The 55,155-nt window shown below is 71.0% G+C and carries 51 protein-coding genes and 4 pseudogenes (1 of these 55 only partly in view); 29 read left to right on the forward strand and 26 right to left on the reverse strand.

The annotated features are described in order from the left end of the window. Window positions 1-381 precede the first annotated feature (381 nt). Complete coding sequence (locus ACR2FV_RS06925; RefSeq protein WP_434014959.1) at window positions 382-2,592, forward strand: IS1096 element passenger TnpR family protein; 2,211 nt, start codon at window positions 382-384, stop codon at window positions 2,590-2,592. A gap of 4 nt (window positions 2,593-2,596) precedes the next feature. Then, window positions 2,597-5,344: an AAA family ATPase gene (locus tag ACR2FV_RS06930; RefSeq protein ID WP_434014960.1), complete on the forward strand. Its 2,748-nt coding sequence runs from the start codon at window positions 2,597-2,599 to the stop codon at window positions 5,342-5,344. Window positions 5,345-5,386: 42 nt separating this feature from the next. On the opposite strand, the gene ACR2FV_RS06935 is transcribed toward ACR2FV_RS06930, so the two are convergent. Together ACR2FV_RS06935 and ACR2FV_RS06940 are read right to left on the reverse strand one after the other, a co-directional pair. Beyond that, complete coding sequence (locus ACR2FV_RS06935) at window positions 5,387-7,540, reverse strand: alpha/beta fold hydrolase (protein ID WP_434014961.1); 2,154 nt, start codon at window positions 7,538-7,540, stop codon at window positions 5,387-5,389. Window positions 7,541-7,547: 7 nt separating this feature from the next. After that, window positions 7,548-8,627 (reverse strand): class I SAM-dependent methyltransferase, encoded by a 1,080-nt coding sequence (locus tag ACR2FV_RS06940; RefSeq protein ID WP_434014962.1) that lies wholly within the window; start codon window positions 8,625-8,627, stop codon window positions 7,548-7,550. Between the two features lie 310 nt (window positions 8,628-8,937). Between ACR2FV_RS06940 and ACR2FV_RS06945 the strand changes: the two are divergent. From ACR2FV_RS06945 to ACR2FV_RS06955, 3 genes and pseudogenes are all read left to right on the forward strand, one after another. Next, window positions 8,938-10,460 (forward strand): annotated as a pseudogene (locus ACR2FV_RS06945) (SulP family inorganic anion transporter). A 98-nt stretch (window positions 10,461-10,558) separates the two neighbouring features. Continuing rightward, window positions 10,559-11,347, forward strand: coding sequence for a L,D-transpeptidase family protein (locus tag ACR2FV_RS06950; protein WP_434014963.1), 789 nt, complete (start codon window positions 10,559-10,561; stop codon window positions 11,345-11,347). Beyond that, a complete protein-coding gene (locus ACR2FV_RS06955; protein WP_434014964.1) occupies window positions 11,344-11,589 on the forward strand; it encodes a biopolymer transporter Tol in 246 nt (81 codons plus the stop codon). The genes ACR2FV_RS06950 and ACR2FV_RS06955 overlap by 4 nt, the downstream gene beginning before the upstream one ends. On the opposite strand, the gene ACR2FV_RS06960 is transcribed toward ACR2FV_RS06955, so the two are convergent. Next, window positions 11,573-12,457 (reverse strand): universal stress protein, encoded by an 885-nt coding sequence (locus tag ACR2FV_RS06960; protein ID WP_434014965.1) that lies wholly within the window; start codon window positions 12,455-12,457, stop codon window positions 11,573-11,575. The two genes, ACR2FV_RS06955 and ACR2FV_RS06960, sit on opposite strands and share 17 nt — an antisense overlap. Before the next feature lie 285 nt (window positions 12,458-12,742). On the opposite strand from ACR2FV_RS06960, the gene pgi reads away from it, so the two are divergent. Continuing rightward, window positions 12,743-14,383 (forward strand): glucose-6-phosphate isomerase, encoded by a 1,641-nt coding sequence (pgi, locus tag ACR2FV_RS06965; RefSeq protein ID WP_434014966.1) that lies wholly within the window; start codon window positions 12,743-12,745, stop codon window positions 14,381-14,383. 8 nt (window positions 14,384-14,391) lie between these two features. On the opposite strand, the gene gtfA is transcribed toward pgi, so the two are convergent. Both gtfA and ACR2FV_RS06975 read right to left on the reverse strand, forming a co-directional pair. After that, entirely contained in the window at window positions 14,392-15,876 is a 1,485-nt protein-coding gene (gtfA, locus tag ACR2FV_RS06970) for a sucrose phosphorylase (protein ID WP_434014967.1), read from the reverse strand. Window positions 15,877-15,955: 79 nt separating this feature from the next. Continuing rightward, entirely contained in the window at window positions 15,956-16,435 is a 480-nt protein-coding gene (locus ACR2FV_RS06975) for an XdhC family protein (protein WP_434014968.1), read from the reverse strand. Between the two features lie 120 nt (window positions 16,436-16,555). Between ACR2FV_RS06975 and ACR2FV_RS06980 the strand changes: the two genes are divergently transcribed. Beyond that, the gene (locus ACR2FV_RS06980) at window positions 16,556-16,771 is read left to right on the forward strand and encodes a hypothetical protein (protein WP_434014969.1); all 216 of its coding nucleotides are present in this window, start codon (window positions 16,556-16,558) and stop codon (window positions 16,769-16,771) included. Window positions 16,772-16,807: 36 nt separating this feature from the next. Here the strand turns inward: ACR2FV_RS06980 and ACR2FV_RS06985 are convergent. Both ACR2FV_RS06985 and ACR2FV_RS06990 read right to left on the reverse strand, forming a co-directional pair. Beyond that, window positions 16,808-17,664, reverse strand: a pseudogene (locus ACR2FV_RS06985) (Nramp family divalent metal transporter). Further along, on the reverse strand, window positions 17,547-17,825 hold the full coding sequence (locus ACR2FV_RS06990) for a hypothetical protein (protein WP_434015027.1): 279 nt from the start codon (window positions 17,823-17,825) through the stop codon (window positions 17,547-17,549). The pseudogene ACR2FV_RS06985 and the gene ACR2FV_RS06990 overlap by 118 nt, the downstream one beginning before the upstream one ends. A 200-nt stretch (window positions 17,826-18,025) precedes the next feature. Between ACR2FV_RS06990 and ACR2FV_RS06995 the strand changes: the two genes are divergently transcribed. After that, window positions 18,026-18,322 (forward strand): hypothetical protein, encoded by a 297-nt coding sequence (locus tag ACR2FV_RS06995; protein WP_434014970.1) that lies wholly within the window; start codon window positions 18,026-18,028, stop codon window positions 18,320-18,322. An 83-nt stretch (window positions 18,323-18,405) separates the two neighbouring features. Here ACR2FV_RS06995 and ACR2FV_RS07000 read toward each other — a convergent pair whose 3' ends face one another. After that, window positions 18,406-18,528 carry a hypothetical protein gene (locus ACR2FV_RS07000; protein WP_434014971.1) on the reverse strand — a complete coding sequence of 41 codons (123 nt, stop codon included), beginning with the start codon at window positions 18,526-18,528 and terminating at the stop codon, window positions 18,406-18,408. Between the two features lie 63 nt (window positions 18,529-18,591). Further along, window positions 18,592-19,095 (reverse strand): annotated as a pseudogene (locus ACR2FV_RS07005) (NAD(P)/FAD-dependent oxidoreductase); the annotation flags it as partial. Window positions 19,096-19,141: 46 nt separating this feature from the next. Here ACR2FV_RS07005 and ACR2FV_RS07010 point away from each other — a divergent pair. Continuing rightward, complete coding sequence (locus ACR2FV_RS07010) at window positions 19,142-19,396, forward strand: helix-turn-helix domain-containing protein (protein WP_434014972.1); 255 nt, start codon at window positions 19,142-19,144, stop codon at window positions 19,394-19,396. Between the two features lie 4 nt (window positions 19,397-19,400). Here the strand turns inward: ACR2FV_RS07010 and ACR2FV_RS07015 are convergent, their stop codons facing one another. Continuing rightward, window positions 19,401-19,679, reverse strand: a complete 279-nt coding sequence (locus ACR2FV_RS07015) for a hypothetical protein (protein ID WP_434014973.1) — start codon at window positions 19,677-19,679, stop codon at window positions 19,401-19,403. A 17-nt stretch (window positions 19,680-19,696) separates the two neighbouring features. On the opposite strand from ACR2FV_RS07015, the gene ACR2FV_RS07020 reads away from it, so the two are divergent. From ACR2FV_RS07020 to ACR2FV_RS07050, 7 genes are all read left to right on the forward strand, one after another. Next, window positions 19,697-19,864 carry a hypothetical protein gene (locus tag ACR2FV_RS07020; RefSeq protein ID WP_434014974.1) on the forward strand — a complete coding sequence of 56 codons (168 nt, stop codon included), beginning with the start codon at window positions 19,697-19,699 and terminating at the stop codon, window positions 19,862-19,864. Between the two features lie 159 nt (window positions 19,865-20,023). Next, the gene (locus ACR2FV_RS07025) at window positions 20,024-20,590 is read left to right on the forward strand and encodes an RNA polymerase sigma factor (RefSeq protein WP_434014975.1); all 567 of its coding nucleotides are present in this window, start codon (window positions 20,024-20,026) and stop codon (window positions 20,588-20,590) included. After that, a complete protein-coding gene (locus ACR2FV_RS07030; RefSeq protein ID WP_434014976.1) occupies window positions 20,583-21,248 on the forward strand; it encodes an anti-sigma factor family protein in 666 nt (221 codons plus the stop codon). The genes ACR2FV_RS07025 and ACR2FV_RS07030 overlap by 8 nt, the downstream gene beginning before the upstream one ends. Before the next feature lie 94 nt (window positions 21,249-21,342). After that, window positions 21,343-21,855 (forward strand): cupredoxin domain-containing protein, encoded by a 513-nt coding sequence (locus ACR2FV_RS07035; RefSeq protein WP_434014977.1) that lies wholly within the window; start codon window positions 21,343-21,345, stop codon window positions 21,853-21,855. Next, on the forward strand, window positions 21,852-22,283 hold the full coding sequence (locus tag ACR2FV_RS07040; RefSeq protein ID WP_434014978.1) for a hypothetical protein: 432 nt from the start codon (window positions 21,852-21,854) through the stop codon (window positions 22,281-22,283). Before ACR2FV_RS07035 ends, ACR2FV_RS07040 begins: the two co-directional genes overlap by 4 nt. A gap of 80 nt (window positions 22,284-22,363) precedes the next feature. Beyond that, window positions 22,364-22,744, forward strand: a complete 381-nt coding sequence (locus tag ACR2FV_RS07045) for a nuclear transport factor 2 family protein (RefSeq protein WP_434014979.1) — start codon at window positions 22,364-22,366, stop codon at window positions 22,742-22,744. Between the two features lie 59 nt (window positions 22,745-22,803). Next, complete coding sequence (locus tag ACR2FV_RS07050) at window positions 22,804-23,241, forward strand: PPOX class F420-dependent oxidoreductase (RefSeq protein WP_434014980.1); 438 nt, start codon at window positions 22,804-22,806, stop codon at window positions 23,239-23,241. A 9-nt stretch (window positions 23,242-23,250) separates the two neighbouring features. On the opposite strand, the gene ACR2FV_RS07055 is transcribed toward ACR2FV_RS07050, so the two are convergent. Beyond that, a complete protein-coding gene (locus tag ACR2FV_RS07055; RefSeq protein WP_434014981.1) occupies window positions 23,251-24,894 on the reverse strand; it encodes a hypothetical protein in 1,644 nt (547 codons plus the stop codon). Between the two features lie 4 nt (window positions 24,895-24,898). Here ACR2FV_RS07055 and ACR2FV_RS07060 point away from each other — a divergent pair, with 4 nt between their 5' ends. Beyond that, entirely contained in the window at window positions 24,899-26,890 is a 1,992-nt protein-coding gene (locus tag ACR2FV_RS07060) for a DUF429 domain-containing protein (protein ID WP_434014982.1), read from the forward strand. A gap of 3 nt (window positions 26,891-26,893) precedes the next feature. Here ACR2FV_RS07060 and ACR2FV_RS07065 read toward each other — a convergent pair whose 3' ends face one another. The 4 genes from ACR2FV_RS07065 to ACR2FV_RS07080 are packed head-to-tail and all read right to left on the reverse strand — an operon-like array spanning window position 26,894 to window position 30,591. Then, window positions 26,894-27,898: a glycine betaine ABC transporter substrate-binding protein gene (locus ACR2FV_RS07065; protein ID WP_434014983.1), complete on the reverse strand. Its 1,005-nt coding sequence runs from the start codon at window positions 27,896-27,898 to the stop codon at window positions 26,894-26,896. Beyond that, window positions 27,895-28,710 (reverse strand): ABC transporter permease, encoded by an 816-nt coding sequence (locus ACR2FV_RS07070; RefSeq protein WP_434014984.1) that lies wholly within the window; start codon window positions 28,708-28,710, stop codon window positions 27,895-27,897. Before ACR2FV_RS07070 ends, ACR2FV_RS07065 begins: the two co-directional genes overlap by 4 nt. Then, a complete protein-coding gene (locus ACR2FV_RS07075) occupies window positions 28,707-29,948 on the reverse strand; it encodes a betaine/proline/choline family ABC transporter ATP-binding protein (protein WP_434014985.1) in 1,242 nt (413 codons plus the stop codon). Before ACR2FV_RS07075 ends, ACR2FV_RS07070 begins: the two co-directional genes overlap by 4 nt. Then, window positions 29,941-30,591, reverse strand: coding sequence for an ABC transporter permease (locus ACR2FV_RS07080; RefSeq protein ID WP_434014986.1), 651 nt, complete (start codon window positions 30,589-30,591; stop codon window positions 29,941-29,943). Before ACR2FV_RS07080 ends, ACR2FV_RS07075 begins: the two co-directional genes overlap by 8 nt. A gap of 269 nt (window positions 30,592-30,860) precedes the next feature. Here ACR2FV_RS07080 and ACR2FV_RS07085 point away from each other — a divergent pair. Continuing rightward, window positions 30,861-31,264: pseudogene (locus ACR2FV_RS07085) on the forward strand (metallophosphoesterase family protein). Between the two features lie 16 nt (window positions 31,265-31,280). On the opposite strand, the gene ACR2FV_RS07090 reads toward ACR2FV_RS07085, so the two are convergent. From ACR2FV_RS07090 to ACR2FV_RS07120, 7 genes are all read right to left on the reverse strand, one after another. Further along, window positions 31,281-32,453, reverse strand: a complete 1,173-nt coding sequence (locus ACR2FV_RS07090) for a thiolase family protein (protein WP_434014987.1) — start codon at window positions 32,451-32,453, stop codon at window positions 31,281-31,283. Then, entirely contained in the window at window positions 32,450-32,887 is a 438-nt protein-coding gene (locus tag ACR2FV_RS07095; RefSeq protein ID WP_434014988.1) for a PRC-barrel domain-containing protein, read from the reverse strand. The genes ACR2FV_RS07090 and ACR2FV_RS07095 overlap by 4 nt, the downstream gene beginning before the upstream one ends. After that, window positions 32,884-33,477, reverse strand: a complete 594-nt coding sequence (locus ACR2FV_RS07100; RefSeq protein ID WP_434014989.1) for a PRC-barrel domain-containing protein — start codon at window positions 33,475-33,477, stop codon at window positions 32,884-32,886. Before ACR2FV_RS07100 ends, ACR2FV_RS07095 begins: the two co-directional genes overlap by 4 nt. Further along, window positions 33,474-33,623 (reverse strand): hypothetical protein, encoded by a 150-nt coding sequence (locus tag ACR2FV_RS07105; RefSeq protein WP_434014990.1) that lies wholly within the window; start codon window positions 33,621-33,623, stop codon window positions 33,474-33,476. Before ACR2FV_RS07105 ends, ACR2FV_RS07100 begins: the two co-directional genes overlap by 4 nt. Before the next feature lie 94 nt (window positions 33,624-33,717). Continuing rightward, on the reverse strand, window positions 33,718-35,781 hold the full coding sequence (gene betT, locus ACR2FV_RS07110) for a choline BCCT transporter BetT (protein WP_434014991.1): 2,064 nt from the start codon (window positions 35,779-35,781) through the stop codon (window positions 33,718-33,720). Further along, window positions 35,778-37,559 carry a choline dehydrogenase gene (gene betA, locus ACR2FV_RS07115; protein WP_434014992.1) on the reverse strand — a complete coding sequence of 594 codons (1,782 nt, stop codon included), beginning with the start codon at window positions 37,557-37,559 and terminating at the stop codon, window positions 35,778-35,780. Before betA ends, betT begins: the two co-directional genes overlap by 4 nt. Before the next feature lie 29 nt (window positions 37,560-37,588). Then, window positions 37,589-39,082: an aldehyde dehydrogenase family protein gene (locus ACR2FV_RS07120; protein WP_434014993.1), complete on the reverse strand. Its 1,494-nt coding sequence runs from the start codon at window positions 39,080-39,082 to the stop codon at window positions 37,589-37,591. Window positions 39,083-39,167: 85 nt separating this feature from the next. Here ACR2FV_RS07120 and ACR2FV_RS07125 point away from each other — a divergent pair, with 85 nt between their 5' ends. Together ACR2FV_RS07125 and ACR2FV_RS07130 are read left to right on the forward strand one after the other, a co-directional pair. Beyond that, window positions 39,168-39,935 carry an HpcH/HpaI aldolase family protein gene (locus ACR2FV_RS07125; RefSeq protein ID WP_434014994.1) on the forward strand — a complete coding sequence of 256 codons (768 nt, stop codon included), beginning with the start codon at window positions 39,168-39,170 and terminating at the stop codon, window positions 39,933-39,935. 117 nt (window positions 39,936-40,052) lie between these two features. Then, window positions 40,053-40,595, forward strand: coding sequence for a hypothetical protein (locus ACR2FV_RS07130; RefSeq protein ID WP_434014995.1), 543 nt, complete (start codon window positions 40,053-40,055; stop codon window positions 40,593-40,595). A 69-nt stretch (window positions 40,596-40,664) separates the two neighbouring features. On the opposite strand, the gene ACR2FV_RS07135 is transcribed toward ACR2FV_RS07130, so the two are convergent. Continuing rightward, a complete protein-coding gene (locus ACR2FV_RS07135; protein WP_434014996.1) occupies window positions 40,665-43,124 on the reverse strand; it encodes a DNA gyrase/topoisomerase IV subunit A in 2,460 nt (819 codons plus the stop codon). A 195-nt stretch (window positions 43,125-43,319) separates the two neighbouring features. Between ACR2FV_RS07135 and ACR2FV_RS07140 the strand changes: the two genes are divergently transcribed. Then, a complete protein-coding gene (locus ACR2FV_RS07140; RefSeq protein WP_434014997.1) occupies window positions 43,320-44,018 on the forward strand; it encodes a peptidoglycan-binding protein in 699 nt (232 codons plus the stop codon). A 31-nt stretch (window positions 44,019-44,049) separates the two neighbouring features. After that, a complete protein-coding gene (locus ACR2FV_RS07145; RefSeq protein WP_434014998.1) occupies window positions 44,050-45,261 on the forward strand; it encodes an amidohydrolase family protein in 1,212 nt (403 codons plus the stop codon). Window positions 45,262-45,339: 78 nt separating this feature from the next. Here the strand turns inward: ACR2FV_RS07145 and ACR2FV_RS07150 are convergent, their stop codons facing one another. Together ACR2FV_RS07150 and ACR2FV_RS07155 are read right to left on the reverse strand one after the other, a co-directional pair. Further along, window positions 45,340-45,525, reverse strand: coding sequence for a hypothetical protein (locus ACR2FV_RS07150; protein WP_434014999.1), 186 nt, complete (start codon window positions 45,523-45,525; stop codon window positions 45,340-45,342). Window positions 45,526-45,571: 46 nt separating this feature from the next. Then, complete coding sequence (locus ACR2FV_RS07155; RefSeq protein ID WP_434015000.1) at window positions 45,572-46,192, reverse strand: nitroreductase family protein; 621 nt, start codon at window positions 46,190-46,192, stop codon at window positions 45,572-45,574. Between the two features lie 79 nt (window positions 46,193-46,271). On the opposite strand from ACR2FV_RS07155, the gene ACR2FV_RS07160 reads away from it, so the two are divergent. Continuing rightward, the gene (locus ACR2FV_RS07160) at window positions 46,272-46,562 is read left to right on the forward strand and encodes a hypothetical protein (protein ID WP_434015001.1); all 291 of its coding nucleotides are present in this window, start codon (window positions 46,272-46,274) and stop codon (window positions 46,560-46,562) included. A 28-nt stretch (window positions 46,563-46,590) separates the two neighbouring features. Here ACR2FV_RS07160 and ACR2FV_RS07165 read toward each other — a convergent pair whose 3' ends face one another. Beyond that, entirely contained in the window at window positions 46,591-48,294 is a 1,704-nt protein-coding gene (locus ACR2FV_RS07165; RefSeq protein WP_434015002.1) for a cell wall-binding repeat-containing protein, read from the reverse strand. A gap of 229 nt (window positions 48,295-48,523) precedes the next feature. Between ACR2FV_RS07165 and ACR2FV_RS07170 the strand changes: the two genes are divergently transcribed. The 6 genes in view from ACR2FV_RS07170 to ACR2FV_RS07195 are tightly spaced (at most 40 nt apart) and all read left to right on the forward strand, a layout consistent with a single transcriptional unit that may run on beyond the window. Next, a complete protein-coding gene (locus tag ACR2FV_RS07170) occupies window positions 48,524-49,042 on the forward strand; it encodes an RNA polymerase sigma factor (protein WP_434015003.1) in 519 nt (172 codons plus the stop codon). 40 nt (window positions 49,043-49,082) lie between these two features. Further along, the gene (locus ACR2FV_RS07175; RefSeq protein ID WP_434015004.1) at window positions 49,083-51,731 is read left to right on the forward strand and encodes a GNAT family N-acetyltransferase; all 2,649 of its coding nucleotides are present in this window, start codon (window positions 49,083-49,085) and stop codon (window positions 51,729-51,731) included. An 18-nt stretch (window positions 51,732-51,749) separates the two neighbouring features. Beyond that, window positions 51,750-52,337 carry a DUF5998 family protein gene (locus ACR2FV_RS07180; protein ID WP_434015005.1) on the forward strand — a complete coding sequence of 196 codons (588 nt, stop codon included), beginning with the start codon at window positions 51,750-51,752 and terminating at the stop codon, window positions 52,335-52,337. A 4-nt stretch (window positions 52,338-52,341) separates the two neighbouring features. After that, entirely contained in the window at window positions 52,342-53,517 is a 1,176-nt protein-coding gene (locus ACR2FV_RS07185) for an alkaline phosphatase family protein (RefSeq protein WP_434015006.1), read from the forward strand. A 36-nt stretch (window positions 53,518-53,553) separates the two neighbouring features. Further along, a complete protein-coding gene (locus tag ACR2FV_RS07190) occupies window positions 53,554-54,243 on the forward strand; it encodes a thymidine kinase (RefSeq protein WP_434015007.1) in 690 nt (229 codons plus the stop codon). A 4-nt stretch (window positions 54,244-54,247) separates the two neighbouring features. Further along, window positions 54,248-55,155, forward strand: partial view of an MFS transporter gene (locus tag ACR2FV_RS07195; protein ID WP_434015008.1) — the 5' portion only. Its footprint extends 496 nt past the window's final position; 908 of the gene's 1,404 nt are visible here — the first part of the coding sequence; it begins with the start codon at window positions 54,248-54,250; the stop codon falls past the right edge of the window.

Raw genomic sequence — 55,155 nt, forward strand, 5'->3', positions numbered from 1 at the left:
CAATTCTCTTCGATAACGGGCCGTCGCCGCGTTAGGCGCGCCGAAGTTGTCTGGTTGTATCGTGGATGTTTGGCGTTTCATAAACACGGCGGTGGCGAACCGCTGGACCTATTGTGAATAAGCCTCATGGGCTCCTTGGCGAAAATGCGCTCGAGGTTGGTCGTCGAGGGAAGGGCGGCGTCCAAAAGTCTCACGGAGCGCCCCCTGGCGTTCGCTCGTCCGGAGGTTGATCCGTTGGCTCTTCGTCGCGGCGGTCGTGGCGGCGTCACGCGTCATGGCTTCCTCTCAGGGAGGTATATACGTAGTGCATACCTCACAGCCAGCCTCAGGGCGGCCACGGGGTCGGTGCACTCTGCGCCTCGCATACGAGAGGATGGCCGAATGAGCCCGAAGAGCAGAGGACGCAAGCGCAAGAAGCCCCAGCGTGGCGGCCGCGCGTCGCGACTCCGGCAGGTGCCTCAAGACCCAACGGCCGCGCTCGTGCGGGAGCTGGGCGACGCCTTGGAGGACGCCGTCGAGGGAGCCGATCCACTGGGCGCGGAGGCGACCGCGGCGTCGGTGCTCGGCCAGATGCAGCGAGAGGCCGGTGCCCCGGGGAGTCTGGAGCTCTTGCCGCTGGCCGAGCTCATCGACTGGTGCGTCTGCAACCCCTCCTCGCAGGCGCTTGCCGTGGTGCTCGCCCTGAGCGAGATCCTGCCCGACGCCGAGCTGCGAGCGCGGGCCTCGGATGCTGCCGAACGGCTGTCCTCGGTCGTGGACCCTCCACCCTGGGCGGCCGGGCTGGGGCAAGCCCGACTGGTGGACTGCTGGCAGATGACCGACGTCTTCGGTGACCAGGCCAACGTGCTGTGCTCCTTCGACCGCGGCTCGCTGGCGAATGGCCGTCGGCACGGCCTGATGCTCCTGCTGGACTCCAACGGCCCCGGACGGTGGATGAAGGACTTGTTCGTCGTGGACGACGTCGACGAGGCGCTGGAGCAGCTGCGCTCGGCCGCGGCCGAGTCCGAGCCGATCACCCGGTTGGTGCAGGTGGGTCCCGAGCAGGTGCGCGGCCTGTTGCTGCCGCCGCTGATGGCGTCGGTCGAGTCCGGTCCGGAGGACTTCTACGACGTGCCCAGCGAGGACGTGCAGAACCTGTGGCCGCTGGCCGTCGCTCGGCTGCGGGACCTGCCGGAGACCGCTCACGCGCCAGAGCAGCTGTCCGCCGAGCAGGTCGAGTCGCTCATGACGGAGTTCCTCAACTCGGAGGAGGCCAAGGACACCGATCTCGACAACGCGTCCTTGCGGCGCTGGGCGGAAGTGATCGCCCGGTACGGCAACGAGCAGGACGCCGGCAAGCCGCTCCGGGTGGGGCCTGGCAAGACCTTGGTCTTGGCCCTCGAGAGCGACGTCGAGGACGACGAGACCGAGCCGCTCGCGCGGGTGCTCCTGGCGTGGAATGAGTGGGCCGCGCGGCGTGAAGGGCTACCGGAGGAGGCGGTCGCGGCGCTTCTGTTCGGCGTCGAGATGATGCTCGAGGAGGTCTTCGCCGAGCCTGAGGGCGACGAAGACCTCGAGGAGGATGAGGAGCTGCAGCAGCTGAGCACCGCGCTGCAGGGCTCCGCCGACAGCAAGAGCGCCGACGTGGAAGCGCGCCGCCGCTTCGCGATGCCGCACCGGGACGTCGTCATCGACGGAGAGCGCTACACCGACCTCGACCCCGACGATCCCGACGAGCTGGAGCTGCTCGTCATCGGGGAGCACCCCGAGTATGGCCACGTGCTGGACGACCCGACCTCCGAGGAGCTGGTCGACGACGTCAACCCTCGGCTGCACATCGCCCTGCTCACGATCGTCATCACCCGGCTGTGGACCGGAGAGCCAATGAGCACCTGGCGCGAGGCCAAGAAGATGTTGGCTACCGGGAGGGAGCGCCAGGAGATCCTCGACGCCCTCACGGTGCCGGTGGCCGAGGAGATCGAGGCGGCCCTGTCACCTGAGCTCGGCCTCGCGGGGGCGAGGGGCGCGGCACGGCATACCGGGAAGCGCCGTCGCCACGGCCCGGGTCGCGCGCCGGAGGAGGGCGAGCCCACGGCGCTGCAGGTGCGGGTGGACATCGCCGGCGCCCGACCACCGATCTGGCGGCGCCTGGTGCTGCCGGCCACGATGACGCTCGACGAGCTGCACCTCACGCTGCAGCTGGCCTTCGAGTGGACCGACTCCCATCTGCACGCGTTCCGACCGGACCGGCGCGACGCCCGCGGCCGGAGGGAGCGCAACCTGGCGGACGAGTCCGCGATCCGGGTGGGCGAACTGCTGACCGGGGCGGGCGACCGGCTGGAGTACGAGTACGACTTCGGTGACTCCTGGGTCCACCAGATCGTGGTCGAGGAGACCGTGGCTGACGGGGGCACCGTGCGCTGCCTGGGTGGCCGCCGGGCCGGCCCTCCCGAGGACTGCGGTGGCGTCTTCTTCTACACCGACCTCGTCGAGGCGTGGGGCCACCCGGAGCACCCGGCATACGGCGAGGCCGCCGAGATGCTGGAGGGCAACCCTGCCTCCTTCGACCGGGAGATGATCGACGACCGGCTTCGGCGCGTGCCGGTGGAGTGAGCTGATGCTGATCGGGCGTGACGCCGAGCAGCGGGCCATCGGTGAACTGATGGCCGGTGCCCGGGCCGGTCGGAGCGGGGTGCTGGTGCTGACCGGCGAGGCCGGCATCGGCAAGACGGTGCTGCTGGAACACGCCGACACCGCCGCCGTCGCCCGCGGGATGCGGGTGCAGCGGGTCGTGGGGAACGAGCTCGAACGCGACCTCGGCTACGGCGGGCTGTCCCAGCTCGTGGGCACTGCCACGGACGACCTGGCTCGGCTGCCGGCTCCGCAGGCGCAGGCCCTGGCCGTGGCCCTCAATCTGCGGGAGGGCCCGCCGCCGGACCGGTTCGCGGTGGCCGCGGCCACCCTGGGCCTGCTCACCCACCGGGCGGAGGACCAGCCGCTGGCCGTGCTGGTCGACGACGCCCACCTGTTGGACCATCTGTCGGCGGCCGCGTTGGCCTTCGCTGCACGTCGGCTGCTGGAGGACCCCGTCGTGCTGGTGGCCGCCGTCCGCAGCGGGGAGGACAGCGCCCTGCTCCACGCCGGGTTGCCGGTCCGGCAGCTGAGCGGGCTCGACCTGGCGGCGGCGACGGAGCTGCTGGCCGCCGCCGGGCCGGCGACTGAGCTCGATCAGGTGGACCGGTTGGTCCGGGCCACGGGCGGCAACCCGCTCGCGCTGCTGGAGCTGCAGTCACACCCTGTCCGCTGGGACACCGCCGGGCCGGACGCGCCGGTCCGGGTGACCTCGGCGGTCATCGAGGCGTTCCGGGCGCGCACCGACCGGCTCAGCGCGGCCTGCCGCACCACGCTGCTGCTCGCCGCGGCCGGGGGCACCGACCGACGTCTGGTGGCCCGGGCCAGCCGCGACCTGGGGGTCGACCCGATGCACCTGGTCGAGGCCACCGACGCGGGCCTGGTCCGGATGGAAGGCGTGCGGCTCGAGTTCCGGCACCCGCTGGTGCGGGCCGCGGTCTACGGAGCAGCACCCGCGCCGGCCCGCCGTGCCGCGCACGCTGCCCTGGCCCGGGCCACCCCGGAGGAAGACCTGGATCGGCGGGCCTGGCACCTGGCCGCCGCGGCGCCCGACACCGACGCCGCGGCGGCGCAGGCCCTGCATGCCGTGGCCGACCGGGCCCGTGCGCGCTCGGCCTACGACGTGGCCGCGTCCGCGCTGGAGCGCGCCGGATGGCTGTCCCCGGAAGAGTCACAGCGATCGGCCCGGCTGCTCGCCTCCGCCGAGGCCGCGTGGGTCGCCGGGCAGGGGGAGCGGGCGCGGGCCATCCTGGAAGGCGTGGGAGCCCTCACCTCCGGCGATCTGATCGCCCGGTCCGGGCGGTTGCGTGCCACGATCGCCACCCGCACCGGGTCGCTGGCCACCGCACTGGAGGTGATCGCGCGCACCACCGAGCAGCTGGGGCCACAGGAGCCGGACGCGGCGACCGAGCTGTGGGCGGACGGGGTCAACGCCGCCTTCTTCCGTGCCGACACCGAGTTCCTGCACCGCGCCGTCGGCGCGCTGGAGACGCTGGCGCCGCTCGTCGGCACCGCCCGGGCACGGGTGCTGGGGCAGATGGCGGCCGGGATGGCACGCACCTTGACCGGCCAGGGCGGGGCCGACCAGCTCCGGGCTGCCGTCGCCGAGCTGGCCACCGGTCACACGCTGCGGGCCGACCCGCTGCGGGCGATCTGGCTGGCCCTCGGGCCCCTCTACCTGCGCGAGGAGGGTGCCTTCCGAGACCTCGTGCAGGAGGCACTGGCCGAGGTCCGCGAGGGCACCGTCCTGGGAGCCATGCCGCTGCTGCTGATGCTCGTCAGCATGGACGACGCGTCCACCCGGCGCTGGGCCCGGGCGGACTCCGGCTATCACGAGGGCATCAGGATCGCCCGGGAGTCCGGGCAGCACACCGACCTGGCGCTGCTGTTGGCAGCGCTGGCCGGGCTGGAGGCCCGGATCGGGCGGAAGGAGCCCTGCCGGGAGCACGCCGCCGAGGCTCTCGAGCTGTGTGCGCGGCACGACATCGTGGTGGGAGGCGTCTGGGCCACGCTTGCACTGGCCGAGCTCGAGCTAGGAGCAGGACGCCCCGGCCCGGCCCGGGACCTACTGCTCGAGGCGTCGGCCGCCCTGTCCACCTGCGGGCTGCAGGACGTCGACCTGCACCCGGGTGCCGACCTGACCGAGGCGCTGCTCCGGCTCGGGGAGCCCGAGGCCGCCCGGGAGCAGGCACTGGCATACCAGGCCCTGAGCACGGCCAAGGGTCAGCCATGGGCGCTTGCCCGGGCGCATCGGGTGATGGGCATGGTGGCCGACGACGACGACGACGCAGACCAGCACTTCGCCGTGGCCGCTCAGTTGCACGAGCAGACCCCCGACGCCTTTGAGGAGGCGCGCACCGAGCTCGCACACGGTGCCTCGCTGCGCCGCCGGAGACGTCGCAAAGAGGCGCGGGTCCACCTGCGGGCCGCACTGGAGGCCTTCGAGGAGCTCGGCGCCCAGCAGCGCGCCGAGCAGGCGGCCGTGGAGCTGGCGGCCACCGGGGAGTCGGTGCAACCCCGCGGCGCGAGCTTGCTCGGCAGGCTCACCCCACAGGAGCGGCAGATCGCCCAGCTGCTGGCCGACGGGCAGACCACCCGGGAGGCCGCGGCGGGGCTGTTCCTCAGCCCCAAGACCATCGAGTACCACCTCCGGCACGTCTACACCAAACTGGGCATCAACAGCCGGGCCGAGCTGGCCGCCGAGCTCGCCGAGCAGATCCCGGCCCGGCGCTGAGCGGGGAGAGCGCTCGGAGTCTGAGCGCCAGAGTCCGAGCGCTCAGATCAGGTCGGCCAGCAGCGCCGCTGCCCGCTGCGCCCCGTCACTGTCCACCGGCCGGTAGTCCACGGGGGCGCCCAGCTCCTGCACGATCGCCTGGGCGAGCTGGTCGGGGTCGCTGGCCTGCTCGTAACCCAGGTGCCGTCCCGCGCCGTGCCGCTCCAGCCGGTGCCGCACGTGGAACTGCTGCTCGAAGTGGTGTCGCAGGGGCACGTACACGAACGGCGTCCGGGCCGCGGTCAGCTCCATGCATGTCGTGAGCCCTCCCTGGACCACGGCCAGGTCGCTGGCGGCCAGGTGCCGGTACAGATCGGGCACGTAGCCGCATACCTGCGCGCCACGCGTCGGGGGCAGCGACCGCGGGTCGATGCGCGGGCCGGTCACCACGACGAAGCGCAGGTCGGGCTGGTGCCGACGCGCCAGCGGCACCGCCTCGAGCACCCGGCGCAGCAACGGCTGGCCCACGCCGGTGCCACCCACGGTGACCACGCAGGTCGGCTGGTCCGCCGGCATACCCACAGCGGCCCGCAACGCCTCCCGGTCCGGCAGGGCTGCGGCGTCGAACCCGGGCACGTAGCCGCAGAAGTCGAAGGTGTCGGCCATCCAGGTCCGTATGTCGGGCAGTCCCGGCCCGAACGAGGCGGGCAGCACGTCCTCGGGGGAGCCGACGAACACCGACCGGTCGCGCACCCGGGCAAACCGGGCCCGCTGCTCGAGCATCTCCGCGTTGTAGTCGGCGGTCAGCGCAGCCTCGGCCGCGCCGCCGTCGGGCATCGGCAGCCACCCGACGAAGTCGGTCAGCCAGGCAAACGCGAACCGCTTGAGCTCGGGGTTCTCGTGCAGGAAGTAGTCGACGTCCCAGGCCTCGTCGCCCACCACCAGGTCGTACTGGTCCTGCGCGACCACCTCGGCGAACACCATGAAGTTGCTGACCAACAGGGCGTCCATCCGGCGGATCGCCTGGAAGGCGTGCAGGTCGTGCTCCCCGCACTCGTGCTCGACGTGGGCCGACTCGTTGACCAGCCACGCCGAGGCCGGGTGCACGTGCTCCCCAGCGGTCTCGAGCACGGTGGTCACCGGGTGCTGGGCCAGCCAGTCGATCTGCACGTCCGGGTGTCGCCGACGCAGCTCGCGGGCGATCGCCACGTCCCGGGCGGCGTGCCCGAGCCCGAGCGGCGAGCTGAGGAAGAGGACCCGTCGCGGCCGCGCCCCGGCGCGCGGCCAGCTGGTCGTGCCCGGCGCGGTCGTGGGGGGCTGCAGTCGTTCGACGAAGTCGCGGATCAGGTGGTTGACCTTCACCGGGTCACGGGCGAGCAGCCCGTGGCCGGCACCTTCTAGCAGCACCAACTCGGCCCCGGTCAGCCCGGCGATCCGCTGACCCACGATGGTGCTGCGGATCCGGTCCTGCGTGCCGTGCACCACCAGCACCGGGCAGGTCACCTGCGCGAAGAGCGGCTCCAGGTCCTCGCAGCGCACGTCGTCGCACCCCAGTCGTGCGGCAGTGGCGTCCACCAGCATCTGCGGGTCGGTGTCGGCCGACCAGGCCATGGCGTCCTCGCGCTGCTTGGTCGAGTGCGGCTCGGAGAACATCTGCTCGAAGAAGAACCGCCGGAAGTCGGCGAAGTCGCCCTTCAGCCAGTAGTGCCGGTTGTACTTCGCCCACCCCTGCGTGGTCCCCAGCCGCTCCTCGAAGCCGTGGTGCTCCCGCTCGGGCTGGCTGACGTTGACCCCGCACGAGGGCGACAGCGCCACGACGCCGCTGACCCGTTCGGGCCGGGACTGCGCGGCCAGCAGTGCCCACGTCACCCCGCAGGACAGTCCCACCAGCACGGCCCGATCCGTGCCGGTGGCGTCCAGGACCGCCAGCGCGTCCTGCACCAGCACGTCGTTGGTGTATGCCGCCGCTCCGGCCGGGCGGTCCGAGCCACCGGTGCCCCGGCCGTCGTAGGTGAGCACCCGGTAGTGCCGGGCCAGGTAGGAGACCTGCGCCTTCCAGAAGCGGGAGTCGAAGATCTGCCAGGTGGGCAGCAGCAGCAGGGTGGTCGCACCGCTGCCGTGGACCGCCCAGGACAGGCGCACGCCGTCGTGCTCGGCGACCCCGGTAGCGTCCGGGGGACGGGCCGGAAGGGCCTCCTGCTGCTGCGTAGGTGTCATCGCACCCTCACACCCTGACCTCGAAGACGTTGTTGAAGGGCGTGGCGGCCACCGTGCGGAACCGGGTGAACCCGGCGGCCTCGACGACCTGCCGGATCCGGGCCGGGCCGGCCTGGGTGCCGAGCGCGGCACCCACGTCCTGGGACAGCGACGCCGGCGTGCACAGCAGCGTGGAGAAGGCGTAGTACACCCGACCCACCGCGTTGAGGTTGTCCTCCACGCGGTCGCCGGCGGCCGGTTCGACGATCATCCAGGACCCACCGGGGGCCAGGATGGCGCGCACGTGCCGGGCGGCGCCGACCGGGTCGCCCATGTCGTGCAGGCAGTCGAACATGGTGACCAGGTCGTAGCCCTCTGCCGGGTGCTCGGCGGCACCCGCGACCTGGAAGTCGACCCGGCCCGTCAGACCGGCGTCGGCGGCGCGCTCCCGGGCCACGTCGATGGACTCGGCGTGGTAGTCGGTGCCGGTGAACGTGCTGCGCTCGAAGGCCTGGGCCATCAGCACGGTGGAGGCGCCGTAGCCGCAGCCGATGTCGGCGACCCGTCCGCCGCGGCGCAGGGTCTCCACCACGCCGTCGAGCGCCGGCAGCCAGGTCGAGGTGAGGCTGTTCAGGTAGCTGGGCCGGAAGAAGCGCTCGCATCCCAGGTGGACGTCGACGTTGTGCTCGTGCCAGCCGTAGCCGGTCTCGCCGCGGGCAGCGCCGAGGATGGCCGGGGTGTCCCGGATGGTGCCGTGCGCGAGCTGGAACAGGCCGGGCAGGTATGCCGGCGAGGTCTCGTCGGTGAACGCGACCACGTGCTCGGGGGGCAGGGTGTAGGTGCCGTCGGCCGGGTCGTACTCCACGTAGTCGCCGGCCGCCTGCGCGTTGAGCCACTCGCGGGCGTACGGCTCACCGGTGCCGGTGCGCCCGGCGAGATCGGCCGGAGTGAGGGGGCCGGCCTCGGCCATGGCCCGGTAGTAGCCCAGCTCGTCGCCGAGCACCACCAGTGCACCGTTCAACGCGGCCCCCACCTCCCCTACCGCTCGGAAGACGAAGGACATGAGCTTGTCCTCATCGATGGTGACGGTGTCTGTGGCGAGTGACATGGCAAGACCTCTCTGATGGTCAACTGTGGACGACCAGGCCGTTCCTGGCTATCCCCGGTTTCCTCAGGCTCGCCTGCGGGGGGTCGGCACCGCATCCGGTGACCCCCCTAGTCCTCGGGACCCGGCGAAGCTCGATCGACCGCCCGCCGGCCCGGTAGGGCGGTGCTTGGCCGAAGGGACACTTGCTGAGGCGCCAGTCCCGCGAAGACATCTCCTGGAGCGCACGCCACGGTGGCACCGCGCCCAGCCCCCATCCCGCACCGCCGCCCGCTCGGGCGCGGTTCTCGCATGTCCCCATGACGGAGTACCCATGACCCCCACTGCCCGCCCGGACGTCGTCGGCGGCACCCCCCAACCGGAGTCGGACTTCTCCGTCCGGGCCGCGCTGCGCTCGCCCAAGCGGCTGCGCACCGAGGTCCTGGCCGGGCTCGTGGTGGCGCTGGCGCTGATCCCCGAGGCGATCTCGTTTGCCATCCTGGCCGGCGTCGATCCGCGGGTGGGACTGTTCGCCTCGTTCACCATGGCCGTCACGATCTCGATCGTGGGCGGGCGACGAGGCATGATCTCCGGCGCCACTGCCGCGATCGCCCTGGTCATCGCGCCGGTTGCTCGCGACTACGGGCTGGACTACCTGATCGCCACCGTCATCCTGGCCGGGATCCTGCAGATCGTGCTCAGCGTGCTGGGTGTCGCCAAGCTCATGCGCTTCCTGCCGCGCAGCGTGATGGTGGGCTTCGTCAATGCGCTGGCCATCCTGATCTTCAGCGCGCAGGTTCCCACCTGCTCGGCGTTCCGTGGCTGGTCTACCCGATGGTCGCCGTCGGCCTGCTGTTCATGGTCTACCTGCCCCGGGTGACCGACACCGTGCCGGCCCCGCTGATCGCCATCATCGTGCTGACTGCGACCGTCATCGTCTTCTCCATCCGGGTCCCCACCGTCGGTGACCAGGGCGAGCTGCCCGACAGCTGGCCCTCCCTCATCTTCCCCGACGTGCCGTTGACGCTGGAGACGCTGCAGATCATCGCGCCCTACGCGTTTGCTGCGGCGCTGGTCGGCCTGCTGGAGTCGCTGATGACGGCCAAGCTGGTCGACGACGTCACCGACTCGCACTCCATCAAGACCCGCGAGGCCTGGGGTCAGGGAGTCGCCAACGTGGTGACCGGCTTCTTCGGTGGCATGGGCGGCTGCGCGATGATCGGGCAGACGATGATCAACGTGAAGGTCTCCGGTGCGCGGACCCGCATTTCGACCTTCCTCGCCGGCGTCTTTCTGCTGGTGCTCGTGGTCGGGCTGGGTGACCTCGTCGCGATCATCCCGATGGCTGCCCTCGTGGCCGTGATGATCATGGTCTCGGTCGGCACGATGGACTGGCACAGCGTGCACCCGTCCACCCTGCGCCGGATGCCGGCCAGCGCCACCACGATCATGCTGACCACGGTTGCGGTGACCGTGTACACCCACAACCTGGCCTACGGCGTCATCTCAGGTGTCGTCGTCGCCATGGTCTTCTTCGCCCGGCGGGTCTCCCACTTCACCGAGGTCATCGACATCGCGCACCCCGACGAGGACACGCGGGTGTATGCGGTGCGCGGCGTCCTGTTCTTCGCCTCCAGCAACGACCTGGTCTACCAGTTCGACTACACCGGCGACCCGAACAACATCGTGATCGACCTGAGCGATGCGCAGATCTTCGACTCCTCCACGGTGGCAGCCCTGGATGCCATCGAGCTGAAGTATCAGCGCAAGGGCAAGCGCGTGGAGATCGTCGGACTCAACACCGCCAGCCAGGCCTGGCACGGGCCGCTGTCCGGTCAGCTGGGCGCCGGGCACTGAGGTCACGGTTGCGCATCACCTGGGCGTGGGCCGCAACCGCCGAACCACGATCGTGCGTTTAAGGTGAGACAGCACAGACACACAGAGGGGGTCGACGAATGCGGCAGCAAAGGTATGCCGGGGTGCCGCGAGCGCTCCGACGGATGCAGGTCGAGCGACGCGACCTGGTCAAGGGCGGGCTGGGTCTGATGACCGGCGCCCTGCTCGGCGGTCTCAGCGACGACGGCGACGACTTCATCAAGCCCGAGCCGGAGCCCGAGCTGGAGCCCGAACCCGAACCCGAACCCGAGTCCACGACATACCGGCGCGGTGACGGGGGAGAGGGGGTCCGTGCCCTCCAGGGGCAGCTCGCGACGGCCGGCTACTGGCTCGGCGAGGCCGACGGCGGCTACGGCCACCTCACCCAGCAGGCGGTGTTCGCGTGTCAGAAGGCCAATGGCCTGGTGCGCGACGGCGTCGCCGGGCCCAACGTCAAGCAGGCGCTGGCCACGGCATACCGCCCGGAGCCGGTGGACGGCGGCGACCATGTCGAGGTCCACCTGGACTCCCAGCTGATCCTCCTGGTGCGGGGCGGCGGCACCAGCATGGTGCTCAACACCTCGACGGCCAACGGCGAGGAGTACGAGTTCAAGGGGCGCACCTACACGGCTCGCACGCCGACCGGCGACTTCGCCGTGTGGTATGTCGACGGCACCGGCTGGCGGGACGGCGAGCTGGGCGAGATGTGGCGGCCCATGTTCTACAGCGGCAACTACGCGATCCACGGCTCGCGGTCGATCCCGCCGCAGCCGGCGTCGCACGGGTGCGCACGCGTCTCGGTCGCCGCCATGGACATGATCTGGCGCGACGGACTGATGAGCATGGGCACTCGGGTGCTCGTGCTGTGAGCGGCGAGGACGAGGCGCGCTACCTCACCGTCGACGGTCGACGCTGGCGACGCCAAGACCCTGCTCTGCCGGACCACGTCGCACGCAGGCTGCGCTCGCACCGCCGGCGGGTCGGCGTCGCCAAGCACGGCCTGGGCGAGCGCGGCACCCCGTGGTGGGAGCAGTCAGCCGAGCAACGGCGCGAACGGTGGGAGCACGCGTTGGCAGAGCTGGACCAAGATGGCCTCAGTCGACCACCATGATCGGCGACCTCGACTCGTGCAGCACTCCCATGCTGGTCGAGCCCAGAACGGCACCGGCCAGGCTGCCTTGACCGTGGGTGCCCAGCACCAGCAGCCCGCCCTGCTCGCCGGCCTGGACCAGACCCTCGACGGGGTGGCCCTCGATCACCGTGCCCCTGATCTCGACGTCGTCCAGCGCGGCAGTGGCGCGCTCCAGCAGGTCCTGGTTGACCTTCTCGGCGGTGGCCTTGTGGTCCGCGGCCGCCTCCTCCACTGAGCTGTAGCCGGCCGGCTTGCGGTTGCCTGAGGGTGGCGCCCAGACGGTGGCCAGCAGCAGGGGGGCGCCCCACTCCCGTGCCACGACTGCCGCCGCGTCCACGGCACGCTCGGAGCCACCGGTGCCGTTGACCCCGACCACGACCGGGCGCTCGGCGCCCGGCAGCGTGCTGGTGCCGTCCCGGACGATGACGACCGGACAGCGGGAGTAGCCGGCGATCGAGTATGCGGTGGAGCCCAGGAGGAGGGTGCCGACCCGGCTGCGCCCGTGGCTGCCGAGGACCATCATCGAGGCGTGCGTGGACCGCTCACCGAGCGCGACCTTGGCGCTGAACAGCGATCCGGCGGTGTCGACCTCCAGGTCCGGGAAGTCCTCGAGGACCTTGTCCCGGCCCTCGCCGGCCACCTCCTTGGCATCGGCGATGACCTCCTCGGTCTTCCACAGTCCGCTTCCGGCGTCCTGGGTGTAGGTGATCCGCTCGGCGGCGTGCAGCACCACCAGCTTGCGGCCCTGGCGGTCGGCGGCCCGGGCGGCCCACTGCAGGGCGGCCTCGGAGGGGGACGAGCCGTCGTAGCCGACGACGATCGGACGGTTGGCTGCTACGGATGCCATGGTCACTCCTTCGTTGGGGGTTTAGCAGCAGCCTAGTTCCCTGCTGCTGACCGTCTCGCGGGGGCGGGGCGGGGTCTGGGCGTGCGGGCAGGGGCTGCCAGGGCCGCTCAGTCGGCGATCATGAGGGCTCGGACCCGTCATACCCGACGACGACCGGTCGAGTGGGGGAGGATGCCATGGTCGAACTCCTTCGGTTGGGGGTGTGACCGATCGTAGTAGCGGGCGCACCGACCGCGCCATCGTCCGGGAGTGCGCGAGCGACCCCGGTTGCGGCAGAGTGGACCCATGGCTCTGACTGATCTCCCCGAGTGGCATGCGCTGACCGAGCACCACGAGCGGGTCAAGGGGGTGCACCTGCGTGACCTGTTCGCCGAGGATCCTGGCCGGGGGGAGCGGATGACCGCCGAGGTGGGCGAGCTCTTCCTGGACTACTCCAAGCACCGGGTCACCGACGAGACCCTGCGTCTGCTGGTCGAGCTCGCCGCGGCCCGCGGGCTACGCGAGCGGACCGAGGCCATGTTCACCGGCGAGCACATCAACACGACCGAGGACCGGGCCGTGCTGCATACCGCATTGCGGGCCGCGCCCGACGCGACGATCGAGGTCGACGGCGACAACGTCGTGCCCGACGTCCGCGAGGTGCTGGACCGGATGCGGACCTTCGCCGACCAGGTCCGCAGTGGGGAGTGGACCGGGCACACCGGCCAGCCGATCACTACCGTGGTCAACATCGGCATCGGCGGCTCCGACCTCGGCCCGGCCATGGCCTACCAGGCGCTGCGCGACCACAGCGACCGCGACCTGGACTTCCGCTTCGTCTCCAACGTCGACGCCACCGACGTCGTCGAGGCCACCCGCGACCTGGACCCGGCCACCACGCTGTTCATCATCGCCTCCAAGACCTTCACGACCATCGAGACGCTGACCAACGCGACGACGGCCCGGGAGTGGCTGGTGGCCGCCCTCGGCGACGAGGCGGTGGCCAAGCACTTCGTCGCGGTCTCCACCGCGGACGACAAGGTCGCCGACTTCGGCATCGACACCGACAACATGTACGGCTTCTGGGACTGGGTCGGCGGGCGCTACTCCTTCACCTCGGCGATCGGGCTGTCCCTGATGGTGGCCATCGGCCCGGACAGCTATGAGGACATGCTGGCCGGCTTCCGGGAGATGGACGAGCACTTCCGCACCGCGCCACTGGAGTCCAACCTGCCGGTGCTGATGGGGGTGCTGGGTGTCTGGTACGGCAACTTCTTCGGTGCCGAGACCCACGCGGTGCTGCCCTACAGCCAGTACCTGAAGCGCTTCCCCGCATACCTGCAGCAGCTGGACATGGAGAGCAACGGCAAGTCGGTCACCCTGGACGGCTCACCGGTCGGCGTGCAGACCGGCCCGATCGTCTGGGGGGAGCCCGGCACCAACGGCCAGCACGCCTTCTACCAGCTCATCCACCAGGGCACCAAGCTCGTGCCGGCCGACTTCATCGGGGTGGTGCAGCCGTTCCACCCCGGCGAGGGGTCTCTGGGTGACCACCACGACCTGCTGACGGCCAACCTGTTCGCGCAGACCGAGGCCCTCGCCGGCGGCAAGACGGCCGAGGAGGTCGAGGCGGACGGGGCCACCGGCTCGCTGGTGGCGCACAAGACCTTCCAGGGCAACAGCCCCACCTCGACGCTGCTGGTCGACCGGCTGACCCCGCACACCCTCGGGATGCTGGTCGCGCTCTATGAGCACAAGGTCTTCGTGCAGGGCGTGATCTGGGGCATCAACAGCTTCGACCAGTGGGGCGTCGAGCTCGGCAAAGTGCTCGCCAAGGTGATCGAGCCCGAGCTCACTGCCGACGAGGCGCCGGAACTCGACCACGACGCCTCCACCAACGCGCTGATCCGCCGCTACCGCGCGGCGCGGGGTCGCTCGACCGACTGAGGCGAACCTCAGCTGTGAGCACCCAGCTCGCTCAGGCTCGCCTCCTGCATACTGCCCTGGTCGTCGCTCCACCGCACGGTGCCCGACCCAGCCGCCAGGTCGGCCCGCAGCTCGGCCACGGCGTCGCCCTGCCGCCACGTCATCGTCAACGTGTCCTTGCCCCCCTCGGTCTCCAGCTCGCCGTCGAACGCCGCGTGCGAGCCGCGCAGCCGGATCAGACCGAACAAGGCCCGCACCACCGGACGCTGCACGGACTCCTGCACCTCCTCGCGGGTGTAGTGCGCTCGGTTGACGTCGCGGCCGATCCCGGTCCGCTCCAGCTCGTCGGTGTCGTTGCGGCCGGCGAGCAGCCCGACGTAGTAGACCTGCGGGATGCCCGGGGTCCAGAACTGCAGGGCACGCGCCAGCAGATAGCGGTCGTCGTCGGCTCCCAGGGCGTCGTAGAAGGTGCAGTTGACCTGGTAGAGGTCGACGTTGGAGGCCGCGGCGCCGGTGGCGTCCTTGGAGGTGCCGCCGCTGGCCTCGTGGATCGAGTCGACCAGCGCGTCGATCTGCTCCGGGGTGAGCAGCCCCTCCCGGGACGGGTCGTTGCCGTCGGCGCCGACGTCGATCACCCCGATGCCGTCGTGGGTGTCCAGCACCGTGATGGAGTTGGTGGGGCGCACGTCCAGCCAGGCCAGCAGCGGGTCGGCGTCGGCCTCGTGCAGCGCGTGCAGGATCAGCGGCGGGAGCGCGAAGTCGTAGACGTAGTCGACCTGCGCCGCGATCTCGACCTGCCGCTGGTAGTAGGAGTGCACCTCGACCAGCACGGTCAGCTCCCGCTCGTGACACCAGGCGCTGATCTCGTCGATGAAGTCGAACGTCTCGGGGGTCATGAACGAGGTCAGCCCCGGTGTCTTCACCGCATACCCGACCGCGTCGAGCCGCACCCGGCTGACCTTCGCCTGCGCCAGCGCCTCGACCACCCGCAGCAGGTAGTCGCGGGTCACCTGCTGGCGCACGTCGAGGTCGATCTGCTCGCCGGTGAAGGTCGTCCAGATCAGCCGCTTGGTGCCGTTCTCGCGCGTGTAGGGGGTGAACGGCAGGCCGGGACGGGGGCGGTAGAGCAGCATCAGCTGCTCCTCGGTCGCGCCGTCCGGGAACGCGCCGTCATAGGTCAAGAACATGCCGGCGTATGCCGAGTCCTCGCCCTTGTCCAGCCAGTCCTGGAACTGCACGGACGAGGAGGAGACGTGGTTGACGATGACATCGACCATGACGTCGTGGGTTTCTCCGATGGCCGCCACGTCGTCCCAAGAGCCGAGTCTCTCGTCGACCTCGGTATGGTCCTGCGGGTCGAAGCCCGCGTCGGCCCCGTCGTAGGGGCGGAAGAACGGCAGCAGGTGCACGCCGTTGAACAGACCCTCCAGCGGACCGTCCAGCACCTGCTGCAGCGTGCGGAGGTCACCGCCCAGGCGGTCGGCATACGCGATCAGCTCGACGTCGTGCGGCACGATGGCCTCCTTGTCACCGGTGGGATACCGACGCTATCGGCTCCGGGGCGAGGGGGCGAGGCTCGGCGTCAGGCGGGCGTCACCGGTCGACGCGCAACGGTCTGCCGTCCCGGCCGTGGCCGTCGGCCACGATTTCGGCGACGACCGACAGCGCGATCTCGCCCGGCGCACTGCCACCTGTGTTGAGCCCGGCCGGGACGTGCAGTTTGGCCAGACCGGGGACGGCCTGCGCCGCCAATTGCGCCAGCAGTCCCTCGGCGCGTCCTCGACTGGCCAGCATCGCCACGTAGGCCGCCTTGGAGGCGAGCGCGAACCGCAGGACCGGCAGGGCGTCGGGAGCGTCGTGATCACAGATCACGACGGCATCCCCGGCGCCAAGGGGCAGGTCCGTGATCTCGGTGAGTCCGCGACCGTCCACATCGGCCTCGATGAGCACCACCTGGCGGCCGGTCGTCCGCGCGATCGAGGTGATGGCCTGTGAGATCGGGTTGCGGGTCAACAGCACCACCCGACCGCTCATCCTGGCCTCGTCCGCCCAGGGCTGCTCGCGCTGTGTCATGCGTCCAGCCTGTCATGCAGCATGCCGGCCCCGGAGCGGTCGCCGGAAGCCGTTGCGGTGGAGCGGCTCCTGCCGTGACGTCATACTCGAGATTCCTCGGACCAGCACGGAGGTGAGGTCATGACCGACAGCACGTCGCAGAGTTCTGCCCGCGGGCGCCCGCCCGACGTCGAGCAGGGGATGCGTGCGGTGCAACAGGCCGCCGAGCGAGCTGCCGAGGCTGCCGAGCGCGGCGAGGGGGAGGAGTCCGACCGCGAGATCGCGGCCCTTCGTCATGCGCTGGCACTCGCACTGGACACGTTGGGAGTGCCGCCGCCTCGCTCGGACTACCCCTGAGCAGCCGTCCTCGGGACCGGTGACCCGGCACCGGGGTCAGATAATGCCGAAGGCGATCAGCAGCGAGCGGACTCCGAGACCGATCGCGACCAGGGCGACCAGACCGCCGACGACGTTGGCGCCGGTGCTGTTGACGTGCTTGCCCAGCAGGACGCTGCGGTTCATCACGACCAGCAGGAAGACCGCGATGATCGGCAGGATCAGCCCGTTGGCGGCCTGCGCGAAGACGATCAGCTCGGTGGGGCTGGAGCCGATGATCGCGAAGGTCACCCCGACGAGCACGATGACACCCCAGATGGCCTTGAACTTGGGGTCGGAGAGGTCGCGGCGCCAGCCGAAGGCGCCGGCGGTCGCGTAGGCGGCGGCCAGCGGCGCGGTGATCGAGCTGGTGACGCCCGCCGCCAGGAGTCCGAAGGCGAAGAAGTACTTGGCCGCCGGGCCGAGCAGCGGCTCGAGCTGGGTCGCCATGTCGGCGGCGCTCTCGACCCCCGGCCGGTCCCGAACAGCGCGGCTGCTGCCGTGGTCAGGATGGCCAGGATGGCCAGGCCGCCGAGGCCGATCGACAGGCGTGTGTCCAGCCTGGCCTCCTTGACCGCCTGATCGGTGGGCACGTCCTCGGACCACTTGTCCTGCACCGAGCGGGCGTGCAAAAACAGGTTGTATGGCACTACGGTCGTACCGATGAGCGCCATGATCGTCAGGACGGACCCGGACGGGGCGCGGGGGATGAACCCGGCGAACAGATCGCCCAGGTCGGGCGTGACCATGGCGGCGGTCACCAGGAAGACGATCCCCATGGAGACCACCAGCCAGACCAGCACCCGCTCGACGACGCGATAGCTGCCGGTGGCCAGCAGCCCGGCTGCCAGCACGGCCACGATGGCGGCCCACACCGCGGTGCTGCCCCGAAGACGGCGTCGAGGGCCAGCGAGACGCCGATCAGGTTGCCACCCTCGAAAGCTGCCGTGCCGATGGTGATCGCGGCCACGACCAGGGCGATCGCGCCGAACTTGAACACCGGGTTGGTGAACGTCGTGCGCACGACTCCGGCCATCCCGCCTGCTCGGATCCCGCCTGATCAACTCCATACGAACACGCTAGACGCGACCAGAACATCGCCATCGATCGCGACGAGATCACCGTCGTCCTCGTCCTGCCCGACATCGAGCTCGCCGACGGCACCGGTGACGCCGAGGCCGAGCCACCCGAGCCGGCCGCGCCACCGCCTTCCGGGAGGAGACCCGGGACGCCAGGATGACGATCGCCCGGGAGGCGGAGCGGCGGTTCGGCCGCAAGATCTCCTGGGGCGTCGTCCTGGGCGAGCACCGCGCGCTGTTCACCCACCTCGCCGCCCCGGTGATGACCCGGCTGAGGCGGCCGCAGCGCAGGGTGCTGGACACCTTGATCGAGTCCGGCGTCGCCCGATCGCGCTCCGAGGCCCTGGCGTGGTGCGTGCGCCTGGTGGAGCAGCACGAGGACGAGTGGCTGTCCGAGCTGCGCGAGGCGATGGCCCACGTCGCGGGGGTCCGCGAGCGAGGTCCCGCCGCCTGAGCGCCGACGCCCGGTGACGCCTCAACCGCCGCACGACGAGGCATTTGATCACCCGGCTGGGAAGGACCGCTGCCTCGCGGCGCTCAGCGCAGCACGACGTTGAGCAGCACGGTCAGCGCGATGGACAGCATGAGCGAGACCAGGATCATCATCAGGCATCCGGGTGCTCTGCCCAGCACCCGCACCTCTGTATTGCCGATCCGCATAGGTCCAGTCTGCGGTCGCGGTGTGACGGCTGCACACCGAGCCGGTCGAGTGGAGCGCTCGGATCAGCGCAGCGGGTCGAAGGGACGCAGGGCGCTGGGCGACTGCCCGGTGGTCATCGCCTCGGCCAGCAGTCGCCCGGTCGCGGGCCCCAGGGTGATGCCCCATATGCCGTGACCGCCCGCAGCGAACACCCGCGGCGAGCGGGTGGCGCCGATCAGCGGCAGGCCGTCCGTGGTGACCGGGCGGGAGCCGACCCACTCCTCGCGTCGCGAGTCCAGGTCGGCACCCGCGAGCAGCGGGCGAGCCGCGTCGGCGTCAGCCGCGATCCGCCGGGAGTCCAGACCGGCCTCGGGGCGGGCGAACTCCATCATCCCGGCCACGCGCAGGCCGTCCCCGAGTGGTGTGCAGGCGACCCGTGCCGCGGGCAGGTAGACCGGTCCGCTGGGCACTCGATCCACGTTGACGGTGAAGCTGTAGCCGCGGCCCGCCTGCACCAGTCGCCGGAGGCCGAACGGCCGGGCCAGCCGCCCCAACCAGGCGCCGGTGGCGAGCACCACCGCGTCGAAGTCGTCGACACTGCCCTGCGCGGTGCACGGACTGGGTGCGCAGCCGGTGCTGGGGCCGCTGGCCGGGTTGCGCGAGCACGACGAGCGCACCGGCACGGCATACCTGCAGACGCTGGCCGCCTGGCTGGACCACCCGGGCGAGCCGGGTATGGACGCCCGGGCCCTCCACGTCCACCCCAACACCGTGCGCTACCGGATGCAGCGGATGGCCGAGCTGGTCGAGCTGGCCCTCGCCGACCCGGAGGTCCGGCTCGCCCTGCAGCTGCAGCTGCGCGCGCTCGGTATGCCCTCGCCTGGCTGATCGGTCAGGCCGGCGGTTGGTCCGCCCACAGGTCGGGGCCGAAGACCTCGTAGCGGATCCGGTCGGCCGGGACGCCGCGCTGCAGCAGGCTGGAGCGCACCAGGCGCATGAAGGGCAGCGGTCCGCTGGTGTTGGCCTGCACTCCCTCGGGCAGCGGCACCTGGCCGAGGTCCATCCACCCCTCCCGTGCGTGCTCCAGCGCGCCCTCGACGTCCTCGTACCATGTGTAGGTCGTGAAGTCGTCGATCTGCAACCGGGTGCCGGAGGAAGCCGGCTCCAGCACCAAGGAGATGATGTCGTGTGCCGCGTCGAGGCGCCGGACGACGCGGGGTCGATCAGCTGGACGGCGTAGGCGAGCACGGAGGCGGCCAGGGCCTTGCTCTGCTCCCCGGTGGCCTGTTCTGCGTGCTCGGCGACGACACCGGCCGTGGCGCGGACCACGGCCTCGGAGGGAGGGGACAGCAGTGACTGCGTTGGCCCGGCTGAGGTCACAGACATGGCTGGTCCCTCTCGACGACGATCGGTCACCCCACCGAAGGCCTATGACGTGCCGTAGCAGTCGGGGTGCTCGATCCGGGTCGCACAATCCAACGCCGACCCTGAACCGTACTGATGGACATGGTTGTCGTGTCGCGAGCTGACCGGGCGCAGGACGCCGCCCTGCTGGCTGGGCTGGGACTCGACGACCCGGACGTCTCTGCGGCATTCGTGCGACGGTTCCAGGGTGCCGTCTACGGTATGGCGGTGGCCATCACGCGGGACTCCGGTATGGCCGAGGACGTCAGCCAGGAGGTGTTCGTGCGGGCCTGGCGGGCGGCCGGCTGCTATGACGTCCGCCGCGCCTCGGTGCTGACCTGGCTGCTGGTGATCACCCGCAACACGGCCATCGACGCCGTGCGCGCCCGGCGGAGCACGCCGACTGATGACGAGCTGCTGGGCCACCTGCTCAGCGAGACGATGCGGTCGCCCGATCTGGAGGAGCACGCCCTGCACCGCCTGGAGACCGAGCACGCGGTCCGTCGGCTGCACACGATCGCCCCCGAACAGGCCCGCGCGGTGGTGCTGGCTGTGCTCGGTGGATGCACCGCGGCGCAGGTGGGAGAGCGCGAGGGGATTCCGCTGGGGACCGCCAAGACCCGGATCCGCGCCGGCCTGCGCCGGATGCGGCAGGCCGTGGAGGTCGAGCATGACTGAGCCCCAGTCGCATCCTGAGGAGGACCGGATCCTGCAGCTGGCCCTGGGCGAGGTCACTGGGCCGGACCGGGACGAGCTCACCGTGCACCTGGCCGCCTGCCCCCCGTGCCGCAAGGACTACGACGAGCTGGCCACGGCGATCGAGCAGACCCTGGCTGCTGTGCCCCGGCTCGCCCCGCCCGCCGGCTTCGAGGACAGGGTCCTCGGCGCTCTGTATACGGGGTCGTCCTCGCCCGGCCGCAGGAGGCTGCGGTGGCGGGCCGCGCTACCGGCTGTTGCCGCGGCGGTGATCGGGCTGTTGGCCGGCGTCGGGCTCACCCTCAGGCTCACCGGGGACGAGCCGCCCCGGAGCGACCAGGTGGTCGTCGCGACCGGAGCCGCCGCGCTCACCACCCCCGCCGGTGTCGACGTGGGCAGCGTCTCCCGCAGCCTGGATCGGGGCACGCCGGTGCTCGTGGTCGAGGTCAGTGACGGACCGGCGGGCAACCGCTATCTGTGCCGCCTCGTGCTGAGCGACGGGAGCACCCGGGACGTCGGTGAGTGGGAGCTGGACCCGCAGCGAGCGAACAGCTGGGTGGTGCCCTCGCCCGACCCGGGCGTGCAGGGCGTGCAGCTGATCGGCGAGTCCGGCGCGGTGTGGTCCTCGGCCGACCTGTGAGCCTCCTGCAATCCCGATGGGCCGTGCCGACGTACTACTAGGCATGAACCTGACCCATCGCTCCCGCTTCGCTCGGTCGACACCCGCTCTGCGCATGCGCGGTCCGGCTGCTGTCCTGGCCGCCGTGCTCCTCGTCGCCGGCTGCGGGGGCGAGGCGCAGGAGGATTCCGCCGCGGAGCCTGCCGAGCCTGCCGCGACCTCTGCCGAGTCCGAGCCATCGGCCAGCGCGTCAGAGTCAGCCAGCGAGTCCGAGTCGCCCGAGGCCGCCGAGTCCGAGTCGCCCGAGGCCGCCGAGTCCGAGTCCGAGTCCGAGTCGGAGTCCTCCGAGACGGCCACCGATGACACCGAGGCCGCGGCGGCGGAGATGGTCATCACGATCGTCGACTTCACCTTCGAGGTGCCCGAGACCATTGCCCCAGGGGCTGAGATCACCGTGGTCAACCAGGACGGCGTCGGACACACCGTCACCTCCGACGAGGAGGGCATCTTCGACGTCCCCGTCGGTCCGGGTGAGGAGGTCACCTTCACCGTGCCCGACGAGGCCGGGGAGTTCCCCTTCCACTGCACGCCGCACCCCAACATGACGAGCACGCTGGTCATCGGATGAGGGCGCTCGAGCTCCCGGTGCGGTTGGCCGTGGCGGCCGCGCTGACCATCGACGCCGTGGTCCACCTGCGGCTGGCGTCCAACTACCAGCTGGCCGCGCCCGGCGGCATCGGCGGTGGCAACCTGTTCCGCGTCCAGGCGGTGGCTGCCATCCTGATCGGGATCTACCTGCTGGTCCGGCCGAGCCGGCTCGCCTACGCAGTCGCAGCACTCGTGCTGCTGTCGGCGTTCTTCGCGGTGCTGCTCTACCGGTATGTCGAGGTGCCCTCGATCGGTCCGATCCCGTCGATGTACGAGCCGATATGGTATGCCGAGAAGGCCGTCAGCGCGGTTGCCGAAGGCTTCGGGGCGCTCCTCGCAATAGTGGGTGTGGCGCTGAGTGGGCGCACCGCGCGCGAGCGCAACACCGAGACATCATCAGCGCGCTGATCGTCGCTGCGGCTGCAGGACCATCCTTGCCGAGATAGTGTGATTATCGAAATATCTCGATGATCCATCCAAGGAGTCCTGTGTCCGGCACCGACCGTAGCCAACGCTTCGCCGACGCCCTCCAATCCCTGGAGTCAGGTGACCAGGAGGACCTGCTCGCCCAGTTTGCCGACGGTGCCGAGCTCAGGCGACCGGAGCGCAAGCACGGCCCGGGCGTCTCCGCAGACGCGTCCACCTTCTGGCAGCAGTACCTGGCGGAGTTCGAGCAGATCGAGACGACCTTCGACCGGATCGTGGAGCAAGGGGATGAAGCAGTGCTGGAGTGGCACTCCACCGGGCAGCTCGCGGCGGGGCGGGACATCGACTACGCGGGAGTATCGCTGCTCACCTTCGAGGGCGACGCGGTCAGCCGGTTCGCGACCTACTACGACACCGCAGCGTTCATCGACCCGGTCGAGTAGCTGCCGGTCGGTTTGGCGGCCGTCCGGAAGCGGGGGAGCCGGCACGGTGTTGCACCCTCATGAGTGCAGCGCAGATCCCCGGCAAGTACCTCGACTTCTTGGCCGAGCGCCGCAAGGGTGTGCTGATCACGCTCAAGCGAGACGGCCGCCCGCAGACGTCCAACGTGCTCTACCACTTCGACCCGTCCACCGGGCAGGCACGGGTCTCGGTGACGGCCGACCGGGCCAAGACCCGCAACGCGGTCCGCGACCCCCGGGTAGGGCTGCACGTCAACAGTGACGACTTCTGGAGCTACACGGTGCTCGAGGGCACCGCACGGGTCGGTGCCGCCGCCCGCGACCCGCACGACGCGGCGGCCGACGACCTGGTCGCGCTCTACCGGCACCTGGCCGGCGAGCACGACCACTGGGCGAAGTTCCGCGAGGTCCAGGTCTTGGAGCAGCGGCTGGTCCTCACGATCGAGGCCGAGCGGGCCTACGGCATGGTTCTTGGTTGAGGGCGACCCTTACTGGTAGGAGATCATCAGGGGCGTCGGCTCCCTGGTCATCGTCTGCTCCGGCGTCAGCATGGGTGCGTCCTCGTCGTAGAAGTTCTTCCACCCGAAGGGCACCCCGGCGGGAGCGGCCCCGGTGACCGCCTGCCAGGTGTCGTCCTTGAGGTGCGGCGCGCCCTGCCCGTCCATGTGGATCAGGACCTGCACCTGGTCCCGGCCCAGCTCGATCTCGTCGGTGTCCTGCAGCATCGAGAGCCGGAACTGGTGCAGCACGAGCAGCTTCTGCGGCAGCTTCTCCTGCGCGGTGAGGTCGGCCAGCCAGTCGATGACCGAGTTGACCTCCTCGGCTTCGACCCTGCCGATCTGGCCCAGCGGGCGCTGGGTGGAGGTCAGCCGCCACTCCGGGTCCAGCGCCAGGCCCACGTGCGGCATCCGCAGCAGGTCCTCGTAGATCTTGGCCTGGTCCAGGAAGTTGGCCCGGCCGGGCTGCAGGTCCAGGACGACGTAGACGCCTTCCTCGCCGGCCCGCTCCACCCAGGGGCGCAGCTCCTCGACGCTCTCCTCGAAGGAGTAGTCACCGTCCGCGCCGGCGGAGGCCTGGGCGACCGTCGCGATGATCTCGAACGCCGGCACCACGGGCTCGGAGCTGAGCGAGTCGTAGTCCGAGGCGATCTCCTGCGCTCGCTCGATGCTGGCCTCCAGATCCTGCTCCCCGAGGACCCCCAGCCCCGGGGTCCCGGGATGGCCGTAGAGCGCCACCAGCCGACGGCCCGGGAACAGAACCTGGCCCCCTTCGGGCAACAGCGTGCCCGTGGCGGCGACCTCCAGCCGTCCGCTGAGCCGGTCCACCGGGGCGAAGCCCGGTCCGACGGCAAGCACCCGGGCCGGGGGCTTGCCGGACAGGGCCTCGATCGCAGCGGGGTCGGCGCGCAGGTCCTGCGTCGCGACCTGGATGATCTCGGCGCCGACGGCCTGTGCCGAGGCGGTCGCGGACGCCACGGCGGGGGCGGGAGTGCCCCTGCGTAGGAGCACCGCGAGACCGGCGGCAGCGGGGGCAGGGGAGACCTCCGGCAGGTCGTCAGCCGCGGTCACGACCTCGACGTCGGCCAGCTCACCCAGCGCGCTTCCGGTCTGCGGTCCCATCGCCAGCACGCTCTCGGCGCCCAGCCGGGCGATCTCTGCTCGCTGAGCCGTCGCGTCGACCGTCGCCGAGGCCGTGCTGGCCGCCCCGTCGGGAGGCGCCGTGCTGGAGGCGTCGTCACTCGGCGCTGACGTGGCGCTCGCGCCGTCCCCGGCGGCGGCCGGAGCTGCGTCGAGCAGCAGCAAGGGCACCCCGAGCCCCGCGGCCTGCTCGGCTCCGTCGCGCACTCCCGCCTGGTCGCCCGCCTGCGCGACGACGACGACCGGCGACGTCCGGAACAGCTGCCGGCTCACGCCCACGGACACCGCCCCAGGCTCGACGGCGTCCACCACGGCCACCGGCGGGCCTGCGTCGTTGAGCTCGGGGACCAGCGGTGCCGGCGCGTCGGAGTCCTCGTCGCCGCCGGAGTCCTGGTCGCCGCCGGAGTCCTGGTCGCGCGCCGAGCCACCCGCCTGGTCGGGGTCGTTCGAGTCGGTACTGCATCCCGTCGCGGTCAGCAGGAGCACGACGCTCAAGGTGGTGGCGATCGATGTCGCCGACCACCGGTCCCAGCGTGCGGCGATGCGGCGTGCACGAGTCCTGCCCAGCATGTGTCATCCCATCGACAGCGGTTCGGACGGCTTCGACCCAGGGGGTATGCCGATCTTCCACCCCATCATGAGTGACAGGGGCGACCAACACGACCACGAACACGCCCGGCTGAGGCAGAGTGTCCCCATGCACTACGTCGGCGTCGACCTGGCCTGGGGTGAGAAGCGACCGACCGGGGTGGCGGTCGTGGACCCCGACGGCCGCTTGCTGCACGTGTCCGCGCAGACCACGGACGAGACGATCACCGGCGCCCTGACGACCTACACGCAGGGTCCGTGCCTGGTCGCGATCGACGCCCCGCTGATCGTGGTCAACCCGACCGGCACCCGCCCGGGGGAGGCGGCGCTCAACCGGGACTTCGCCCGGTTCGACGCCGGAGCGCACCCGGCCAACACCGGCAAGCCCGAGTTCGCCGGGGTCCCCCGCGGGGCGCGGCTGGCCCGGGCGATGCACCTGGACATGGATCCGCGGTCCGGTCGGGAGCGCCGGGCGATCGAGGTCTATCCCCACCCGGCGACCGTGGCGCTGTTCGGGCTGGGCCGGACGCTGAAGTACAAGCAGAAGCCGGGGCGCACGCTTGCCGCGCTGCGCGAGGCGCTGCTGGAGCTGATGCGCCGGATCGAGGGGCTCGCGGATGCGCCGACCCCCCTGCAGGTGCGCGACCACCCCGACTGGTGCGAGCTGCGCCGGCGCGTCGAGACCGCGCAGCGCAAGAGCGACCTGCGCAAGGTCGAGGACCCGGTGGACGCCGTGCTGTGCGCCTACCTCGCCCGGTATGCCGACCAGCACCCGGCGCGCGTCACGACCTACGGGGACTTCGCCACCGGCTACATCGTGACCCCCACCCTGCCCGAGGACCAACGGCCGGACCCTCGGGCGCCGAAGCAGCCCCCGGTCACGGCGGCACCGGCCCCGGGCACGGGGGATGTCGGGCCCGACCTGGTGCACTCGGCCGTGCAGGCCTACGCCGCCCTCCACCCGGCGGTCATCGCCGCCACGACGGCATACGTCGAGCTGGTGACGACGCTGCTGGACGAGGCGGGCATCAACTACCTGAGCGTGACCGGGCGGACCAAGAGCGTGGCCTCGTTTGCCGGCAAGGCCAACCGGAGGGTGGACGGGAGGCTCGCCTTCGCCGACCCGATGCGCGAGATCACCGACCAGATCGGGGTGCGCGTGATCACCTACGTGCACAGCGACGTCGCGGCGGTCGCCGACCTGCTGGCCGACCAGCTGCGCGTGCTCGACGACCGCGACATGGGACAGGAGACCGCGCAGGAGGGGAGGTTCGGCTACGCCAGCCGGCACGTCCTTGTCTCCCTTGACCCCGCCCGGCAGGAGGCGGGAGAGCACGCCGACCTGCGCGAGCACACCGCATCGGTGCAGGTGCGTACCGTGCTGCAGCACGCCTGGGCCGAGTTCGAGCACGACATCCGCTACAAGGGGACGATCCCGGCCGAGCAGGCTCCCGACCTGGACCGCCGGTTCACCCTGGCGGCCGGGCTGTTGGAGCTGGCCGACCGGGAGTTCTCCACCATCCGGGACCGGCTCCAGGCCAGCATGACCGGGCAGCGCCCGGAGGCCGACGCCGACCCGCGGATCAGCGCCCAGGACCTTGCGTCGTTCCTGTCCGGTCGCTTCGCCGACGCCGGCTGGTCCCGCACCGAGCACTACGCCTGGGTCTCGGGGCTGCTGCTGGAGCTCGGCATCACCTCGCTCGACGAGCTGGGTCGCCTGCTCGGCTCCGTCGACAGCGCCGCCATCAGCGAGCGGATGGGCTATCGCTACCCACCGGGTGCAGTGCGCCGGCTGGACGACGCGCTGCTGGCCGTCTTCGCCGAGCGGTATCTCGAGCTGCACGGCAACGAGGGACGGGTGCCGCAGCTGCGGACCCGGCTGGTCCGGCTGCGCGGCACGTGAGGCTCACTCGTTGAGCAGGCCCTCCGAGACCAGCCACTCCTTGGCCACGACGGCCGAGTCCATCCCGTCGACGTCGACCTTGGCGTTGAGCTCCAGCATGGCCTCGTTGGTGATCTTGGGGTTGATCTTGCCGAAGATCTCTGCGATCTCGGGGTGCGCCTCGATCAGGTCGGTCTGCACGACCGGGGTGACGTTGTAGAGCGGGAAGTAGTCCTTGTCGTCCTCGAGCACCCGCAGGTCAAGGGCCAGGATGCGCCCGTCGGTCGTGAACACCTCACCGAAGTTGCAGTCCCCGTCGGCCGTGGCCTGATAGATCACACCGGTGTCCAGGGTGGTCACCTCGCCAATGTCGGCGTCGGTCAGGTCGTAGGTCTTCAGCATGTTGGGGAAGCCGTCGTTGCGGCTGGCGAACTCGCTCTCGACGCAGAACGTCACCTCCTCCTTGGGCAGGCTCGCCAGCTCGGACAGCTTGGTGATGCCGAGCTCCTTGGCCTTGTCCTCCCGGATGGCGAAGGCGTAGGTGTTGTTCATCGGCGCCGGGGGCAGCCAGGTCAGTCCGTTCTCCAGGTCCTCGTCACGGACCGCCTCGAACTGGGCCTGCTCACCGGGGATCGGCTTCTCGTGGCCGAGGTAGCTCAGCCAGCCGGTGCCGGTGTATTCATAGGAGATGTCGATGTTGCCGTTGAGCAGGCCCTCCCGGACGCCGTTGCTGCCCGGGGTGTTGCTCTGGTTGGTGACGTCGGCGCCGGCAGTGCTGAGGACCGTGGCCAGCAGGTTGCCCAGGATCAGCTGCTCGGTGAAGTTCTTGCCCGCGACCGTGATCTCGACGCCCTCGAGCGACTCGTAGTGCTGGATCGCGCCCGGCTCGGCCTGCAGCACGGCTCCGTTGGCCGACCGCAGTCCACAGCCGCTCGCGAGCACTGCCACGGCAGACAGGGCGAGCAGTCCGGTGAGTGCGCGGCCCGGTCGGCCGCTCGTGGGGGACGTGCTGTGTGTATGCGGATTCATCGGAGTCCTTTCGGTGCTGCGACCAGCTCGACCAGTCGGGCGAGCCAGTCGACGAACAGGGCGAGTGCCGCGACCAGGATGGCCCCTACGACCAGGACGGACGTCTGGGCGAGGGTGATGCCGGTGGTGATGGGGGCGCCCAGGCCGCCTCCACCGATGAACGCCACCAGGGTGGTGGTGCCCACGATGAGCACCAGCGCGATGCGGATGCCGGCGACGATGACCGGCAGGGCCAGCGGGAGCTCCACCTTCAGCAGGGTGGACATGCTGGACATGCCCATGCCCCTGCTGGCCTCCACCAGCTTGGGGTCGACCCCCTGCAGCCCGGCGACGGTGTTGGCCACGATCGGCAGCACGCCGTAGACGACCAGGGCGATGATGGAGGCCTGCACGCCGAGGCCGAAGATCGCCGCCGAGATGCCGATGAGACCGATCGCCGGCGCGGCCTGGCCGAAGCCGGCCACGGTCATGATCGGCACCGCGAACCGGCGCAACGGTCCCCGGGTCAGCGCGATCCCGAGGGGCACGGCGACCAGCACCACGATCAGCGTGGCGCTGAGGGCGACCGTCATGTGCTCGCGAAACAGCGTCGTCAGCGGTCCCGCGCTGAGCTGGACCCGCTCGGACTCGGTCAGCTCGGCGGTGCGCACATAGATCAGGCACCCGATGACTGCGATCAGGCACAGGGCGGGCTGGGCGACCCACTGGATCAGCGGCGTCTTCTCCTCGGGGCGCTGCTGGGCCTCGACGTCGCCCTCCATGTCGAGCTCGTGCTCGCCGCCCTTCTGGCGGGTGTCGGTCTGCGCGCTCATCGAGTGTCCTCCTCGACGTCCTCCAAGGTGACCTCCGAGGCCCGGATCTTGCCGGCTTGGATCTCCTCCATCGCCTGCATGATGGTCTCGACGCGCAGCACCCCTTCGTACTTGTTCTTGGCCCCGGTGACCACGACGACGCCGTGGCTCGCCGTGAGCATCAGGTCCAGGGCGTCGTTGAGGGTGGAGGTCAGGCTGAGCACCTCGACGTCGTGGTCGCGCTCGACCTTGTCCACGTCCGTGCTCTGGACCTGGTCCACGGGGATCCAACGCTGCGGCCGATCCTTGTGGTCGAGCGCAAGCACGTGCTTGCGACCGAGGTCGCGGGCCTTGGTGACCACGTCGTCCGCGTCGTCCCCAGGCTTGATCCAGGCAGCCTCGTGCAGCTCGACGTCGCGCACCCGGGTGAGGGTCAGCTGCTTCAAGGCTGCGCCGGCACCCACGAAGCTGCGGACGAAGTCACTTGCCGGGTTGGTCAGGATCTGCTCGGGAGTGTCGTACTGGACGATCTCGGATCCGATGTTGAGGATGGCTATGCGGTCGCCGAGCTTGACCGCCTCGTCGAAGTCGTGCGTGACGAAGACGATGGTCTTGCGCAGCTCGACCTGCAGGCGCAGCAGCTCGTCCTGCAGCCGCTGTCGGGTGATCGGGTCGACGGCGCCGAACGGCTCGTCCATCAGCAGCACCGGCGGGTCGGCTGCGAGAGCTCGGGCCACGCCGACCCGCTGCTGCTGACCGCCGGACAGCTCACGCGGGTAGCGGTCCTTGTAGATGCTCGGGTCCAGCGAGACCAGCTCGAGCAGCTCGGCGACCCGGTCGTCGACACGCTGCTTGTCCCACTTGAGCAACCGGGGGATCAGGGCGATGTTGTCACCGACCGTGTAGTGCGGGAACAACCCGGCGCCCTGGATCACGTATCCGATGTGCCGGCGCAGCTCGTCGGCGTCCTTGTCGGTCACGTCCTCGTCGCCGATCAGGATGCGGCCGCTGGTGGGCTCGATCAGCCGGTTGATCATCTTCATGGTCGTCGTCTTGCCACAGCCCGAAGGGCCGACCAGCATCACGATCTCACCGGCCGGAATGGTCAGGTTGACGTTGTCGACCGCGGGCTGTTCGGTCCCGGCGTACTTCTTGGTGACGTCCTGAAGCACGATCTGCTCACCGTGCACACTGTCCGGAGCATGCTTGCCCGGTGTCTCGGTCGAGGTCTTCTGCTCGGTCATGGTGGTGTCAGACACGGATGCCCCTTGAGGTTGTGACCCGCTTGAAGATGGTGAGCGCGAGGTCGAGGACGATGGCCAGCAGGATGATCGCGACGGTGCCGAGGACGACGGACTCGATGGCGTTGGCGCCACCGGTCCTGGAGATGCCGGAGAAGATGAAGTTGCCCAGACCCGGACCCTGGACGTAGGCCGCGATCGCGGCGATGCCCATCAGCATCTGCCCGGAGACCCGGACGCCGGTCATGATCACCGGCCAGGCCATCGGGATCTCGAGTTTGCGCAGGGTGGTGAAGCGGTTCATCCCCATGCCCTTGGCCGACTCGATCAGGGTCTGGTCGACCCCCTGCAGCCCGACGATGGCGTTGCGCAGGATGGGCAGCATCCCGTAGAAGACCAAGGCGAGCACCGACAGGAGCACGCCATCGGGGATGGCGCCGGTGAGCACGCCCAGCATGGCGAAAGAGGGGATGGTCAAGCCGATGGCGCTGAGCGCGTTGGCCGCGCCGGAGGCTGATGACGAACGGTAGACCAGGACGGCCAACACGACGCCGGCCACGGTGGCGAAGAACAGGGACTGGATCACGAGCCAGATGTGCTGCCAACCGTTGGCCGAGATCACCGCCCAGTTCTCTTGGACGAAGACAAAGAAGTCGCTCATCGCTCCCTCGCTGTTGGAGACGCGGTGGAAGGGCTGTCACCCCTTTGGGTGTGAAGTAAGTTACACCGCTTTCCTGTGACGATCACGGCTGCACGCACACTTGATACCGAAATGAGATATTTGCGGGAGCGTTTGACATCACCTCGCGTGGGTGCCTGACCTGCCACGATGCGACTCAGTCGGGGGCTCGGGCGCGGCTGATCTCCCGCCCGCTCGCCCCGTGCGCCGTCGGGCCGTGCGGCAGAATCGGTGTCGTTCACCTGCTGCTGATCGCCGACACCCACGTGCCCACCCGGGCGCGAGCGCTGCCCGACCAGGTCTGGGCAGAGGTGGAGCGGGCCGACCTCGTCCTGCACGCCGGTGACTGGGTGGTGCCCGAGCTGCTCGATGAGCTGCAGCGACGTACCGCGCGTTTGCTCGGCTGCCACGGGAACCGGAGACGCCCGGCGTCGCGAGAGCCGGATGCGCGCGGCATACCCCGAACCCGGACCTGCTGGTCTTCGGGCACAGCCACATCCCGTGGGACAGCACGCACGAGGGTCTGCGGCTGCTCAACCCGGGCTCCCCGACGGATCGGCGCCGGCAGCCGCACTGCACGTACCAGACGGTGACCATCCGCGACGGCCGCCTCGAGGAGGTCGTGCTGCACCGGCTGCCCCCGCGGACCCGATAGCGGAGCGGGTAGCAGCTTAGGCCTCGAGGACGGGCGGCAGTCCTTGACCCACACCGATGCAGATGGCGGCCACGCCGACCCCACCGCCCCGGGCCCGCAGGGCGTGCGCGAGGTGACCGACGATGCGAGCGCCGGAGGCCCCGAGCGGGTGCCCGATCGCGATCGCGCCGCCGTGCACGTTGACCTTGTCCGGGTCCAGGTCGGGCCAGCCCTGCAGGCAGGCCAGGCTTTGCGAGGCGAACGCCTCGTTGAGCTCGACCAGGTCGACGTCGGCCCAGCTCTTGCCGGCCCGGGCCAGCGCCCGGTCGGCCGCCGCGACGGGGGCGACGCCGAAGACGTCGGGGTCGTTGCCCGCCACTGCGCGCGAGATGATCCGCGCCAGGGGCTCAGCCCGCAGGCGCGCATCCTCGGAGGCGATGAGCAGCGCCGACGCGCCGTCGTTGAGCGGTGAGGAGTTGCCGGCGGTCACGGTGCCGCCCTCGGGTCGGAAGACGGGCTTCAGCCGCGCCAGGGACGCGGTCGTGCTGGCGGGCCGGATGCCCTCGTCGCGGGTCAGCTGCGTGCCCGGAACGGGCACCACCTCGGCGTCGTAGTCCCCCCGGGTCCAGGCACGGTCGGCCAGGAGGTGGCTGCGTGCGGCGAAGGCGTCCTGGCTCTCCCGCGGTATGCCGTGCAGGTCGGCGAGCTTCTCGGCCGACTCCCCGAGTGGGATCGTCCACTGCGCCGGCATCCGCGGGTTGACCATCCGCCACCCCAGTGTCGTGGAGTGCAGCGTCTCGGGCCTGGCCGGGTAGGGCCGATCGGGCTTCTGCAGCACCCACGGTGCCCGGCTCATCGACTCCACCCCGCCGGCGATCACGACTTGCGCGTCGCCGGTCTCGATCGCCCTGGAGGCCTGGATCACGGCCTCCATGCCGGACCCGCAGAGCCGGTTGAGCGTGGCCCCCGGAACGGACGTCGGCAGTCCAGCCAGCAGCGACGACATACGGGCGACGTTGCGGTTGTCCTCGCCGGCCCCGTTGGCGTTGCCCAGCAGGACGTCGTCGACCCGGGCCGGGTCCAGGCCCGGTATGCGGTCCAGCAGGGCTCGCAGGACGTGCGCGGCCAGGTCGTCGGGCCGCACGGCGGCCAGACCCCTGCCGTAACGGCCGAACGGGGTGCGCACGGCGTCGTAGACGAAGCTGCTCACTCGGGCTCGACCACGACCGCATACGAGCCCACGCCGACCAGCTGGTCCCCGGCGACATCGCGGCCCTCGTCGCCGAGCAGCAGGCGCACGACGGTCCCCGTGCCGGGGTCGAAGTCCACGTCGAGGACATGGCCGCACTCGTCGCCGTCGGTGCTCAGCACCCGCTTGCCGATCAGGGAGTGGTCCTTGCCGCGCAGCGCGGCGAGTTGCTCGTCGGCCGTGGTGACCGCGGCCGGGGACTCGATCGTGACCGCGTCGATCCCGAACGACTTGATCGAGGACCAGGGGAGCGTGTCGCCGGAACGGGCCGAGCCCAGCTCCAGGGCCACCACGGATCCGGCGGAGGGCTCCACGACGAAGCCGTCGATCCGACCCACGGTCTCGGCAGTGGAGGTGCTGACCACCGTGCGGCCCTGGGCCTCGGAGAACTTCATCGCTCCTGCCCCCCGAGCCGGTCCCGGAAGTCCTCGACCGCGGTGCCGAAGCCCGCCAGGTCGTCTCGGATGAAGTCCCTGACTCCGGCCGGCACGACGAGGTACTCCCCGGATGCGGACAGGGTGTCCGGCAACGGCACCAGGACGGTGGCGCTCTGGTGACCCAGCGCCGGTGCAGGGCGAATCTCATAGCCCATCACGTCGCACCTCGCGGTGCGGCCGCGGTCGACCTCGATGATCGCATCGACCACGGTGCCCAGCTCGGTCCCCTCGTCGGTGATCACCTGGGATCCGAGCACGTCGCCACCGGAGCCACCCGCCCCGTGGGATCCGTGCAGCACGGTGTCCACGGGCGTGAGCGCCTCGTCGTCGGTCACGATGACGGCGTCGTTGCCGAGGGCCAGCACGTTGGACCAGGGCAACGCGGTATGCAGTGGCCCGGCGAACAGGCCCCGGCCGGCCAGGGTGAAGCCGCCGACCTCGCCACCGCCGGCCCAGAACACCAGGTCCTTGACCTGGGCGATGTCCTCGCCGCCCAGCGTGACCACTGGCCGCCCGGTCGTCTCGCTCGCCCGCATCAGCCGGCTCAAGTGGAATCACCCTCACCGCGTGGCCGGCTGCCACGCTGCTCGATGATGACCCCGCCGCGGCGTCGTCGTGACTGCACCACCAGAGCGACCAGCACCAGGATCCCGATGACGACCAGGACCACGATCAACCAGGCCCACCACTCCATCTGCTACCTCCATCGGCACTGCGCCACGGGCAACGGCGGGGGCCGAGCCTCGGTCCACCCAGGATACGAGGTCGAGGCTGGTCAGGGCCAGGGGTCACCGGCCCGACAGGCGCTCCAGGCGCAGGAACTCCAGGTGCCGTTCGTACTGGTCCAGGCAGTCCTGGATGACCTGCCCACGGCTGTAGCCCATGACGTCGTAGCCCAGGCTGCCGTCGCTGGAGTGCACCTCCAGCCGGGCGTAGGTGTCGCGGTCGCGGGCCATCCGGCCGCCGTAGGCCGGCACCGGAGCCGAGTCGATCTCCACGCAGTAGCGGAACGGGTGTGGGTCGTCCGTCGAGGTCCGCAGCACCACATTGCTCGGCGGGGGACTGTCCGGCTCGGCGTCCCCACCGGGGGAGTTGCGCACCACCTCAGCCTGCACACCCCGCTCGGTGAGCTCGGTCGCCACCTCGCGCAGTGCGGGCTCCACCACCTCGTCGAGGTACTCACCGGCCCCTTCCTCGTCGACGAAGCTCAGTGCCCGGGACAGTCGGCCGCGCCAGGCCCGGGCGTCCGTGCCGTCGCCGCCGCGGGCCGAGAGCATCATCGGCAGTGCGTGCCGGCTGCTGTCGACCCGCATGCCCTCGAGCTGGAGGGCCTTCCACAACCCGAGCATGATCAGGAACATCACGAAGGCGAACGGAAGCCCCATGATGACCGTGGCGTTCTGCAGCGCCGGCACCCCGCCGACGATCAGCATCGCGATGGTCAGCAGGCCGGTGACGACCGCCCAGACGATCCGCAGCGGTGCACCGGCGTCGTCGTGCACGGTGCGCAGGTGCGAGCTCAGGTTGGCCATGACCAGAGCACCGGAGTCGGCCGAGGTGACGTAGAACAGCAGCCCGACCAGGGTGGACAGCCCGATCAGGAATGTCGCCCCGGGGTAGGCCTGCAGCAGGGTGTAGAAGCCCTGCTGCGGCACGTTCATCGCCAGCTCGCCGAACGCGGAGTCGCCCGCGCGGATCTGCTCGATCGCGCTGTTGCCGAAGATCGAGACCCACATCACGATGTAGCTGAACGGGATGATCATCGTGCCGAGCACGAACTGCCGGATGGTGCGGCCCCGCGAGATGCGGGCCAGGAACAGCCCCACGAACGAGGCCCAGGCGATCCACCAGGCCCAGAAGAACAGCGTCCAGCCGCTCATCCATGCGGCGGCGTCGCTGTAGGCGAAGGTCTCCATTGTCATGCCCGGGAAGGAGCGGACGAAGTCGCCGATATTCATGACCAGGGAGTTGAGCAGGAAGGACGTCTTGCCGGTCACCAGGATCCAGCCGGCCAGCGCGATCGCGAGCAGCACGTTGAGCTGGGACAGCAGGCGGATGCCCTTGTCGACCCCGGTGGTGGCCGAGATGGCGGCGATCACCACGGCCAGCACGATCAGCCCGATCTGGGCTCCGATGCTCTCCTCGATCCCGAACATCAGCTCCAGGCCGAAGTTGAGCTGCACCACGCCGATGCCCAGGCTGGTCGCCACGCCGAACACGGTGCCCAGCACGGCCGCGGTGTCGACGGCGTGCCCCAGCCCGCCGTCCATCCGCTTGCCGAAGATCGGGTACAGGGCGGAGCGGATGGCCAGCGGGCGGTGCAACCGGTAGGCGAAGTAGCCCAGGGTGATGCCCATCAGGGCATACATCGCCCAGCCGGTGATGCCGTAGTGGAACAGCGTCCACACCGTCGCGTCCCGGGCGGCCTCGACGGTGCCGCCCTCGCCGACCGGTGGCGCGAGATACTGCGTCACCGGCTCGGCGACGCTGAAGAACATCAGGTCGGTGCCGATGCCGGCCGCGAACAGCATCGCGGCCCAGGAGAACATCGAGAACTCCGGGGTGGAGTGGTCCGGGCCGAGCCTGACGTGGCCGTAGCGGGACAGGCCGAGGAAGAGCACGTAGATCAGCACCAGCGTGGACAGCGCGACGTAGAACCAGCCGAACCAGGTGGTGGTCCAGCCGACCGCGCTGCCGATCACCGAGACGGCCTGGTCGGCGGAGACCATCGCCCAGATCGCCACGACCAGCACCCCCACCACGGAGGCGGTGAAGACGACTCTGTTGACCCGGTAGACCGGAGTGTCGGGCGTGGGTGTCTCGGTGGGTGGTGCCTGCGAGGTGGTGCTCATCGGGGGACTCCGATCTCGTGGTGCGCGGTGCGCTCTGGGGCAGGGTGGGCCCCGGCTGCGCTGGGCGGGTCGGTGGTGGCGTTCCACGCGTCGTTGCGCGGGTCCCCCGGTGGGTAGAGCGGCATACCCCTGCCGTGCAGATAGAACGGCACGTCCTCCGGCGGCAGCGGGGTGTGCCCGGCGATCAGGTCGGCCGCACGTTCGGCGACCATCATCACGGGGGCGTAGATGTTGCCGTTGGGCACGACCGGGAAGACCGAGGCGTCGACGACCCGCAGCCCCTGCACCCCGTGCACCCGCATCGTCGCGGGGTCGACCACGCTCATCGGGTCGGTGCCCATCTTCGCGCTGCACGAGGGGTGCAGAGCGGTCTCGGCATCCTGCGCGACCCAGTCGACGATCTCCTCGTCGGTGCTGACCTGGGGTCCGGGGGACAGCTCGCCACCGCTGAAGGGGGCGAATGCCGGTTGCTCCAGGATCGTGCGCGCGGCGCGGACCATCTCGATCCACTCCTGCCGGTCGGACTCGGTGGACAGGTAGTTGAACCGGATCGCCGGGTGCTCCAACGGGTCGGTCGAACGGATCTTGACCGAGCCCCTGCAGTCGGAGAACATCGGGCCGATGTGCACCTGGTAGCCGTGCTCACTGGCGGGCTTGGTCCCGTCGTAGCGGATGGCGATCGGCAGGAAGTGGAACATCAGGTTGGGACGGCTGACCTCGTCGTTGCTGCGGACGAAGCCGCCGGCCTCGAAGTGGTTGGAGGCGCCGACCCCGCTGCGCAGGAAGAGCCACTCGGCACCGATCCGCGGCTTGTGCCGGTGCTTGAGCCAGGGGGCGATCGAGACGGGCTGGGTGCTCTCGTGCTGGATGTAGACCTCGAGGTGGTCCTGCAGGTTGGCCCCCACGCCGGGCAGGTCGACCACGGGGGCGACGCCGGCGGCGCGCAGCTCCTCGGGATCGCCGATCCCGGTCAGCTGCAGCAGCTGTGGGGAGTTGAACGCCCCACCGCACAGGATCACCTCACCGGCGGCGGCGCTGCGCCGGGCGCGGCCGGCGACGACGTAGTCGACTCCGGTCACCCGGGTGCCCTGGGTATGCAGTGAGGTCACCTGGGCCAGCGTGCGCACGTCGAGGTTGGGGCGGTTCCGGACCGGATGCAGGTAGGCCCGCGCGGCGCTGAGCCGGCGCCCCTGGTGCACGTTGCGGTCGAACTTGGCGAAGCCCTCCTGGCGATACCCGTTGACGTCGTCGGTCAGCGGGTAGCCGGCCTGCTGGACCGCCTCGAAGAAGGCACCGAACAGCGGCGTCGTCGCCGGACCGCGCTCCAGCACGAGGGGACCGGACCCGCCGCGCCAGTCATCGGCCCCGGCCAGACAGCTCTCCATCCGCTTGAAGTAGGGCAGGCAGTGCGCGTGGTCCCAGTCCGCCATCCCCTCCTCCTGCGCCCAGCCCTGGTAGTCCATCGGGTTGCCGCGCTGGAAGATCGTCCCGTTGATGCTGCTGGAGCCGCCCAGCACCTTGCCGCGGGCGTGCACGACGCGGCGCCCGCCCATGAACGGCTCGGGCTCGGACGCGTAGCGCCAGTCGTAGAAGCGGCTGCCGATCGGGTAGGGCAGCGCCGCGGGCATGTGGATGAACGGGTCCATCCGGAAGTCGCTGTGCCCGGCCTCCAGCACCAGCACGCTCGTGCCCGCGTCGTTGGACAGCCGGTTGGCCAGGGCACACCCGGCCGAGCCCCCACCGACGATCACGTAGTCGTAGCTCGTGCGGCCTGCCATGGGGGCTCCTTGCCTTCGGTGCGCGGGTCTTAGTCGAACCAGCCGGTGCGGACCGGCCGGGTGTTGTGCCAGACGTGTTTGGTCTCGCGGTACTCCGCCAGCCCGGCCAGCCCGAGCTCGCGGCCGATGCCGGACTGCTTGAAGCCGCCCCACTCGGCCTGCGGCACGTAGGGGTGGTAGTCGTTGATCCAGATGGTGCCGTGCCGCAGTCGCGCGGCGACCCGCTCGGCGCGACCGGCGTTCTCGGTCCACACCGCGCCGGCCAGGCCGTAGATCGTGTCGTTGGCCAGGGCCACCGCGGCGTCCTCGGCCTTGTCCCGGTCGGCGCCGGAGAAGGTCTCCACGGTCAGCACCGGGCCGAACGACTCCTCCTGGACGCACTGCATACCGGTCTCGCACCCGTCCAGCACGGTAGGAAGGTAGTAGAACCCGTCGGCGAGCTCGGGGTGTTCGGTGTCGTCGGGTCGGGTGCCTCCCGCGCGGAGCACGGCGCCCTCCTCGAGCGCGGCGGCGACGTAGGCCTCGACCTTGTCGCGGTGCCCCTCGCTGATCAGCGGGCCGGTCTGCGCGGTGTCGCTGAACGGACCGCCCAGCCGTATGCCGTCGGCCACCTTCGCGATCTGGTCGACCACCTGGTCGTGCACCGACTCCTCGACGATCAGCCGGGCGCCCGCGGAGCAGACCTGGCCGGAGTCCAGGAAGATCGCGGTCAGTGCGTTGTCGATGGCGGCGTCGAGGTCGGCGTCGGCGAAGATCACGTTGGGGTTCTTGCCGCCGAGCTCCAGGGCGACCCGCTTCACCGTGTCGGCGGCGGCTGCCATGATCCGCTTGCCGGTGGACAGGCCACCGGTGAAGGAGACCAGATCGACGTCGGGGGAGGTGGTCGGTGGGGCGCCGACGCTGGCGCCGGTGCCGAGCACGAGGTTGGCGACCCCGTCGGGCAGGCCGACGTCGGCAAGGGCCTGCATCAGCCAGATGCTGGTCGAGGGGGTCAGCTCACTGGGCTTGAGCACGAAGGTGTTGCCGGCGGCCAGGGCCGGGGCGACCTTCCACGAGGTCTGCAGCAGCGGGAAGTTCCACGGCGTGATCAGCGCGCAGACCCCGACCGGCTCGTGGACGACCCGGCTGGCGACGCTCGGCATACCGGTGTCCACCACCCGGCCGGCGTCGGCCCCGGCCAGGTCCGCGAAGTGCCGAAAAACCGCCTCGATGTCGGCCATGTCGGTTTGGCTCTCGACCATCCGTTTGCCGGTGTCGAGGGACTCCAGCCGGGCCACCTCGTCGGCCTCGGCCGCGAGCGTGTCAGCCAGCCGGCGCAGCAGCGCGGCCCGCTCGGGGGCGGGCGTGCTCGGCCAGGGTCCGGTGTCGAACGCGCGCCGTGCAGCCGCGACCGCGGCCTGGGCGTCCTGCTCGGTGCACTCCGGCACGGTGACGACCTCGGTGCCGTCGGCCGGGCAGCGGATCGTGCGGGTGCCGCCCTGGGCTGCCTGCCGCCACTGCCCGCCGACGAAGATGCCTGCCATGAGTGGACTCTAGCGAGGTCAGCGGCCTCGTAGGTTTCGGTGCGGTATCGAGATCGTCCGGCAACGTTGGTTCTAATCTGGTGCCATGCCCTTCACCAACCCGCTGCGCGCCCGCGGTGCCCGCGGTGACTCCCTGCACGGCGTGTGGTCCTGGTCCCGAGACCCGCTGGTTCTCGAGACTCTGGCTGCATGCGGTGCGCACTACGTGTGCATCGACCTGCAGCACGGCCCCGCGGAGCTCGGCGACGTCGCGACGCTGGCCGCGGTCGTCCAGGGCCAGGGCGCTGCGCCGATCGTGCGGGTGCCCGGGCACAACCCGGCCGTCATCGGCAAGGTTCTCGACGCCGGAGCCTTCGGCGTCGTCGTGCCGCTCGTGGACACGGCGGAGCAAGCGGCGGCCGCAGTCGCTGCTTGTCGCTATCCGCCGCACGGTCACCGCTCCTACGGTCCGTTCCGTGCTGCCACGGCATACGGATCGCTGGACGCGGGCGTGCTCGGTGACGCCTTCGTCGCCGTGATGATCGAAACCCGGTCGGGGCTCGAGCAGGTGGAGCAGATCGTCGGGACGCCGGGGCTGGATGCGATCTACGTCGGCCCGGCCGACCTCTCCCTCGCACTGGGCCTGCCCGTCGCCTTCGAGCACGAGATGGGCGAGCACGCCGAGGCCCTGGTGCGCATCCGCGAGGCGTGCGCGCGGTACGGCGTCACCGCCGGGATCCACTGCGCGGACGGCGCCATGGCCGCCCGGCGTCTGGAGCAGGGCTTTGCCATGGTGACGGTGGCCACCGATCTGGCCCTGGTCGCGCAGGGCGCGCGGGCGGAGCTGGAGTTGCTGTCCCACTTGCGCCGCTGACGTGCGATCGTTCGATCAGGACAAGCATCTGCCGCTCGCTTACGATGCAAGTAGGCCGGGCCGTCACTGATGTCGGAGCCGGACCCCTTCCCACACCACAGACAGCAAAGGATCTACATGTCTGACCTCACCGTCCGCTCGATGCACGACCTGGGCCTCGCATCCTGGTTCGGCGGTTCGCTGATGGGCGCCGTCGGCCTCAACGGTGCCGCCGCGCAGGCGCGCGACCCGCAGGAGCGCACCCGGCTGTCCTCAAAGGGCTGGGCCCGCTGGGCACCCGTGCAGGCAGCGGCCATCGGGGTGCACGCCATCGGTGGCGTGGGCCTGCTCGCCACCAACCGGACCCGGGTGCAGCGCGACCCCGACTCGGCCACCAACACCCAGGTCAAGACCGCGCTGACCATCGCCGCAGTAGGTGTCACCGCATACTCCGGTATGCAGGGTCGCAAGGTCGCGAAGCTGCAGGACGAGGGCTCCGCGGGTGCTACCGAGCCCAGCCTCGGTGCCAGCGATGAGCTGCAGAGCGCCCAGAAGAAGCTCCGGGCGCTGCAGTGGGCCATCCCGGCCGTGACGGGAGTGCTGCTGGTGCTGGCAGCCCAACAGGGTGAGCAGCAGCGGCAGGCCCTCGGCGTCCTGGAGGCCAAGCGCCGCTGGCGCTGACCCACCCCTGACGCACCGACGAGCACGCCGTCCCGGCTAGGGGCGGCGTGCTCGTGCAGTGCGTGGGCCTCAGCCGAGCCGGCCGGTGGCCACCCGGGCGATCGGGGCCGGTGCCGGGGCGCCGGAGCCGTCCCGCTTGCCGGTGGCCTCGGGCAGGTCGAGCGCGACCCCGTTGGCGGAAGCGGCCCGGGGGGGAGCGGCACCCGCCCAGCCCAGCAGCAGGGTGTCCTCGCCGCGCACGAACCGGTGGCACCGCACGCCGCTGGTGGCCCGGCCCTTGGCCGGGTACTCCGCATACGGCGTGACCTTGACCGACCCGGCCTCGGTGCCGGGCAGCGACCCGGAGGAGCCTGCGACGGTGACCACCACGTTGTCCGCCGACGGCTCGACCGCGGTGAAGCCGATCACCCTGGCCCCGGTGTCGAGCTTGATGCCGGCCATGCCGCCGCCGGCCCGGCCCTGCGGGCGCACCGCCTCGGCGGAGAACCGCAGCAGCTGGGCGTCGCTGGTCACGAAGACCAGGTCCTCGGCCCCCGTGGTCAGCTCGAGCGCACCGACCACATGGTCGCCGTCCCTGAGTGCCATGACCTCGAACGCCTCCCGGTTGCCCGGCACGTCCGGGTTGACCCGCTTGACCACCCCCTGCGCCGTCCCGAGCGCGAGCCCCGGCCCCTCGCTGGTGAGCGTGCACAAGCCGAGCGGCTGCTCTCCGCCGGGCAGGTCCACGAAGGCCGCGAGGGGTGCCCCGCCGGACAGTGACGGTGCCCCGTTGGTCGGCGGCAGCGTCGGAAGCTCCATGGCGGACAGGCGGACCACCCGGCCACCGGAGGTGAGTAGCCCGACGGCAGCTCGGGTAGTGGTGCGCACGGCGGAGACGACGACGTCGTGCTTGTGCCGGTCGTCGCCGCTGCCCAGTGGCTCGTCCGACGAGGTGCGGGCCAACAGGCCGGTCGAGGACACCAGCACCCAGCACGGGTCGTCGGCGACCTCCATGGGGGTCACCGAGGCGGTCGTCGCCGTGCGGCCGGAGCTCTCCAGCAACACCGTGCGGCGGGGCGTGCCGTGCTCCTTGGCGACCTGGGCCAGCTCGTCGGAGACCAGAGCCCGCAGCAGGGCCGGGTCTGCCAGCAGCGCTCGCAACCGCTCGATCTCAGCGCGCAGCTCGTCGCGCTCGGTCTCCAGCTCGATCCTGGAGAACTTGGTCAGCCGTCGCAGCTGCAGGTCCAGGATGTAGCTCGCCTGCAGCTGGGACAGGTCGAAGACCGACATCAGCCGCTCGCGAGCGGTGGCCGCGTCGTCGCTGCCGCGGATCAGCTGGATCACCTCGTCGATGTCCAGGATCGCGATGAGCAGACCCTCGACCAGGTGCAGCCGCTCCTCGCGGCGGCGCAGCCGGTATGCCGTGCGCCGGCCCACGACGTCGGTGCGGAAGTCGACGTAGACGCTCAGCAGGGCGCGCAGCCCCAGGGTCTGCGGCTGGCCCTGCACCAGGGCGACGTTGTTGATGCCGAACGACTCCTCCATCGGGGTCAGCTTGTAGAGCAGCTCGAGGACCGCCTCGGGGTTGAAGCCGTTCTTGATCTCGACGACCAGCTGCATCCCCTTGGTGCGGTCGGTGAGGTCGTTGATGTTGGCGATGCCCTGCAGCTTCTTGGCGAGCACGAGCTGCTTGACCTTCTCGATCACCTTCTCGGGTCCGACCAGGTAAGGCAGCTCGGTCACCACGATCCCCTTGCGGCGGGGGGTGATCGACTCGATCCGTGCGGTGGCGCGCGTCTTGAACGACCCGCGACCCGCCTCATACGCCTCCCGGATGCCCTCGAGGCCCACGATGGTGCCACCGGTGGGCAGGTCCGGGCCGGGCACGAAGCGCATCAGCGCATCCAGGTCGGCGTCCGGGTGCTCGATCAGGTGCCGGGCGGCGCCGATCACCTCGACCAGGTTGTGCGGGGCCATGTTGGTGGCCATCCCGACGGCGATGCCCGACGCGCCGTTGACCAGCAGGTTGGGGTAGGCAGCGGGCAGCACAGCGGGCTGCATCAGCTGCTCGTCGTAGTTGGGGACGAAGTCGACCGTCTCCTCATCCAGGGACCCGGTCATCAGCAGGGCGGCCAGCGACATTCGTGCCTCGGTGTAGCGCGAGGCTGCGGGTCCGTCGTCCAGCGAACCGAAGTTGCCGTGCCCGTCGACCAACGGCAGTCGCATGGTGAACGGCTGGGCCATTCGGACCATGGCGTCATAGATCGCACCGTCGCCGTGCGGGTGGTACTTGCCCATCACCTCACCGACCACTCGGGAGCACTTGACATGGGCCCGGTCGGGTCGCAGTCCCAGCTCGGACATGCCGAACAGGATCCGGCGCTGCACCGGCTTGAGCCCATCGCGAGCATCCGGCAACGCGCGGGAGTAGATCACCGAGTAGGCGTACTCCAGGAAGGCACCTGACATCTCGGACTCGACGTCGACGTCGATGATCTTCTCCTCGAAGTCACCGAGGTCGTCGGGGGCGGGGCGGGGACGGCGGGCCATGCGTGCGGGTGCTCCTCGGGCAGATGAGTCAGGCATGCCGATCGTATGTCGCAGATGGAGTCCCGTGGTGGCGGACGCGCGGCTGGACGAGACCAGATCGTGACACGACCGCTGCAACACAGGGGTATCAGGGAAGCCTCTACTTCAGTGATAGTTGTCCCCATGAGAGCGTCTTCTCCGAGTAAGGAGTTCACCATGAGCACTGCCACCACTCGCCGGTCGGTCGTCCTAGGAGGGTTGGGTGCCCTGGGCGCCGGGCTGGCTACGATCTCGGTCGCCGCACCGGCAGCGGCTGCGACGACATACCGCCGCGGCGACCGGGGCTCGGGCGTCGCCTCGCTCCAACAGTCGCTCGCCGCCCGCGGCTACTGGTGTGGGAGAGCCGACGGTGTCTTCGGTCATCTCACCCAACAGGCCGTCTGGGCTCTGCAGAAGCGACACGGCCTGGTGCGTGACGCGATCGTGGGCTCCCACACGCGCTACGCCCTGGCCCACGACAGCGCGCTGGCCCCGGCGGGCGGCTCGGGCAGTCGGTTCGAGGTGCACCTGGACAAGCAGCTGGCGCTCGACGTGCGGGACGGCCGCACCTATCGCACGCTCAACACCTCGACCGGCAACGGCGAGCCCTACCTCTACTACGGGCGTCGCTACAACGCGCACACCTACCGCGGCACCTTCTCGGTGCACAGCACCTACAGCAGCGGCTGGCAGAAGGGGCCCCTGGGCTCGCTCTACCGCCCCCTGTACTTCGACAGGGGCCGGGCGCTGCACGGCTCGACCTCGATCCCGCCCTACCCCGCCTCCCACGGCTGCTGCCGGCTGTCGACCGCGGTGACCGATCTGATCTGGAGCAGCGGAGTCCTCCGGCGGGGCTCGCGGGTGATCGTGGTCTGACGCCGACCAACTGACGATCTACGGTATGCCGATGGGCAGCGTTCTCTTCCAGGGTGGCACGGTCGTGGACGGCACCGGTGCGCAGCCTGCGACCGCGGATGTGCACGTCGTCGACGGTGTGGTGGCGCAGGTCGGACCAGGACTGGGCGTCGAGGCCGACGAGGTGGTCGACTGTGCGGGGGCCACCGTGCTGCCCGGCCTGTTCGACTGCCACGTGCACGTGCTCTTCGACCGGGTCAACACGCTGCAGGTGCTGCAGACGCCGTTCTCCTACCCCTACTACCAGGCGGTTCACCACCTGCAGGCCACGCTCGAGACGGGCGTCACCTGGGTCCGCGACGCCGGTGGCGCCGACCTGGGCGTGGCCCAGGCGGTGCGCGACGGCCTGATCGCCGGCCCGCGGATGCAGATCGCGGTCAACATGATCAGCCAGACCGGCGGGCACGGTGACGGCCACCAGCTGTGCGGAGCCGACGTGCCGTTGTTCGCCGAGCACCCCGGCCGGCCGCGATCGGTCGTGGACGGACCCGATGAGGTTCGGCGAGTGGTGCGCGAGCTGGTGCGGGCCGGGGCCGATGTCATCAAAGTGGCCACCAGCGGTGGGGTGCTCTCGCCCAAGAGTGACCCTCGCCGCGGGCACTTCCGGGATGACGAGATCGCGGCGCTGGTGGCCGAGGCCACGGCTGCCGGGCTGTTCGTCATGGCGCACGCACAGGCCACAGACGGCATCAAGGCCGCCGTCCGGGGCGGCATTCGCTCCATCGAGCACGGCATCTACCTCGACGACGAGGCGATCGAGATGATGCTGGCCCACGGCACCTGGCTGGTGCCGACGCTGTCCGCTCCGCGAGCGGTGATCGCGCAAGCCGACGCCGGCGTGCCGCTGCCGGACGCGGTGGTCGCCAAGGCGCGGATGGTCACCGAGGCGCACGACGACTCGGTGCGCCGGGCAATGGCGGCCGGGGTCAGGGTGGCGATGGGCACCGACAGCGGCGTCGGTGCGCACGGGGCCAACCTGGACGAGCTCGGCCTGATGGCCGATCTCGGGATGAGCCCGCTGGACGCCTGGGTCGCCACGACCTCGAGCGCCGCGGACCTGCTCGGGGTGGGGGAGCGGTTCGGCACTCTTGAGCCGGGCAAGCGCGGTGATGTCGTGGTGCTCGGCGGTGCGTCTGACGACCTGTCCGGGCTGGGGGAGCGGGTCCGGTCGGTCCATCAGGACGGGGTGCGCGTCAGCGGTTGAACATGCCGGACGGCTGCACGACCGGCTGAAGGGCGGCGAAGCCTTCGGCATACGACTGCGGTGTCACGTCCCTGAGGATCAGCCGCTGCAGGATGAAGCCGGGAGGAGTACCGCCTCGTCCCGGACCGCCTCGGCCCAGCCGTTGACAGCGATCCGGGTGAGGTCGACCTCGTGGGCCTGGGCTCGCTGGACGATCAGACCCGTGAGCAGCTGCAGGGTCTCCGCCGGCGCGGGCACCGGGTCGCGTTCGAGCACCTGCGCCACGACACCGGCGATGAGCCCGCCTGCCTGGCCCGTGTGCCGGGATGGCTCAGCCGGACGACCAGGGCACGCCGAACCGGCCTCGGTGGGCCACCTGGTCCAGACCTCGGCGGCCGCGACGCAGACTGGCCGAGCGCCGGTCGGGCACGGCATAGCCCATCGCCACCACCCCCACCAGGCGCCGGTCGTCGGGCACGCCCAGTGCTGACCTGGCCTGCTGCGTGCGCTCGGCGCTGACCCCGAAGAACAGCCCACCGAGCCCCTCGTCGACCGCTGTCAGCAGCATCAGCAGGGCCGCCATGCCCGTGTCGACGTCCCAGTAGGGGATCGGCCACCGCGCCTCGCCCTGGTCGGTCCAGCCCTTGTCGGGCTCGGCGTAGCGGCGCAGGTAGGCGCCCTTGTCGGAGCAGCACACGATCAGGCACGGCGCGGTGCGCACGCCAAGCAGCCAGGCGTCGGCCGGCTGCGCGGGCTCCGTGGTCGCGGCCCAGAACGCCTCGCGATCCGCCGCCTCGGTGAGGACCACGAAGTCCCACCCCTGGCTGAACCCCGCCGACGGCGCCCGGATCGCGTGCTCCAGCGCCTGCTGCAGCACGTCCCCCGGCACCGGCCGGTCCGGGTCGTAGGCTCGGACCATGCGACGTCGACGCACCACCCGGGCCAGCTCCATAGGCCCGACTATCGCAGGAGGGGCTGACGTATGCCGATGAGGCGTCTCCCCGGATGAGGCTGCGGACGTCGGTGGCTGGGTGGATGTCGATGCTCGGACGGGTGGTGTCGACCGTCGTGGTCGGTGCCGTCACGGTTCTCGCGGCAACACCGACCTGGACCTGCCCTGCTTCGTCAGCAGCGACGCCTACCCCTCCCTGGTCGCCGCGACCCGGCCGGCGACCGGGCTGACCCTCGCGGCGTGCTCGGGCTGCGCGCCGGACCCCTGGGTGGTAGGTCGCCGGGGCACCTCCCTGTTCGACGCCTACCACCCCAGCGCCGTCGGCCACCGCGACGGGTTCGCCCCGTTGGTCGCCCAGGCCCTGGGCTGAGCTCACCAGCCCCGGGGGTGCTGACCGGTCATCCGTCCCGCAGGTCCGACACGGTCGTCAACGTGTAGCCGCCCGCCCGAAGCGTGTTCACGATCTGCGGCAGCGCGTCCCGGGTGTGGTAGCCGCCCAGATGGGAGAGCACGATGGTGCCGTTGCTCGGCAGCGGGCTGACCACCCGGCTGACGATCTGGTTGGTGGTGGTGGCCGGGTCCCAGTCGATGGTGTCCCGGTTCCACATCACCGTCTTGGTGTAGCCGACCGACGCCGCCACCTCACGCACAAAGCTGTTGTGCGAGCCGTAGGGCGGTCGCCAGTAGGGGTTCGTCGGCATGCCGGTCAGCCCCTCGAGGGTTCGTTCGGCGTCGCGGAGCTCGGTGCGAATGAAGGTGGAGGTCATCCGCACCCGGCACGGGCCCGAGCTCGGCGAGCCGCCGCCACCGGAGACGAGGTCGCAGTGGTGCACCGTGTGGTTGCCGAGCTCGAACAGCTCCGGATGCGCCGCGATCGCCGCCATGACCTTCCGGCCTTCCGTGGTGACGGCCATCGCCGCGGTGGGGAAGAACGTGGTGCACACCTGGTGGTCGACGAGATACTGCACGATGCTGCGCGCAGGGTCGAGGCGTCCGCCCATGTCGAGCGTGAAGGCCACCTTCCTGCCGGCGCCGGGCACCGAGTCGAACACCTGCTCGGAGCCGGTCGTCGGCCGAGTCCCTGCCCAGCAGACCCCGAGCCGACGCTGCACCTGCCGGGCGACGTCGTCGGTCTGCGCCCGCTCGCCCCCGAGCAGGTATGCGGTACGCGGGGTGATCCGGACCAGCTCGGCAGGCACTCCGTCGGTCAGGCCCGTGCCCGCGGACAACAGCACCGGCCCATGGGTGACCCGCACCACGGGGCCCGACGCCAACGCGTCCGGCCAGTCCCGACCCGTGGCCAGCACCGCTGCCGGACGGTCGGTGCCGAACACCCGGCGGGAAACCGCGAGGGCGGTCGTGTAGCGGGTGCGGCCCCAGACCCGCTCCGTCGTGGCGATCCCGTCGAGCTGCGTCGCGACGGACGCGGACACCGCGCCCGGGCCGCCGATGACCATGATCCGCTCTGGGTGCAGCCGCTCAAGCTCGGTGCGGGTGCTCGGCGGCAGGCTGGTGGCGCCGGTCAACAGCATCGGTGCGTTCTGGATCCCGGCTGCAGCTCCACCGGAGAGGGCATCGGGGAAGTCCGCACCGGTCGAGACGTAGACGACTTTTGAGCCACGCGGATGAGTGGTGCGCGACAGCGCCGCTGCCGTGGCGTACCGATCGGCGCCGGAGATGCGGGTCACCGTGCCCGCGGTGAAGGCGCCGAGGTCGCGGCGGACCGCCTCGGACACGGCGCTCGAACCTCCCACCACGACGATGCGGCCGGGACGCAGTCGGCGGAGCTCGGTCTGCGTCACACCTGGGACCGAGTCCCGCCCGGTGAACAGGACCGGACCGTTCAGCCGGGCCCCGGCCGGCCCGGCCGCCAGTCCGTCGGGGAAGTCGGCGCCGGTCACCACGAAGACGACGGGCTTCCCGGCGGCGAAGAAGCGCCGGCTCACCGCGGCCGCCGTGCCGTAGCGACTGGACCCGGCAAGTCGCTCCAGATGGAAATCCACGTCGCCTGCGGTGCTCTGCGCGGGCGGTGGCGCCTGCGGTGACGCAGCGCTCGAGGTGCCCCAGCCGAGGCCACCCGCCAGGGCCAGTACGAGGAGCACGGCGAGCGCCGTCGGCGGACGCAGCCGACTTGGCCAAGCAAGAGTGTTCGCGGACCTCACGGGGCACCTCCAGGTAGGTGAGCGGGCACGTCGTCGGACCCGCTCACCAGTAAGACGCTGCGCAGTCCTCCAGGGTTGGCCAACAGCGAGCCAGGACCGAGCCAAGCGCCAGCAAACTGAGTAAGATATGAGTAAATCCGCAACGGTGTGGACGCAGGGAGGCGCGAGCATGGTGAGAGAGCTCCCGACAGCGGTGGACCCGACCGCGAGCGTCGGGGTGCACACGGCATACCTCGCACACTGCGACGCGCTGGTCCGCCGGACGAGGCAGTTGGTCGGGGACCCGCAGCTGGCCGAGGACCTGGTCACCGAGGCGTTCGCCCGCCTGCTGACGCACTGGGACACGGTGCGTAGCCCCCGACCGTGGCTCTATGCCACGACCGCCCACCTGGTCAGCGACCATTGGCGCAAGCGGGGCCGTGAGGCCGCGGCCTATGACAGGCTGCAGCAGGGGGTGGTCCGCGCAGTGGAGCAGCCGGATGTCCTCGACCGGGTGGACCTGCTCTGGGTCCGTGCCGCGGTGGAGCAACTGCCGGCGCGACTCCGTCTGACGGTGGTGTTGCACTACTTCCTCGACCTGCCCGTCGCCGAGGTGGCCCTGCGCCTGGGCAAGTCCGAGGGAGCGGTCAAGCGGGACCTGCACGACGCCCGGATGCTGCTTGCGCTCAGGATGCACGGGACCCGTTGACCGTCCCTGGCCCACCGGTCGATCTGGGATGCTGGACCCCATGACCGATCGGGGCGACCTACCGCCGGGATACCCGAAGCAGTGGGAGGCCGACGTCGTGCTGACCGACGGCTCAGTGGCCCGGGTGCGCCCGATCGTGCCCGAGGACACCGAGGGGATCCATCGGTTCCACGCCGGCCAGTCGCAGGAGTCGATCTATCTGCGCTTCTTCGCACCCATCCCTCGTCTCTCGGACCGCGACGTGCACCGCTTCACCCACGTCGACTACGACGCACGGGTCGCCCTCGTCGTGCTGGTCCGGGACGAGATCGCCGGCATCGGCCGCTACGACCGGCTGGACGGAGACGAGGCGAGTACCGCCGAGGTGGCCTTCAACGTCTCCGATGCCCACCGCGGGCGTGGCATCGGCTCGGTGTTGTTGGAGCACCTGGCGGATATCGGCCGGGAGCGCGGGGTGCGCCGGTTCGTGGCCGACGTGCTGCCACGCAACCGCCGGATGATCGGGGTCTTCCGCGACGCCGGCTACGAGGTGGCGCACAGCTTCGACGACGGCGTCATCGTCGTCTCCTTCGACATCGAGCCCACGGAGGCGTCCCGGGTCGTGCGGCTGGCCCGGGAGCACCGGACCGAAGCGGTCAGCGTGCGCCGGGTGCTGACCCCGTCCTCGGTGGCGGTGATCGGGGCGTCCCGCGACGATCGGTCCATCGGCCGGGCACTGCTGCAGCACGTCCACGAGGCCGGCTTCACCGGTCCGGTGTATGCGGTGAACCCGCGGGCCGAGCAGATCGACGGGCACCTCGTGCATGCTCGGGTGAGCGACATCGGCGCCCCCGTCGACCTCGCCGTCATCGCGGTGCCGGCGGCGACCGTGCCGGCCGTGGTGCGGGAGTGTGCCGAGGCCGAGGTGGGCGCGATCATCGTGGTCTCCGCAGGCTTCGCCGAGGACGGACCAGAGGGCCAGGCTCGACAGGACGAGCTGCTGCGAGCCGCCCGCGGGGCAGGCATGCGGGTGCTGGGTCCCAACAGCTTCGGCCTGATCAACACCGACCCGCAGCACTGTCTCAACGCCTCGCTGTCGCCGCGGATGCCCGTGGCCGGCGCACTGGGCCTGTTTGCGCAGTCCGGCGCCCTCGGCATCGCGATTCTGGCCTCGGCCGAGCGCCGCGGGCTCGGGATCTCGACCTTCGCCTCGGCCGGCAACCGGGTCGACATCTCCGGCAACGACCTGATGCAGTACTGGCTCGACGACGATGCCACCGGAGCGGTCGGGCTCTACCTGGAGAGCATGGGCAACCCGCGCAAGTTCTCCCGGATCGCCCGCAAGCTCGCCGCCCGCAAGCCGGTGATCGTGGTCAAGTCCGGCATCGGCGCCTTCGGGACGCCCCCGGGACACCGGGTGCGGCTGACCCGCCAGCGCCCGGAGGCCTTCGCCGCGATGCTGCGGCAGGCAGGGGTGATCCGGGTGGAGAACACCCACCAGCTCTTCGACGTCGCCCAGCTGGTCGTCCACCAACCCCTGCCCGCCGGTCCGCGGGTCGCGGTGGTCACCAACTCCGCCGCGCTGGGCGCGCTGGCTGCCGACGCCGCCCAGTCGTGGGATCTGCATGTCGGCCAAGAGCCGTCCACCGTATCCGCCCTGGCAGGCGTCGAGGAGTTCGCGGGCGCCGTGCGGGACGCCCTGGCCGATCCGGCGGTGGACTCCGTCGTCGCCAGCTTCATCCCACCGCTGTCCGGCTGCGACTCCGAGGTCGTCGAGGCGGTGACCCGGGTGGCAGCCGAGGCGGACAAGCCGTGTGTGGCCACCTTCTTGGGGATGCGGGGACTCACGTCGGGCAGCCGGCTGCCGACCTACTCGATGCCGGAGGACGCCGTGCGGGCGCTCGCCGCAGCGACCCGGTATGCCGAGTGGGTGGCGCGCCCCTACGGCACCCGGGTGCGGCCCGAGGGGATCAACCGGCGCAAAGCGCACCATCTCGTCGAGACATATCTGTCCCAGCATCCCGAGGGCGGCGAGCTGGACGGGGACCTGACCAGCACGCTGTTGGGGGCCTACGGCATCCAGGTGTGGCCGGCCTACCCGGTGCACTCCGCGCAGGAGGCGGCGCAGGTGGCGACAAGGGTCGGTGTCCCCGTGGTGCTCAAGGCCACCTCCGAGCTGGTGCGTCACCAGGCTGGGCACCAGTGGGTGCACACCAGGGTCCACGGCGCACGGGCCTGTGCGGCTGCCTACACCGAGCTGGCGGCCGCGCTCGACGAGCTGGGTCTGGAGGGAATCGTGGTGCAGGACCACGCCCCGCAGGGCGTGGCCGTCGAGGTCACCTCCGCCGAGGATCCGCTGTTCGGTCCCGTGGTCGGCTTCGGGATCGCCGGGCTGCCCTCGGAGATGCTGGGCGACGTGGCGCACCGCTTCCCCCCGCTGACCGACCTGGACATCACCGAGATGATCGCCTCCGTGCGCGCGGCGCCGCTGCTGGACGGGTGGCGCGGCGCGATGCCCGTCGACCACGGCGCACTCGCCGACCTGATCGCCCGGGTGGCGGTGCTCGCCGACGAGCTGCCCGAGATCGCGCACCTGCAGCTCAACCCGGTGCAGGCGCACCCCGACGGGGTCGCCGTGCTCGGGGCGCAGGTGCGGGTCGCCCCCGAGCCCGGGCGCACCGACACCGGACGCCGGGCGCTGAGCGACTGAGATGGAATGATGGTCGGCATGCCTGGACGTCGACCTGCCGCCGTGCTTCCCGAAGGCCTGCGCCGCGACATCGCCGAGGCGGGCTACCTGCCCGCGGTGGTCCACGACATCGTGGCGATGGCGATCGGCCCCGAGACCGTGGTCACCCACCTGGTCCACCAGGAGATGACCATGGACGAGGAGGCCGTCCGACGCCACCTCACGGTCCTGGTGCTCACCGAGCACCGGCTGATCATCGGCCATGCCGACGACCACGAGTCGGGCGAGCCGGACCGGCAGCACCTGGCCACCGCCACCACCGAGGTGGTCCCGGTCCGCTCCGTGCGTGGGGTGATGCTCACCCACGTCGTGCCCGACCCGCAGCACTACCGCGGCGGGCTGGGCGGTCGGGCCGTGACGATGACCCTGGGCTGGGGCTCGGTCTCCCGGTTGGACCTGGTGCCCGCGGTCTGCTCGGATCCCACCTGCGAGGGGGACCACGGCTACGAGGGCACCGTCGCCGGCGACGACATCTCGCTGCGCGTCGCGGCCGACTCCGACGGCGAGGCAGCCCTGGCCCGGGCCCTGCACTTCGCCCAGGAGCTGTCTGCGCGCCTGGGTCGCTGACCCCATGACGCGTCCGACTCCCGAGCACGGCTGCGCCCCCCCGCCGTATGCCGTGAGCCTGCGCGACGTGCTACCCGCCCTGATCCGCTCTCTCGGGGTGGCCCCGGCCGCCGGGGACGAGCCCTGGCCCGTGCCCGTCCTGGAGCTTCCGCCCGCCCGCACCGCCGTGGTCGTGCTGATCGACGGGCTGGGCGCCCGCCAGCTGGCGCGCCGCAGCGGACATGCCCCCTACCTGCGCAGCCTCACGCCGCTGGCCCCGGAGGTGCGCAGCGGCTTCCCCTCCACGACCGCGGTCAGCCTCGCGAGTCTTGGCACGGGCAGGCTGCCCGGGGAGCACGGCCTGGTCGGCTGGCAGGTGCGGCTGCCGGGCACCGACCGGCTGCTCAACCACCTGTCGTGGGCGGGCGGTCCGCACCCCACGACATACCAGCCGGGGCCGACCCTGCTGGAACGGGCTGCCCAGGCCGGCGTCCAGGTGAGCACCGTCGCCCAGCCGGAGTTCCAGGGGTCCGGGCTGACCCGGGCGGCGCTGCGCGGTGGGCGGTTCGTGCCCGCCCGGACCCTGGACGAGCGGGTGCGGGCGACCGTGCGGGAGTCGGCCCGTGCTCGCCAGCATCCGCAGCCGGCCCTGATCTACCTCTATGTCGGGGAGGTCGACCGGGCCGGCCACGAGCACGGCCCGGACTCCCTGGCCTGGGGAGCGGCCGTCGAGGAGGTCGACGCCGCCCTGGCCGCCCTGGCCCGAGCGCTGTCGCCCGGCACCTCGCTCACCCTGACCGCCGACCACGGCATGGTCGAGGCACCCGAGGCGCTGCGCCGCGATCTGGCCCACGACAGCGGTCTCGACGACGGCGTCGCACTGCTCGGCGGCGAGCCCCGGGTGCCCTACGCCTACTGCCGCCCCGGTGCCGCCGAGGACGTCCTGCAGCGGTGGCGGGCCCTGCTGGGCGAGCACGCCGCGCACGTGCTCAGCCGGACCGAGCTGATCGAGACCGGCTGGCTGGGGCCGGTGCGGGAGGAGGTGGCGGGCCGGATCGGTGACGTCGTGGCCGTCCTGGACGGGGGAGCGACGGTCCTGGACTCCCGGCTGCTGCGGCCGCAGGTGGTGGCCCTGCGCGGACATCACGGCTCGCTGAGCGACGAGGAGACCCTGATTCCGCTGCTGCACGACCCGGCCTGAGCGTGTCGGTCGGCGACCGATCGTAGACTGGCCGCCGTGGCCGAACTCGTCTTCTTCACCGGGACCATGGACTGCGGCAAGTCCACCCTGGCGCTGCAGATGGACCACAACCACGCCGCTCGGGGGCGCAGCGGCCTGATCTTCTCCCAGCACGACCGGGCCGGCACCGCCCAGCTGTCCTCCCGACTCGGGCTCTCCAGGGAGGCGCTCGAGGTCGGCGACGACACCGACTTCTGGGAGCTGGTCGTCGACCAGGTGACGCACGGGCGCCGGGTGGACTACCTGATCTGCGACGAGGCCCAGTTCTACCGTCCCGGGCAGGTCGAGCAGCTGGCCCGGCTGGTCGATGAGATGGGGATCGACGTCTTCGCGTTCGGCATCACCGCGGACTTCCGGGCCGAGCTGTTCCCCGGGTCGCGCCGGCTGATCGAGCTTGCCGACCGGACCTCGGTGCTGCAGGTCGAGGCGCTGTGCTGGTGCGGGCGGACCGCCACGCACAACGCCCGCACGGTCGACGGTGTCATGGTGGTCCAGGGCGAGCAGGTCCTGGTGGGCGACGTCGGGGGAGAGCTTGCCGGCGACGACCGGATGAGTGTGGAGTACGAGGTGCTCTGTCGGCGGCACTACATGCGGCGGATGACCGCCCACGCGGCGTCGGCGCAGGCCGCATCGCCGGACGTGCTGCCCTTCGACCTCGACCTGTGCCCGCTGCCGCGCGTGCGGTGAGGCGATGAGCGACCCGCCTCCCTCCCCGATCACCGGCGCCTCGGCGCGACCGTCCGCCTCCCGCACCGCCCGAGTGGGCGGGTCGCTGAGCCGCGGGGCGCGGGCGGCGGGCCACGGCACGGCGCATGCCGGCATCGCCACGGTGCGCGCGGCGCAGCGGGCCAGCCGCTCGGGCGGGGCAGGGGCCACCGGGCTCAACCGCCTGATGGAGGTGCATGCGCTGCACAACGGCGGCGACGCCGTCGTGGCCATCGCCCTGGCCGGGTCGCTGTTCTTCACCCTGCCCGTCGGGGAGGCCCGCGGCCAGGTGGCGTTGTTCCTCCTGCTCACCCTGCTGCCCTTCAGCGTCATCGCCCCGTTCGTCGGGCCGTTGCTGGACCGCTTCCGCCACGGGCGGCGGTGGGCGATCGGCGCGACCACTGCGCTGCGGGCGGCGCTGTGCCTCACCCTGGCCGCCACGATCGGCCAGGAGTCCTGGTGGCAGTTCCCGGCCGCGTTGGCCATCCTGATCCTGTCCAAGGCCTACAACGTGACGCGCTCCAGCGCCACGCCACGGCTGTTGCCGGACGGCATGTCGCTCACCTCGGCCAACGGCCGGATGTCGATGGCCGGCGTGGTCGGAGCCACGGTCGCGGTCCCCGTGGCGGCGGGGGCCGCCCAGCTGGGCGCCGAGTGGGCCTTGCGCTTCGGCTTCGTGGTCTTCGCCGTCGGGACGGTGCTGGCCGTCCGGCTGCCGGCCCGGGTCGACTCGACCCGGGGGGAGCAGGAGGTGCCGATCACGCAGTACGCGGGTGGGCGCAGCCCGCTGTCGGTCCCGCTGGTGGTGGTGACAGCGCTGCGCGCCAACGCCGCGCTGCGGATGCTGTCCGGCTTCCTGACCATCTTCATGGCGTTCCTGCTGCGCAGCGACCC

The sequence above is a fragment of the Ornithinimicrobium sp. genome (assembly GCF_051004135.1).
Lineage (GTDB): Bacteria > Actinomycetota > Actinomycetes > Actinomycetales > Dermatophilaceae > Ornithinicoccus.

Excerpts from the sequence above, each read along its gene's own strand:
- betT (WP_434014991.1), bottom strand. The coding sequence starts at position 35,781 with ATGAGCACCACCTCGCAGGCACCACCCACCGAGACACCCACGCCCGAC.
- ACR2FV_RS07180 (WP_434015005.1), top strand. The coding sequence starts at position 51,750 with ATGCCTGGACGTCGACCTGCCGCCGTGCTTCCCGAAGGCCTGCGCCGC.
- ACR2FV_RS07040 (WP_434014978.1), top strand. The coding sequence starts at position 21,852 with ATGAGGGCGCTCGAGCTCCCGGTGCGGTTGGCCGTGGCGGCCGCGCTG.
- ACR2FV_RS07080 (WP_434014986.1), bottom strand. The coding sequence starts at position 30,591 with ATGAGCGACTTCTTTGTCTTCGTCCAAGAGAACTGGGCGGTGATCTCG.
- ACR2FV_RS06980 (WP_434014969.1), top strand. The coding sequence starts at position 16,556 with ATGACCGACAGCACGTCGCAGAGTTCTGCCCGCGGGCGCCCGCCCGAC.
- ACR2FV_RS06950 (WP_434014963.1), top strand. The coding sequence starts at position 10,559 with ATGCGGCAGCAAAGGTATGCCGGGGTGCCGCGAGCGCTCCGACGGATG.
- ACR2FV_RS07145 (WP_434014998.1), top strand. The coding sequence starts at position 44,050 with ATGGGCAGCGTTCTCTTCCAGGGTGGCACGGTCGTGGACGGCACCGGT.
- pgi (WP_434014966.1), top strand. The coding sequence starts at position 12,743 with ATGGCTCTGACTGATCTCCCCGAGTGGCATGCGCTGACCGAGCACCAC.
- ACR2FV_RS07155 (WP_434015000.1), bottom strand. The coding sequence starts at position 46,192 with ATGGAGCTGGCCCGGGTGGTGCGTCGACGTCGCATGGTCCGAGCCTAC.
- ACR2FV_RS07175 (WP_434015004.1), top strand. The coding sequence starts at position 49,083 with ATGACCGATCGGGGCGACCTACCGCCGGGATACCCGAAGCAGTGGGAG.
- ACR2FV_RS06995 (WP_434014970.1), top strand. The coding sequence starts at position 18,026 with ATGACGATCGCCCGGGAGGCGGAGCGGCGGTTCGGCCGCAAGATCTCC.
- ACR2FV_RS07065 (WP_434014983.1), bottom strand. The coding sequence starts at position 27,898 with ATGAATCCGCATACACACAGCACGTCCCCCACGAGCGGCCGACCGGGC.
- ACR2FV_RS07130 (WP_434014995.1), top strand. The coding sequence starts at position 40,053 with ATGTCTGACCTCACCGTCCGCTCGATGCACGACCTGGGCCTCGCATCC.
- betA (WP_434014992.1), bottom strand. The coding sequence starts at position 37,559 with ATGGCAGGCCGCACGAGCTACGACTACGTGATCGTCGGTGGGGGCTCG.
- ACR2FV_RS06925 (WP_434014959.1), top strand. The coding sequence starts at position 382 with ATGAGCCCGAAGAGCAGAGGACGCAAGCGCAAGAAGCCCCAGCGTGGC.
- ACR2FV_RS07120 (WP_434014993.1), bottom strand. The coding sequence starts at position 39,082 with ATGGCAGGCATCTTCGTCGGCGGGCAGTGGCGGCAGGCAGCCCAGGGC.
- ACR2FV_RS07105 (WP_434014990.1), bottom strand. The coding sequence starts at position 33,623 with ATGGAGTGGTGGGCCTGGTTGATCGTGGTCCTGGTCGTCATCGGGATC.
- ACR2FV_RS07135 (WP_434014996.1), bottom strand. The coding sequence starts at position 43,124 with ATGGCCCGCCGTCCCCGCCCCGCCCCCGACGACCTCGGTGACTTCGAG.
- ACR2FV_RS07125 (WP_434014994.1), top strand. The coding sequence starts at position 39,168 with ATGCCCTTCACCAACCCGCTGCGCGCCCGCGGTGCCCGCGGTGACTCC.
- ACR2FV_RS07140 (WP_434014997.1), top strand. The coding sequence starts at position 43,320 with ATGAGCACTGCCACCACTCGCCGGTCGGTCGTCCTAGGAGGGTTGGGT.
- ACR2FV_RS07185 (WP_434015006.1), top strand. The coding sequence starts at position 52,342 with ATGACGCGTCCGACTCCCGAGCACGGCTGCGCCCCCCCGCCGTATGCC.
- ACR2FV_RS07030 (WP_434014976.1), top strand. The coding sequence starts at position 20,583 with ATGACTGAGCCCCAGTCGCATCCTGAGGAGGACCGGATCCTGCAGCTG.
- ACR2FV_RS06960 (WP_434014965.1), bottom strand. The coding sequence starts at position 12,457 with ATGGCATCCGTAGCAGCCAACCGTCCGATCGTCGTCGGCTACGACGGC.
- ACR2FV_RS06930 (WP_434014960.1), top strand. The coding sequence starts at position 2,597 with ATGCTGATCGGGCGTGACGCCGAGCAGCGGGCCATCGGTGAACTGATG.
- ACR2FV_RS07070 (WP_434014984.1), bottom strand. The coding sequence starts at position 28,710 with ATGAGCGCGCAGACCGACACCCGCCAGAAGGGCGGCGAGCACGAGCTC.
- ACR2FV_RS06935 (WP_434014961.1), bottom strand. The coding sequence starts at position 7,540 with ATGACACCTACGCAGCAGCAGGAGGCCCTTCCGGCCCGTCCCCCGGAC.
- ACR2FV_RS07050 (WP_434014980.1), top strand. The coding sequence starts at position 22,804 with ATGAGTGCAGCGCAGATCCCCGGCAAGTACCTCGACTTCTTGGCCGAG.
- ACR2FV_RS07035 (WP_434014977.1), top strand. The coding sequence starts at position 21,343 with ATGCGCGGTCCGGCTGCTGTCCTGGCCGCCGTGCTCCTCGTCGCCGGC.
- ACR2FV_RS06975 (WP_434014968.1), bottom strand. The coding sequence starts at position 16,435 with ATGACACAGCGCGAGCAGCCCTGGGCGGACGAGGCCAGGATGAGCGGT.
- ACR2FV_RS06940 (WP_434014962.1), bottom strand. The coding sequence starts at position 8,627 with ATGTCACTCGCCACAGACACCGTCACCATCGATGAGGACAAGCTCATG.
- ACR2FV_RS07170 (WP_434015003.1), top strand. The coding sequence starts at position 48,524 with ATGGTGAGAGAGCTCCCGACAGCGGTGGACCCGACCGCGAGCGTCGGG.
- ACR2FV_RS07095 (WP_434014988.1), bottom strand. The coding sequence starts at position 32,887 with ATGAAGTTCTCCGAGGCCCAGGGCCGCACGGTGGTCAGCACCTCCACT.
- ACR2FV_RS06990 (WP_434015027.1), bottom strand. The coding sequence starts at position 17,825 with ATGGCCGGAGTCGTGCGCACGACGTTCACCAACCCGGTGTTCAAGTTC.
- ACR2FV_RS07000 (WP_434014971.1), bottom strand. The coding sequence starts at position 18,528 with ATGCGGATCGGCAATACAGAGGTGCGGGTGCTGGGCAGAGCACCCGGA.